The organism is Pseudanabaena sp. FACHB-2040 (assembly GCF_014696715.1).
GTDB lineage: Bacteria > Cyanobacteriota > Cyanobacteriia > Phormidesmidales > Phormidesmidaceae > JACVSF01.
The window spans coordinates 1-44,612 of record NZ_JACJQO010000039.1 but is presented as its reverse complement, the minus strand read 5'-3'; the positions used below and the strand labels follow the sequence as shown (position 1 = coordinate 44,612).

Genomic DNA, 44,612 nt, shown 5'->3' with positions numbered 1-44,612 from the left:
AGTTGGTAAATTAGCTCTTGGGCGTGGGCAAGAATTTCCATTGTTCTTGCAGAGTATTGGTTTCACGCCCTTTTCTCTCATGCATCCAAAGCCTGCTGCAAGATCTGAGTATAGATAACTTCTCGTCGGCCGGTATGAAATAGGTGTTGTTAGACCGTGCACGCTTGCCTCAGGGGTTCATAAGCACAGTGCGTTCCTAGAAATCTGTACAGTGCCAGATTAAATGACATTGAGGCAAATTCGTGTCGTTGACGAAATCTTCTTCTTCCGCTGATTCGTCTAGTAGCGAGTCTCCTTGAGATCGCGCCTGTCTCTGCCTCTCATGACACAGCCCCAAGCAGCTGACCCATCACCACGTGCTGACTCTCGAAGGCCTCTGCGCTGCTGTTCAGATATTGCTCCAGCGCCGCCGGCCTAGCATGGCCGGTAAGGCACGTAGGGAAATCCCGGCCAAGTGCAGGTGTGCCTCTTGGCTCTGCCGAAGACTGTGGGCACTGATCCCACAAGTCCCAGTAGCTCAGCAGACCGCCTCACCCATTCCTGCTACCTGGTGGTTTTTGCTTTGGGTTGCGCGGTCGCTCAGTCGTGCTTTTCTTAGGTAACAGTTTTGTGTTATTTTGCCCTTTTGTTACCTAAGAAAAGCTTGCCCTGCCCCAAAATTGTGGCCGTAGAAGGATCTGCTGAGCTCTTACCAATTCAAAAGGTTGAGATCGCACCTTGGGCAATCCAATTCGCCACCTGGAACCGAAGTATCTCTAGGGATACCCGAAGCAGTTCCGCCTACTGGCAGGCGAAGGACTCTAAACCAGCAGGGAGGGTCACCCCTCCCACTACGCACTACATATTGAAAGTTGGCGCTGACGTGCCAATTCATTTCACTAACGACCCCGGCGGCACCGCAAATCTAGCTCAACTCTTGACCGATGGCAGCCGTGAGCAGCGCACCGAAACTGCAGATGCTCTGCCCCAGCTAGCCGCGCAGATGGTCGTACGGGCCCAGTTTTTCGAGCTGGGGCTGCCCTCAATTCGACCGCCCTGGGCGCGGGTTCTACGGTATGGCAATGCAGGGGGGTAGCCGAAGGAGAGAAGTTAGCCATGATCAGGGCTCCTTTTAGCGGCTTAGGGGCAAGGTCCTTGTAGGTAGCTAGAAGCTGCTGCGTAGGTAGCCCCACCTGAAAATTGCTGGTCATGAACGACAAGAAAGTCTTTTTCTATCGTTCGATTTTTCTTCAACTGGTAACGGCACTAATCTGTTGGCAGCAGAATCCCACAGAATAAACTGGGCACAGCGGGGTAAATCGCTCAGCCGCAGAGTGGTTGTTCCGGTTAGCAGGTGATGATTAGCCTGATGACAGGCAGCCAAGTTGTAATTGGGAACTCGCTCAGAGAGGTGATGAATATTGTGATAGCTGATGTCTGCGGTAAACCAGCGAAGCAGGGATGGCAGTTCTAAATAGCTGCTGCCCTCAATTGCACCTTTTAAGTAGTCCCAATCAGCTGTCCTACTAGCATAGGCTCCTGCAAAATTGTGCTGCACAAAAAAGACACAAATGAAAATCGCCCCAGCTATGGTTAGCACCGTCGCGTAGAGGCTCCAGAACAAGATTGGCCCCACACTATAGCTCAGCATCAACCAGGCAAAGACAACCACCAGGTTATTCAGACCAATGTCCCAAAACTCCTCTTTAGTCTTCCAGTAGCTAGAGTGATGGGACTTAATCACCTCCCGGAGCCCAAGGAAACCCTTTTGCCTGAGCTGGTTTAGCCCATGAGCTATGAATTCAACAATTCCCAGAATCAGCGTCAGCCTTGGCTGAATTGCCAGGTAGAAAAATCCCCCAGGCAGGGTCATGATAGGCTGTCTCAAGAAACCATAGAGTTTTTGGTTGAAGGTGCTGAGTTGAGCAAACTCCTCGACAGAGAGAAAGTCAGCAATGCCGCGATATCGCTCCCAATCGCCGTTGGTTTTGTGGTGGTAGGCATGATCCCTTGACCAAGCATATTGGGGAATAGCATTGATTGCCCCCAACCCAAAACCGACAATTCTATTGAGTTGCTTAGACCGGAACAGCGAATAGTGGCCACAGTCGTGCATTAGCGAAAAGCAGCGTAGCTGAAATAGCACCATCAGAGTCACAATGGGGGGCAGTAACCAAAGGGAAATGGCAGCTCCTTTAATGGCTAAAATCCACAGTGCTCCATAGGGAATGACGGTATTGAGAATTTGATAGGTAGCCCGTAGATCATTGCTCCTCATGTAGGGGGTTAGTAGGAAGTCGGACTTGGTAACTGTGACGTTCATTGGGGTTGTCTGTGCTCTCGTCTAGGACTGGAGTGGAAGGAAAACAGGGGGAATTGGTCTGTGCTGGCTAAGCTAGGGCACCTGACGGCGGCAAGACGACGGTCTGAGAGCTCGCCCCAGGATCAATCGCAGTGGATAGACTCAGAGCTGTAAACTCCAGGGACGACGTTGAATTCCTCCCAGCGGGCGCACACTTGACAGTAGCAGGCAGGCGGAGCGATCGCTAGATTTTGCAGCCAACTCACCTCTGGCTGCCCACCGCTGCTGAGCACCAGCAGCAGGTCGCGTTCGGGGGAGTAAGTTTGCACCGCTGTGATCAGGCGCTCAATGCGATCGCTCGGCAATCCCTGGAGCCTAAGATAGGCTGGTGCGTTAACCAGGGGAACGAACCGAAGGCTATAGCACACCGCATCGCGACGCCAGTCGAGGGTGGCGCAATTCCCCACCACATCACAGACCACAAGCCCCCGCCCCTGGGTGGTGTATCCGGCCCAAGCGGCATGGCCCAGGGGCAAAAGATTCTCACGAATGAACAGCGGCTGCCAGTAGCCAGAATGACTTTGCCAGAGATCAGTGAGCGGCATCATAGATTTCCTCTCGTAGAGTTTGGGCGGCGGCTACCCTATTTTTTAGAGTGGGCACCTCTTCTTCCCAGCGGCGGGTCTTCGAGCCACAGTCGGGGTTCGCCCCAATTTGCTCGGTCGGCAAATTAGCGATGCCAGTGCGCATTTGCTTCACCTGAGCTTGCCAACGCTTGGTCTCAAGGTCATAGAGCGTGGTCAGCAGGGCATCGGCACCAGAGACCCCACTCCAAAAGGTTTCCAACGCTTTCTTCAGCTCCCGGCGTTTGTCCATGCGGGCGTAGCCGAGGCTCATGGTCTGAATGGCCATAAATGTGTCGTCCTGTAATTGTGAGTTTTCGTTTGTCCCAAGTCAGGTCGCTGGCCTAGGACAAACGACTCCCTAAGCGAAGCAAAATACTGTACCCGATGGGGGCAGCAACCTAAAGCAGGGTGCGATTCCAAATCAGAATCTGGTAAATACAGAGCACCGCCTTAAGACAGGGCTGATAGCCGCAATCTGATCCACAAAGCCGCAAGCAACTGTTCGGCCATGATGCCTGAGTAACTTCTAATCCCTAACATCGGAGCTTTGTGGGGACACTTCTAAAACAACACAATTGCGATCGCGCAAAGGCTGAAACAGTCATCATCCCTATCTCGCAGATGTTGTAGAACATGGGTGGTCATCGGCGGGTATTCTGACTTACGCGATTTTGGATTCTCGGTTTTAGAGCTGCGATTACCGTTGCTATGGAATCTAAACTTTGAAATCCAAAATCGGCTTACAGCTGCGGGACAACGGCAGATTTTCACTACTATCCGAACCGCCGCTCCAGTTCTCAAGCCTTTGAAATCGCATTCTGAGTTGTCCCTGATTGAGATCGCATCCCAAACCGCACTCTCTACCACCCACTTTGCTCCTACAACGCCTCTAAGCCCCTGCCCCTCTACACTACCTCCTAGCAAGCTACAGACTAATCTCGCCGCTCCAGATCTCAAGCTGTTTAGAGGCGCACTCTAAGTTATCACTGCTTCGCGATCACATCCTAGCTCGCAACCTCCGTCCATGCTGCACCACTAAGCGAAATAACGTACTTCTGGAGCCGCCCATGTCCCGCCCACTCGACCCCTCTTGTAGGGGTACTGTGCTTGGTTCAGCTCTATGAGCCAGCGCAAGGCGTATCTTCTCGGGTTGTCTTTCGCCGCCTCTAGGCTCCCTATCGCCAGGGTTGTCAGCAGCATCCACTTACTGCTGCTTCCTTCCTGGGGAATAAGCTCTGTCAGCACGCTCCTGGTCGTAGACCCACAGCTGCTGAGTACCTCCGCGCTGATCTAATATCACAATCGTTCCTTGAGCCTCAGCGCCGTCGAAGAAACTGGCCCAATCCGGCCGTTCTTGCCTGTCTACACCGTCTAAGGGTCTATCATCTATGGCGGTCGAATTACTTATCTCTGGTTGCTGTGCAATCTGCGGAGTATGTAGTCTATTACTAAGCTCTGCTGAGATAGGTAAAGTAAGCAATATCCCTGCACTACCTATGACTAAAGAGATAGGTAAAAGGAAGCGATGATTCATAATGCTATCTTGCTACGATAAAAGGCTTCGTTCTACGCATCAGCGGCAGCCCTGTCACCAGCGCTGCCGCTGATGCGAAACTCACGGAACAATTGCAGTCACGCGGATTTCAATCCGCATTGTGGACAGTCCAAGCGCCGCGACGCCTACCTGTGTCCAAATGGGGGCGTGGTTGGGCATGTAGTGGCGATATAACCTGACCATCACATCGTTAACCTCCGGGGGCAACCCACTAACATGGTAAGAATTGATGTGAACCACATGCTCCCAACCCGCACCGGCAGTGGCCAAGGTTCGCTCTACGTTCCGAAATGCCTGAGCAATCTCGTCCGAAAGTAATTCGGGAATTTGCAGATCGTCATCCCAACCACCTTGGCTTGATGTCTCCACTCGATTGCCAATTTTTACCGCTTGCGAGTAATGCAATTTATCCAGCATGTATTCCCCATAGCCAGGGGTGACAAAAAACTCGGGCTTATCCATGGTGTTTCTCTGTTCAGTACGATTGTCGATAGGGATTTCTAAATCCTTAGTTTTGGCACTGGGGTGGCTAGAGGAGGCAGCGATCGCCTTCTGCGGGAAGTTCAAGGTTGATGAGGTAGTTGGCAACGATCTCATTGACGCAGGGGTTGATGCTCTCTATGGCGACGGTGTGCCGCTCTCCCTCGACTGTGAGCACGGTGCCGCCGAGAGCCTCGGACAGACTGGCCCCAGCGCCGTACGGGGTGGTAGGGGCGACCACCCCGTACGGCGCCCACTGACTGGTATATACAACCAATGCCTCAGCCTATGGGGGCCAGCACGGCATGAACCGTCAGGTGGGCGATCATTGCAGTCTCTAGCCCGTAGCGCCAGAATAAATACCCCGCAACCCCTGCAACTAAAGAATTTTGGATCAGCAAGAACCCCACTAGGGCTGGGGTTAAAGGCAGTCCTAGGGCGATCGCATAGGGCAAGTGGGCCATAGCAAACACCAGGGAGGAGACGGCAAAGGCGACTACCACCCATCGAGCCTAGGGTTTGCCCTGGCGCTGCTGCCCAAATCGCTAGCCTAGCCATAGCAGCAGCGTCATAAATCCCCAGCGGATCAGAATTTCTTCGGTGATACCGCTGTAGAGAAATCGCACTAGCAGCGGGGTGGGCTCAGCCGCCCCATAGGCTGGTGGCAGCAGCGGGCGAGACAGCAGGGTAATCGCCGTCAGTAGTCCGCCGCTGATCAACCCGCCCACCACACCGGGCAACAGTTGAGGAACCATGGCTTGCCGCCACGATCGCCCAACGGCCAAAGCCTCTGCCCCTGGTGCCATTAGCCCTAGCCGGTGAGCCAAGAGCACACCTGTCAGCACCGCTACCGACACCAAAACCGTGGGCTGCACCAGCATCAGTAGCCTGACCACGGCGGCAGGTGGGGCACCCTCTAGGAGCAAGGGCAAAGGCAGCAACCCCAGGGTCATCACCACAGCCATGCCTGCCAACCACAGCAACTCAAACAGTTGCAGCCTAGAGTTCTTATGCTCAACCATGACTCTATCCTCAACTTCATTCTAGAATTGTTATCAAGCGTTCGCGAACTTATCGTCATAGGGTGCAGGTCGTCCCGTCGTCGGGCAGATTGATATTGATTAGGTAGTCGTCGATGCAGGCGTTTCCGGCGACGAAGACCACACCGTGCTGTTTGCCCTCGACGATGAGCAAGCAAACATGGTATTCCTACTCGTGAACCTATTGGTGCTGGGTCGTGCGTACAGCACGATTCAGCAGAGGATTTGGGTCAGCGGTCTCCCGTCGGCAGCGTGAAGCTCGGGGTGCCGAGGGACAGCTTTTCCGTGAACAACTGCCGGTGGAGCTCCAGCCGCGGTGCAGGGTCGCCGGGCGTTGGTGTGTCATTGGCCGGGTCGTCTAGGGCGAGTTCAAGCCGCGCGTCGCGGACGATGATCGTCTCGTAGGACGGCGTGTCGACCCAGTCGTTTGCGCTCGCAAACCCCGGCTGGATGGTGCCGATCTCGACGGCTAGCGCATGGCCGACGGGCAGCGTCCAGTCTGTCGACCGCAGCTCGAAGCTTGTCGTGCCGGGTTTCACCACCGCCACCTGCTGATTGAATATGACGGCGCTGCCATCGGGGGCAACGTCGTAGAGGTCGACCATGATGTTGCCGTAGCCCTCGATCTCAAGCGATACCCGCGGCGTGCCGGTAATGCGAACTGGCTGCCCAAGCGGCGCGGACCAGACGAAGAAGCGGTTGGGTGCCTCGGCTGCGGGGCCGGCGAGCAGGCCGTCGTCCAGATACGACCCGCCGCCAAGCGGGATGGTGGCGGAGTACTCCACAACCGGCCAGATGTCCTGGGCACGCCAGGCACCGGTACTGTCCTGCACAACGTAGGCTGGGTAGGCCACGGTCGGTTCGACGCCCTTGAGGTACTGGTCGTAGAAGGAGATCACCTCGTCGAACCAGCCCTCGCGGCCCATCTCCAGCCGCCCGTCCACAAAAGAGCGGTCGTTGCCCCGCACGTGCTCCCACGGGCCGAGCCAGCCACGCTGCGACCCCTGGTGGTTAGCGAGAAACTCCTCCATCGCCTCGGCTTCGGTACTCCACTCGAGGAAGCCCTGCGTGAAAAACAGTGACGTGTCGGTGCCCTTGGCCTGCTCCGCCAGGTCACGGGTCGTCCAGTGATCGGACTCGGGATCGGCGATCTGGTATTTGACCAAGTTGTCAAATTGGCAAAAGAAGCCTGGGGGCGTCTTCTCGTACTCGGCATTCGTCCGGTAACGCTCGTCGTCGTCGGGCATCTGGGGCAGCATGGCACTGGTGTTATAGATGTTGGGGATGCTGACAATCGTCGCGCGGGGGACGCCGTTCGAGCGGAAGTTGCGGTACACATCCCAGATGGGTTCCTGCGCGACGACGGCCTTGAGCGCGTCGTGGTTGAGGTTGTTGCCGATCAGGCCGGTGATGGCGTCGGCGGACTTGCCGTACATCCCGACAGCACCGGTAGACCAGGGCTGCGTCGCGGCCCAGTCGATTGCGGCCCTGACATCGGCCTCCACACCCGGCCCCGCAAAGTCCATGCATCCGGTCGAGCCGCCGAAGCCGCGCAGGTCCACCATGACCAAGGCGTAGCCGCGCTCGAACAGGTCGGCCCCTTCGATCAAGTCATTGAAGCGGTTGGAGGGGCCGGTGTGCGCGTGGTTTTCCAGTGCTATTTGACCGGAGTGCCCCAAGTACGGCCCGACCACCAGGATCACCGGCACCTTTTCGCCTGCGGCCAGTCCTTCGGGCAACAGAACGTCGGCGTGCAGTTCAACGTCGGAGCCGTCCGAGGACGGAAAGTAGTGCTGCGTCCAGGCCGCGCCTTGGGGAACGCGGTCGTTCTCGGCGGGCGTGACCGCGTTGTCGGCGGTGGCGACTGCAGCAGTCGCGGTCGCCTCTGGCGTGAGCGGCTGCGCGGCTGCGAACTGCCCGTGGGCATTAAGGACAAGCAGCAGTGCCCCGAGCAAGAGCAGGCTTCGGACGTAGGTTTTTCCTGTGTGCATGGGTTTCCTCCAAGCGCGCGCGGTTGGCGCGGCGTTGTATGTGCGTTCGACGTAATCGGGCGGATGGTTCGAGAACAAGCGAGTCATGGGTAGACACTCCTTTCGAGTGATGCTGGTTGTTCAGGACGCTCTGATGAGCACCAACACGAAGACCGTGGGCAGGTTGACGACGGCGTGGATGACGACGCCGAGCCAGACCAAGCCGCTGCGCCGAAACACCTCACCGGCGATGAGGCCAACGACTAGAGCCGCGGGGAACACCCCGTTAACGCCGTGGGCAAGGGCGAAGATTAGGGTGCTGCCCACGACGCCGACTAACGGGCCGTAGCGCAGCAGCGCGTTACGACTCAGTTCTCAACGTTAGGTTCCGCGCGCAGTTTTCAAACCTCTACATCAAAAATCAAACCGACGCGTACCCGGTCAATTATCTGTTCCGCACCGCACGGCGAGCGGCTGCGCGCCGAGCAGGGTTTCTAGCTCGATGGTGCGCCCGCCCTCACCCTCGACAAAGCGGACCACAAAACCCGTCAGCGGCTGGGAGGTCGCGATAAAGCGGTCTCCGCCCAGCGGAAGCAGTTCTACTGAGAAGCGGACCGCTTGAAAGCCGGACTCGAGCATCAGGGTGCGGCCACCAACCACGCTCACCTGGGTCGGCTGAGGATCCGCGAGGCTCTCATACGTGCCTGCCCAAGGCACCAACTCGGCCCGTTCGGGCTGGTAGGTGCGAGCTGCCTCCAGATCAGCCTTTCGGCTCGCGTTGTCTTGACCTAACACCTCGAGCTGCGCTTGCAAGATGGCGTTCACGTCGGGGCTGGAGCGACCGAGCAAGAGTTGGGCAACGTGCAGGCGCACGGTCTCAATAAAGATGTTGGCCCCTTCGGCATTCGCCAAGACGACCACGCCCGAACGGCTTTCGGGCAGCAGGGTCACGTTAGCCGTAAGGCCGTCCACGTTGCCGCTGTGCTGCACCAGCTTCTCCCCCAGAAAGCGCTCAACGCCCCAATAGAAGCCGTACTCGGCGTCCGTGACGAGCGCGGGCGGCACATCCTCCGGGCGCGCGGCCACCGCTTGAGCTCGGGCGGCGACGGTGCCCGGCAGGCTGAAGTCGGGGGCGGCAACCTGGCCTTTGTGCATCTCCATTAGGCTCGCTTGGGACACGAGTGGTGCACCGTCGCCGAGCTGGAAGCGCACGTAACGGGCCATCTCGGCGGCGCTTGCGTTAATCGCTCCCGCCGGGGCGTCGGCCTCGGAGATCAGGAAGTCGGTCGTTTGCAGGCCGTTGCGCACGTCGAGTACGTGCGGCAGGGCAACGTTATCTTGCCGTTTAAGCTCCTCTATAGAGAGCGTCGCCGTGCTCATGCCTAAGGGCTCGAGGATGCGCTCACGGGTGAAGTCTTCCCACGACCTTCCCGTGATTCGTTCGATGATCTCCCCGGCGATGATGGTGTTGACGTTGCTGTACACGAACACTTCACCTGGTTTACCGACCAGCGGGGTGGTGGCGGCGGCCTCGATGACGTCCGCGGCGGTGACGCTCGTGTCGAAAGTAGAGGCGTCGGTCCGCACCAGGCCGGTGGTGTGGCTGAGCAGGTGTCGGACCGTCGCCGTGCGGGTGGACTCCGGGTCGGAGAGCTTAAACTCGGGCAGGTAGGTCCTGACGGGCGTGTCGAGGTCCACGAGGTCCTCCTCAACGAGCAGCATCATGCCAAGCGCCGTGAACGACTTGGTGGTCGAACCGATGGCGAACTGGGTGTCGGGCGTGACGGGTGCTTCAGTGGTCACGTCACGGACCCCGTAACCCCGGACGTAGCTAATTTCGCCGTTTTCGACGACCGCGAGCCCGACGCCGGGAACGTCATAGGCGTCCATAATCTCCTTGACGAAGGTGTCGAGCTGAGCCGTGTCGAACGAAGGCTGGGCGAGGAGGGGAAAGCTTACAACTGAACTGACAAGGGCCGCGACGATAGTGAGCATCAAGTATCGAAACGTTCTGCGGGCGAACGTATACATGTGCATGGCACACCTCATTTAAACTTTGAATATGGTGCGGTGGGCGGGGTGTTTAAGGTGCTGCAGACCGACTAGTCGTAAGCGGAGTATAGTCAACGTCTCCTTAGACAGCCTTTCCTACCTCAGCCGCTGATCATCATCAGCAAAATTGCTTCCGACTATTAACTCTATGCTGTCGATTTCATCAGCTTGTGCTAGATAGGATTGTTTCAGCAACTCAGCGACTTCTTGGGCGATCGCAATCAGAGCATAATTAACGTTAGAGTCATGGAGAGAATCAGTCTGAGGTATACTCCCATGTTCAAAAACATTCTTGTGCTGTAATCTTGAATGCATCATGGGATTATTCTCAATGAAATGCTGATTTGTAATCAACTGGCTTAATGGCCATCGTCACTCCTCTTATGCGCACCCCATCCCTAGTGATCTCACTCGGTCTTGATCACAAAAGCCCTTAATTCGACCATCTTGCCGCCGCGAAAGCGCCAGACATCGCAGTACGAGTAATGATCCGCCTTCCCGTCTGCGTCCTTTAGTGTGATGTCGCCAACTGCCGTGACAAAATCGCCCTCAGCGATTAAGTTGGTGACCGTAAACTTTGGCGGCTCTATGTATGTCTCTGCCATATATTGGCGAACAGCTTCTTTTCCGTTAAGGGTCCTGTCCCCTACGAATGTCCATTTCGTGTCGTCAGTGCAGAACGACAAGAATCCTTCATAGTTGCCAGCAGCGTTCGCCGCATTTGCCGCTTCTAACGTGGCTTTGTTGTTGTTTGACATCTGAATTTCTCCTTTGTTCAGATGGATACTTTAACGGAGCTGTCTCTGCTGCCACTGATGCGAAACTCACGGAACAATTGCAGTAACGCGGATTTCAATCCGCATCGTTGGCAGCCCAAGCGCCGCGACTCCTACCTGTGTCCAAATGGGGGCATGGTTGGGCATGTAATGGCGATATAGCTCGACCATCACCTCATTAACTTCTGGGGGCAACCCACCAACATGGTAAGAATTGACGTGAACAACATGCTCCCAGCCCGCCCCGGCAGTTGCCAAAGTTCGCTCTATGTTCCGAAACGCTTGAGCGATCTCGTCCGCGAGCGATTCGGGAATTTGCAGATTGTCATCCCAGCCACCTTGACCGGATATCTCCACGCGATCGCCAATTTTTACCGCTTGGGAGTAATGGAAGTTATTCAGCATGTATTCCCCATAACCAGGGGTGACAAAAAACTCGGGCTTATTCATGGTGTTCCTCATGTAGTAGGGTTGACTCTATCTCGCGTTGCTGAAACGAGGTTGTTTCGGCCTCATCCGATTTAAACTCTAATGTTCAGAATTCACTTGCCATGTAATCACAATGATTTTTGCAAACAGTAAGACAAATATTAGCCGCGAAAACGCTCCTGAAATGGCTTCCATTGTCCAGTTCTGGCTCTGAACCTCCCAGATCATTCCAACAATATTCACTCCAATCCCTAACCAGGCTAGAATTACCGCTGAATTCCGTCTGCGATAGAAGCGGATCGTCATCTCCCGCCAAAATGGGAAAGTGGTGAGGAGACAAGCAATGTAGGAGAATCCTGCACTGACAAACAGGCCGGCTTGAAGACCCGAAGGCAGGTTTGGGTAGCCAAGCGCGATCGCTGTAAACAAACTCCCAGCGCGAGATACAGGAAAGTAAATAAGGTAAATCGTTTCATTTTCCTCCAACAGAGCTTATTCTCTGCACCAGACACACACGTACTGAAAGCAACTGATTGTAATGCCTCGACGGATCATTACTGGGTGGAAACTGTTACTGACTGCCAATCCGTATTCATCATCACTTGTGCCTTCAATCCAGTCGGGTGAAACAACAGTTTCAACATTGATCACCTGTATCGTTGTACTTTCGGCCCACTGATTGACAGCACTCACAACCTCAGAGAAAAATTCATACTAGGAATGCAGTTGCTACTTAAACGTCAACTGCTGAAGTTCCTTTTGATTCCAGTTGCCTAACCTAGCTGCAGCTTCATAGGTGCTTTGTAAGAACTCTAACAACGTCTGATCGGGTGATTCTGCCTCACGGACAGCGTCATAGGGCAATATAAATTCACCCAGTTCCTTATTGTAAAATGCAGCATCGGGACGAACCTCAGCCTGCTTAAACCCATCGGGTTCTGGGTACGCATAGGAAAAAAACGCTGGGTATGATAATCCGGCTCCGGGCCAGAATCCGGCGCTACTGACTTCCTGGGAGTAGGCTTCCTTTGCCACTACATCCGGTAAATTCGGCACCCCTCCCGGATGCTCCGGAGCCGATCGCCCCGAAAAGCGAGTCACTGCTAAATCAAAACTTCCCCAGAAGAAATGAACGGGACTAACCTTGCCGCAAAAATGTGAACGAAATTCTCGAAAGACTCGATCGGACTGTAACAGCACTCGCCAGAATCGATTGGCATAGTCTGCATCATAAGCAGCATGGGTTTCATCCTGCTCAAATTGAATCGGATCTGTAACTTCGTTCGGTTTGGTGTTAATGGTGATATGAAGATCGAGTGCTCTGAGCGTTTCCATCACGTTCTGGTAGAAATCAGCAACAGAGCGAGGGTAGAGAGCGATCGTTCGTCTTGCCCCTTCGCTTGTTTGAATCAGCAGCTCATGATCAATGAAATCGAAGTCGATTTGAAAGATCCGGCTACCATAGGGAATCGTGGAAGTAGTCAGTCCCCGAACGGTTAAATAGAGGGGAATATGCCAGGAATGATTAATCCACGGAGTTTGGGCCAATCGGATTTTGCCGATGATTTGCGTCCACATGTGTAGGGTGGCATAGGTATCCTGCCATGCGTCCAGGGGTAAACTCGGCCAAATATCTATTGGGGCAGGCTGATTTGACATCATGGTTTCCTCGTGAGTAGAAAAGGGGCGTGTATCAATAGTTCTTCTGTTGTTCGTCGGCAAAACACTACAGCTATTGTTCTCCCAATTCGGCTGAACTGATCACCGCGTGTCCGCTTTCTTCGTAATGATGACGAGCGTGTTGATTTTTAGACGAGTCGCAGCACAGCATTTTGCCGCAGGTTTGACAAATTCTTAAATGTACCCAGCGATCGCCAACGAGAAGGCATTCCTCACAGCCGAATACCGGGTAATTGGCTTTTGAAATCATAGTCTCTAGCGTCAGTTCGTTCAGATGCTGACAAGACAGGGAAGATTCCTGTGAATGTGCAAGATATGTATTTAGTTACCTGAAAAGTGATGATAGTTAATGCGCGATCGCAGCTTTTAAGGCAGACTGAGCATTTGCGATCGCCAGATTCCGAGCTTCATCCCCCAGGTTAAGGCTATCGGCATAGACGAACTCAATATCCGTTATCCCAATAAACCCAAAAATCAGTTTTAGATAGGGCGTTTGTAAATCATAAGCATGGGTCGAGCTACCTTCGGGGTAGGCTCCGCCTTGAGCCATAACGATCGTCATTTTCTTGTTGTGAACCAGTCCCTTGTAACCTGTTTCATCAACGGAGAATGTACGTCCCGCTCGCACAATCTGGTCAAGATAAGCTTTGAAGTTGGCAGGAATGCTGAAGTTATACATGGGGATACTGAAAACGTAGCGATCGGCTGATAAAAACTCGTCGATCAATTCGTCGGAAATTTGAATTGCAGCGGCTAACTCAGGCGTATGTTGATCGGACGGAGTAAACGCAGCCGCGATCCAGTCTTCGCTCACAAAAGGAACAGGGTAATGCCCAATATCACGGTAGGTGATGGTGTCGTTGGGATGAGTAGTTTTCCACTGGTTAATGAACTCTTTAGCGAGCGTGCGGGAGATAGAGCGATCGCCACGCGGACTCGCATCTAAATGGAGAATGTGGGTCATAGGATAAATCTCAGATTGTGAATGAAGATAGAAGCAACGCCAAAAGCCATTTGCGGTTGCTAGTCAATAAAAATGACGGTTGAATTTTCTGGCGTGAGTAAACTGTGGATGGTTATGGCTGAACGTTCCTCTAGATTGTGGTTTCGGCATGAGGTCAGTGTGCAAGACAACACCAAATTTCACCACTTAAGATCCGCAAGTTAAGCACAGGTTAAATTTTCGCGTCGTGTGCCCAAAGAGCATTCGCTTCACTGTGCGATCGCTCCTAATGCTTTCAACGTCGCTGCTTAAGCGTGCGTTAATCCAGTTGCACCTTGAATATTCATGCCTTCAAGCATGGAACCGTGCAATTTACTTGCTCGATCCATTTGCATGACTGTTTGCACAAATTCAATATAGGGGGTCGCCTTGAAGCTGTCGCCTACAACAAGTTGAATTTTTTACAGTGCAAATTGATAGAGTAACCATGCCATCGCAGAGTAGAAGGCTGACTCTAACTTAAGTTAGAATCCGAATTTGATCGAAAGTACATTCATACAACCAACCAACCGACCATCAATATCTGAATGCAAAATCCGGTAGCGATGTCCCACACCTTTGATGCGGGCGACGACCTGTTTGCCCCCCGGATGAAGCGGTTGGCACTACGAGCTATTGCCGTAAACCAACGACGACAGACCCTGGCTGCCTCAACGCTTCAGCAGTACGGCTCTCGATTCCGAGGCAGCCTGTGGGAGATCTTGAATCTGAAGCCCCAGTCCTCTGAGGGAGTATCTCTGCCTTCCAGGCTATTTCTTATGCCCTTGCCTCGCACCAGTCTGATTAGCTACCGAGTTGAGCAATTACAAGTCAAGGTATAAAGATCTACACAAGGAGCCTTATGTTCTGAAGTTTGGCAGGCGATATACTTTGGGAAACGGATGACAGTCCTTCATCGAGGGAGCATTCAATGATTACCCTGCCTGGAATTACTATCCACAGCAAAATCTATGAGAGCTTAGCTTCTCTGGTGTATCGAGGTATCAGAGAGCAAGATAACTGTGCAGTAATTGCCAAAGTTCTCAAGCAGGATTATCCCTCTCCTCAGGAATTAACTCGTTATCGGCAGGAATATGAAATTACTCGCTTTCTCAACATTGAAGGCGTAGTCAAGGCATACAGCCAGCAAGACTACCAGCGTACGCTGGTTATTCTTTTGGAAGATTTTGGTGGAGAGTCTTTAGAATGCTGGATGCGGCAACAATTAGACTTCTCTCCCATGCCGCTGTCGGTTTTTTTGAATATGGCGATCGCCATTACTGATACCCTAGGCAAAATCCATGCAGCTCATGTCATTCATAAAGATATTAATCCTGGCAATATTGTTTTTAATCCGAGGACTGGCGTTGTCAAAATCATTGATTTTGGCATTGCCACTCGCTTCAGTCGCACCAATCCCACATTCAAAAGTCTCCATCTTCTAGAAGGAACCCCCGCCTATTTGTCGCCAGAGCAAACCGGACGAATGAACCGGATGCTCGACTATCGCACTGATTTCTACTCACTGGGCGTAACCTTCTACGAACTGTTGACGGGACAATTGCCGTTTCCCACTAGTGATCTCCTAGAGCTAGTCCACTGCCACATTGCCAGACCACCGACTCCCCCACATGAATTAAACTCAACGATTCCCCAACCTGTTTCAGATCTTATTTTGAAACTGATGGCAAAGAACGCGGAGGATCGCTATCAAAGTGCTTGGGGCATCAAAGCAGATTTAGAACGCTGTGCCCGGCAGCAGGCAGAAGTGGGTTTAATTGAACCTATGCCATTGGGTCTGCAAGATGTTTCCGAGCAGTTTAACATTCCTCAAAAACTGTATGGGCAAGAAGCGAAGATTGCAGCATTATTGGCGGCGTTTGACAGAGTGGCAGGGAGTGAGGGAGTAGGGGAACGGGAAAGTGGGGGAGCAGAAGAAGACATTACCCTACCACCGCATCGTGAAATGATGCTGGTCTCCGGTTATGCTGGCATCGGCAAAACAGCATTGGTGCAGGAACTCCATAAACCGGTCACAGCAAACCAAGGCTATTTTATCTCTGGCAAATTTGATCAATTTGGGCGCAACATTCCCTACAGCGCCATTGTGAATGCTCTGCAAAAGTTAGTGCAGCAACTCTTGAGCGAACCGGATGAGCAGGTGGAAGTGTGGCGATCGCGTCTGCTCACTGCTCTGGGCAGCAACGGGCAAATCATCATTGATGTCATCCCCGAAGTTGAGCTCATCATTGGCGAGCAGTCGCCTTTACCCGAAGTTGGAGCAACTGAGGCACAGAATCGCTTCAATCTCACGTTTCAAAGATTCGTGCGGGCGTTTTGTGCAAAAGAGCATCCCCTAGTCATTTTCTTAGACGATCTACAGTGGATCGATTCTGCGACGTTGAAGTTAATCGAACTCATCTTACTTGATGAGCAAATCCAGTATCTGTTTTTGATCGGAGCCTACCGAGATAACGAACTAACTCCAACGCATCCGTTGGTCTTAACGCTAGAGAGCCTGCGAAACCAGGGAGCAGTATTTCAGAAAATCATCCTGGCTCCCTTAACGCTGGAACCGTTGACTCAATTGGTGGCTGAGACATTACATCACAATCCTGATACCGTTCGTTCCTTAGCCCAAGTCGTGTTGTGCAAAACCGAGGGCAACCCTTTCTTTGTTGGTGAATTTTTGAAGCTGCTGCATAGCGAAAACCTGTTAACCTTTGATGCCCAACAGTTGAGTTGGCAGTGGAATTTAACTGAGATTGAAGCTCAAGATATTACCGATAATGTGGTGGAGTTACTGCTGCGTCAGTTGCAGAAATTGCCGGAAGCAACACAGCAAATTCTCTCCATCGCTGCTTGTGTTGGGTCTGAGTTTGATTTGGAAACGTTGGCGATCGTTTGCGAAAAATCACCGAAAGCAATTTTTCAGGATTTATTAGAAGCAATACAAGCAGGATTAATTCAACCGCTGTCTGACTTGGATGAAGATTTGTTAGTTCAAGAGTATAAGTTTCTGCACGATCGCGTTCAGCAAGCGGCTTATGCTTTGATTGATGAATCGCACAAACAAGTGGTTCATCTCCAAATCGGTCGCAATTTGCTCAAAAAAACTTCACCAGAGCAACGATCCGATCGGTTGTTTGAAATCATCGATCATTTCAATCAAGGACTTGAGCTAGTCACTGCTCGATCAGAACGAACTGAAATTGTCAGATTGAATTTAATGGCAGGTCAGAAAGCAAAGGCAGCAACGGCTTATGAAGCAGCTTTTAAGTATTTCACTACAGGGCTTAAACTCCTCAATTCAGAGAGTTGGCAGAGTGAGTATTATCTCACCTTAGCGCTGTACTCAGAAGCAGCAGAAGCGGCGTATCTCCAGGGTCGCTTTGATGAGATGGAACAGTTGGTAGAAGTGGTACTCGCTCGTGCCAAAACAGTGGTTGACAAAGTACAGGTTTACGATAGCAGAATTCAAGGATATTTGTCACAGGGCAACTTGAAAGAAGTACTTAAAATTGGACTGCAAGTGTTGAAGCTCTTGGGAGTAATCTTACCAGAAAATCCAAGTGAGTTAGATGTTCGAGGCGGATTGGAGGAAACGGCTGCACGATTAGCTGAACGAGAAATTGAAGACTTGGTTAATTTACCAGAGATGACTGCACCAGAACCACTAGCAGCAATGTCAATCCTAGGGAGTATAGGGGCTGCTGCATTCATAGTATCACCAGCACTATTCATGTTGATTACTTGCAAAACGGTAAATTTATCAATCAACTACGGTAATGCTATCTGGTCACCACTGTATTATACTGCCTACGGATTTGTTCTATGTGGAGTTGTTCAAGACATTGAACTCGGCTATAAATTTGGTCAATTGGCTCTTAGCTTAGCGGAACAATTGAATACCAAAAAAGGCAAGGCTAGAGCATTACAGTTATTTAGTGGCAATGTTATGCAATTGAAAGTACATCTTAAGGAGACGATACCACTGCTGATTGAGGCTTATCAGGAAGGAGTGGAAACCGGAGACTTTGAAATCGCTGCTTATGCTGCCTATAACGTATGCTATAACTCGTTTTCTGCTGGCGAGGAACTCACCCAACTGGAACAAAAAACAGCAACCTATAGCAAAGCGATCAATCAAATCAGACGGGAAAGCCCCTCGATTTGGATTGCAATACTGTGGCAGACCATTCTTAATCTGTTAGATAGGTCTGAGAATCCCAGTCGCTTAGTTGGCCGGGTGTGTAATGAAGAGGAGGCGTTATCACACGCCCTTGCAGTTAAAGATGGAACTGCAATTCAAATGCTATATCTGTACAAAGTCATACTATTTTATCTATTTGAAGAATATTATCAAGCTGTACAGACTGCTATTTTGGCAAGGAAACATTTTGAAGAGGTGTCAGCAATAGCGGTTCTACCTACATTCTGTTTCTATCATTCTCTAGCGCTTTTGAGCCTATCGCTCGATGCTTCAAATTCTGAAAAAGTAGCTTGGCTAAACTGTGTTAACACCAACCAAGAAAAGATGCAGAAATGGGCAGAACACGCCCCAATGAATTATCTACATGAATTTTATCTAGTCGAGGCAGAGAAAGCACGAGTCTTAGGGCAGTTCTTTGAGGCTGAGGAACTTTATGAACGAGCGATCGCAGGTGCTGCTGAAAATGAGTATATCCAGGAAGAAGCATTAGCTTATGAATTAGCAGCAAAACATTATCTGGCGCGAGGTCGGGAAAAGATTGCTCAGACCTACATGAAAGAGGCGCATTATTGCTACGATCGCTGGGGCGCAACCACTAAAGTTAAAGACTTAGAAACTCGCTATCCACAGTTCTTTTCTCAGTCGTCTAGAGCCGCTTCCACATCAATTCCTATTACTGCTGAAACTATCACTAATTCCTTCCATACCACTTTAGATTTAGCAGCAGTGATGAAAGCTTTACAGGGGATTTCTCGTGAAATTGAACTGAAGCAACTGCTGCGATTATTGATGCAAACTGTAATTGAGAATGCTGGCGCACAAACCGGATATCTGATTTTAGAAAATTCAGGAGAATGGTCGATTGAAGCGGCTTGTGAACTCAATGCCGATGAGAATGCTTGTGCGACTCAGGTGTTACAGTCTATTCCAATTGCCGATCAATTGCCAGAGTCAATCATTCAATATGTGATTCGGACTCTGAAGCCTGTCGCCTTAAATGATGCGACTCGTGAAGATGCTTTTGTTAATGAGCCATATATTCAACAGAACCAGCCTCAATCTGTTTTCTGTTTACCGCTGCTGAATCAAGCCAAGCTGGTCGGTGTATTGTATTTAGAAAATCGGTTAACAGCTGGAGTATTTACACCGGAGCGATCGCAGGTCTTGCAGCTATTATCGACTCAAGCAGCGATCGCCATCGAAAATGCCAACCTTTACTCAGAACTGCAAGCTAAGGAAAGCAAGATCACCCAGTTCCTCGAAGCGATTCCGGTGGGAATTGCGATCGTGGATGCGACGGGTTGCCCTTATTATGCCAACCAATGCAGCAATCAACTCCTGGGCAAAGAAACTGATACTTCCATAGCACCGGAGCAACTCTCAGAGGCTTATCAGCTTTATGTAGCGGGAACGGATCAAATCTATCCACCGGAGAGCCTGCCTAATGTGCGGGCATTAAGGGGCGAACGCATCAGGACTGAAGATATAGAAATTCGTCGAGATCATGTCTCAATTCTAGTTGAGGCGCGGGGAACACCAGTTTTTGATCAACAGGGCAATATCACTCATGCGATCGCTACCTTTCAGGACATTACAGAGCGCAAACAAGCCGAGAAACTTCTAGCCGACTACAACTGCACTTTAGAGCAACAGGTCGCAGAACGAACTGCTGCGTTACGACAAAGTGAGGCCAATTACCGCAACCTGCTACAAACCGCGAATTCTGTCATCATTTGCTATGACACGCAAGGACGAATTCGATACATCAACGATTATGGGGTAAAACTTCTTGGCTATGAAGAACATCAGATTGTAGGGCGAACCTTATTTGAAACCATCATTCCAGACATCGAAACCTCTGGACGCGATGTGAGACCCATGGTCCACGATTTACTTCGTAATCCTCAATCGTACCCGCAAGGCGAGAGTGAAAACCTGTGTCGAGACGGTCGGCGAGTTTGGATGGCCTGGTCGAATCAAGCTATCTTCAATGAACAGGGAGAGGTCGTTGAAATCTTATCGGTTGGCAGTGACACCACCCAGCGTAGGCAAGCAGAAGAGGCATTACAACACAGTGAAGCTAAGTTCCGCAATATCTTCGAAAACTCGCAGGTTGGCATCTACCGAACCCGCACCTGTGATGGATTAATTCTCGAAGCCAATCAACGCTTTGCCAATCTGTTTGGCTTTGATTCACCAGAGGAGGTGATTGGGCTGAAATACACTACAGACTGTTATGTGAATCCCAGCGATCGCCAGCAAGCTATTGAATTGCTGAAGCGTGATGGTGAACTGCAAAACTTTGAAGTGCAACTGCGAAAACGAGATGGGACATTGTTTTGGGGGCTTTTCTCTCTTTATCTGAATGCAGACGATGACTACACCGAAGGGGTGATTGCGGATATTAGCGATCGTAAGCAAGCAGAAGCAGCCCTACAAGCCTCAGAGACAAAGCTACGGACTCTAATTGAGGCAATTCCCGATCCATTGTTTGTAATGTCTGCTGAAGGGCGACTTCTTGAAATAGTGGTACTGGAACCAAGTCTGCTATGGCAACCCTTTGAGGAGATGATTGGTCAAACCATGCACCAACTCGGAAAAGCACAAGCTGATGAATTTCTAGGTTATATTCAGCAGGTGCTAAGAACCCAACAAACCCTCACAGTCGAGTACAGTGTGTTTTTAAATGGACGAGAAGCCTGGTTTTCGGCTCGCATTGCCCCAATCGACTACGATAAAGTGATTTGGCTGGCGCGAGATATTACGGCTCTTAAGCAAGCAGAAGCCGCTTCAATTTTGGAAGAGCGCAACCGCATGGCGCGTGAAATTCACGACACACTCGCTCAGGCGTTTACAGGCATTCTGGCTCAGGTGGGAGCGGCAAAACAGGTGCTAACGGATGATGTAGAAGCTGCTCAGGCACACCTGGATCTGATCAAAGAATTGGCACGAACGGGACTGACTGAAGCGCGGCGATCGGTTGTCGCGCTCCGTCCTCAGCTTTTGGAGGAGGGCAGTTTACAGAGCGCTCTACATCGTCTCGTCGCTCAAATCAGAACTGCCGCAATGGATACCACTCTACATTATGAGATTGAGGGTGCAGTGTATTCTCTACCCGCTGAAGTGGAGAATAACCTACTACGGATGGGGCAGGAAGCATTAACCAATGCGATTAGACACGCTAATGCTGACGAAATTCGAGTGGAGCTAATCTACGAGCGTGACCAGGTTTGCTTGCGTGTGCAAGACAATGGACAGGGCTTTGGAGTTGGCAGTATTCCAGCCTTTGAGGGATTTGGCTTACTCGGCATGAGCGAACGGGCAGAGCGCATCGGCGCACAACTGACGATTAGGAGTCAACCTGGACAAGGAACAGAGATTATCGTCACCGTCAACCCTTGAGCGAGCATCACGATGAGCCAAGCCACGACTATTCGGGTTTTGATTGCGGACGATCATGCTATTTTTCGGCAAGGATTAGCCACGATTATTAATCGTGACCCAGACATGAGCGTGATTGCCCAAGCCGAAAATGGGGAACAGGCGATCGCGCTATTTGAGGAACACCAACCGGATATCACGCTGATGGATCTCCGCATGCCGGAAGTAGAAGGAGTTGCCGCCATCGGTGCAATTTGTGCTGCTGCTAAATCGGCTCGGATTATTGTACTGACAACGTATGATAGCGACGAGGATATTTACCGGGGGTTGCAGGCAGGCGCAAAAGGATACCTGTTGAAAGAAACTGAACCTGACGAGCTTCTAAATGCGATTCGTACCGTTCATCGGGGTCAGAAGTATATTCCGCCCGATGTGGGAGCAAAGTTGGTACAGCGGCTCAGCAATCCAGAACTGAGTGAACGAGAACTGGCGGTACTCCGCTCACTGGCACAGGGGATGAGCAATGCCGATATTGCGGCTGCTTTGAGCATTGGTGAAGGTACGGTTAAATCCCATGTCAATCGGATTTTGAACAAGTTAGATGTCAGCGATCGCACCCAAGCTGTGATTGTTGCCGTTAAGCGCGGCATTGTCAGTTTGTAGGATGTACTTTCGATCAAGTTCGGATTCTAACTTAAGTTAGAGCCAGCCTTCTACTCTGCGATGGCATGGTTAATCTATCAATTTGCACTGTAAAAGATTTAACTTGCTGTAGGCGACAGCTTGAGGACGGCCACCTATATTGAATTTATGCAAACAGTCATGCGGTCAGGAGATAAATCTATGACCTCTACTTTCATCGCTACAGACTCAACACTACGCCAAGGCGATTCCGGTGCTGCTGTTACTGAGCTACAACAATTGCTCAATGCGAAAGGAATCAACATTACAGTCGATGGAATCTTTGACGATGCGACGTGAGTCGCAGTGGTTCAGTTTTAACAGCAGAATGGTCTTGTTGCAGATGGCATAGTTGGTACTCAAACTTGGCAAGCCCTTCGTCGAGGTAGCAATGCACCCATTCAACTGACGGATGCCGCCGCTTACTACGAGCCATCGAACTACCCTTATCAACAACAGGCATTTGACTGGTTGCAATCCCAGACTTCTAGATCAGCGCTAGAGGAATTTGCCCGTCGCTGGCGAAACCTCCGCTAACGCAGCAATCCCTGATCTCAAGACGCTGGGAATGCGCTAAATCACAGGGTTCTTCTCAGCTTTTATTGCCAGGTTTCTTGCTTCAATGGTCTGCCTGACTGCTCTCCCTTTCTTGATCGCACAGGCACATGGATAGAAGCCGCTTAAGATCTTTACCTTTCGGTATCAGACTTGCGATTAGCACCGAGACGCAATTCTGAAGGAACCGGAGCGTACCTCAATAAGGAATTCATCATGCAATATCTTTCACAGGACTTAATCCTTCTTGCACTCAATCCCCAAACTGGAAAAACTCGCTTCTCTTGGTACTCTGCGCTCGACTATGGCTTGGTCGGTTCTTTGTTACTAGACTTAGTACTGCAAGGCAAACTTGAGATCGACGACGACAATCGTGTGATCGGTGCGATCTCAGGCAACACAGGCAATGAATTCTTAGACCAACGCCTCAGTGAGGTTCTAGCATCGACTCGTCCTCGAACTGCAAGGTTCTGGGTGACTCGTTGGAGACGAAGATACAGAGGAATTCAAACGGTTGTGTTGCAGAACTTAATTGATTTAGGTGTTTTAGAACGCCAAGAGCAACGCATTCTTGGACTGTTCCCAACGCAGCGATATTTTCTAACCGATGAATTCATTCAACGCGAGATTGTCCAGCAAGTTCGTGCAGCCGTGCTAGAAGGCATTGGACTGGATTCTCGGATGGCAGCATTGATTAGTTTGATGCAAGCCTCTCACCTGACCGATGCGGTGTTCAGACCTGAAGAACGTCCTGAAGCGCGATCACGAATTAAGGCGATCGCAATAGAGGAGCTGGTCGGTCAAGCAATTTCAAAAGCAATTTTCACCATTCAAGCAACGACTCTGGGTGCAATCAATGGCGGATGAAATCGTTAGGAGTTGTATAGAACAATAGCTCGGAAATTTTTGACAGGAAAGCTTTTCTGTCAGAATTGTCTAGAGTGTTGCTGCTTGATTCAAACGTAGAAAAATGAACGACGATCGTAGTCACGGTCCCTTACTCGTACCCCCTTCAACCCAAGATTGGATGCAAGGCGTGCTGAGTGCAAAGGTCGTGCTGGTGATGTATGGAGACTATCAAGACCCTAGAAGTGCGGACGTTTACAAGCTGATTAAAGCGATCAAACGAGAACTTAGTGCTGCTTTTGGAGAAGATTATTTATGCTTCATCTTCCGTCATTTTCCACAAACACAGATTTATCCCCAGGCTCAACGGGCAGCCCAGGTCGCCGAAGCCGCCGCTGCCCAAGGAAAGTTTTGGTTGATGAGCGATGCTTTATTTGACCATCAAAAAAGGTTGGAGAACGGTTATCTTGTCGAGTACGCCAATAATTTAGGGCTTGATATTCCCCGGTTTCTCCAAGAGTTGTCTAAACAAGTGCATGTCGCTCGCATCAATGAAGACATCGAAGGCGGAATACAGAGCGGAGTAACGACTGCCCCAGCCCTGTTTATGAATGGAAGTCGGTATATCGGGCACTGGAACACGACGGAGTTGATGGCAGCCATGATTGCTGCAAGTCAATAAGCTCCCCGATCCCTAATCCCAATTCACATTTGACTTGTTGGTTAGTGCTAATCAGCGATCGAATGCGCGATCGCTAGTTTTTACCTGTTTTGTTGAACAACTTGCCAATTTTTGAACCATGCTAACAACCACAAAGCCAACCGTTGAAGCCAATTACAAAGGCTTAACGCACACCCGATTGCAGCAAGTACTTGACTATATTCAGATTCATCTCGATCGAGAATTATCACTGGCTGAACTTGCAGAAGTGATCAACGTTAGTTCGACTTATTTTGCGAGTTTGTTTAAGCAAGCAATGGGGATTTCGCCCCATCAGTACGTGATTAAACAGCGCGTGGAACGAGCAAAAGTAATGTTGAAGAAGACAGATTTTGCGATCGCAGACATCGCTCTACAAGTCGGCTTCTCCAGCCAAAGCCATCTGACACAACAATTCAAGCGCATTACGGGAATGACCCCAAAACAGATTCGCTAACGTCCAAGCGCTACATACACGCACGAGTCAAGGAGACAAAGATGAAGATCAACGCAATTAAAGGAAAGCAGGGAATCGGAACGGAAGTGCAAGATGCGACTTACGTAGAGGCCGCCCGGTGGGGTAAGCATCGGGGGTGGCGGTATGTTCTGGGATTAGTAGTCATTTTCTTTGTGGGGCTGGTGGTCGGCGGCATCGCCACCCCCCGCATCGCGTTCCTGTTTGGCGGTCAGGAGGGGCTTGCAGCGTTCAGTCGGCTGGATTATGCCGCATTCGGTCCCGTGGGGGGCTTCGTTGCGGTCACGGCAATTTTTCCGTTCTTCCTCGCGGGAATCTTGATCGCCGTCACCCTCGTTCACCGTCGCCACCCCCGAACGCTGATCACGGCGCAGGAGCGGATAAGTTGGCGGCGTGTCGGTCACGGATTTGTGGCGTGGTTCGTGCCATTCTGCCTGATCGGTGGGCTGGGGCAGTACCTCTTCTATCCCAACACCTTCTCTTTCAACTTCGACCTCGCAACGTTCGCACTCTTCGTCCCGCTGGCGCTAGTCTTTACCGCGATCCAGACGACCACGGAGGAGCTTTTCTTTCGCGGCTACATTGTGCAGGGCGCGAGCCTTGTTTGGACGAGCCGCGTGTTTCTGGCGCTGGTGCCAGCCACGATCTTCGCCCTATCGCACCTGCTCAACCCGGAGGCAAGCGCGGGCGGTTGGCTCACGGTGTTCTTCAACTACTTCCTCGTTCCGGGTCTGGTGTGGACAGTGGTTTCGTTGATTGACGGAACCACCGAACTCGTCATCGGCGCACACTTCGCGAACAACATCGGCGGCGTACTCCTGTTCAACGTGGCTGGAAGCGCCGTGAACGCACCGGCTCTGTTCACAATCAGCAAATTCCATGTAACCTACGCGGCGCTATCAATGCTGGTTGTAGTATCCGTGTTCCTGGCGATCGCCTACAAGGTATTCAAACGCGACAAGGCATCCGAACCCGTTTTCCAGAGCGATCGGATTGGTCGTCGGTGATCTCGTCAGTTCGTTGCTGAAGGTCAATAGCAAACATGCAGTAGCAGTAATGGGGCTAACGCGATCGGCAGCACTTGACTATGCCAAACAGGGTATTCGGATTAATGCGGTGAATCCTGACCGATTGCAACTGACCTCATAGCTCGTGCCGCCAACCAGTAGGGCATCCCGTCCGATGATCTCGGGTCTATAGTTCCAATGGGTCGGATCGGTCAGGCAACGAAAATTGCTCAAGCGGTGGTGTTTCTCTGCTCTGATGCTGCCAGCTACATCACTGGGCAACCGTTTGCGATCGATGGCGGATATACGGCGAGTTAGCTTAAGTTGCTGACTTACTGTCTAGATGGCAATTGAAATTTCTGATTAAGGCAATATGGCAAGCATTCTGCATATTGATTCAAGTCCACGGGGAGAGCGCTCCAAATCTCGCAAGTTGGCAAAGAAGTTTATCGATGCGTGGCAAGACTTACATCCTGATGACGTGATCATCTATCGTGATTTAAGACAAACGCCAGTTCCTCACGTCACCGAAGACTGGATTGCGGCTTCTTTTATTGCGCCAGAAGCACTGACTTCAGAAATGGCTGAACTGTTGAAGTTTTCTGATGAGTTAGTGGATGAGTTTTTGGCAGCCGATCGATGTGTTTTCAGTGTGCCAATGTACAACTTCAGCATTCCGTCCAATTTCAAGGCCTACATTGATCAAGTGGTTCGTGTGGGTCGCACATTCATGGAGGAGAATGGTCAAGTCAAAGGACTTGCGAACGGTAAAAAAGTTTTGTTCATCACATCGCGAGGCGTTGAGTTTGAAGCAGGGTCTCCTTACGAAGGATGGGATAGTCAGGAACCTGCGCTCCGGTATGCTTTTCAATACATGGGTGTGACCGACATTCAGTTCATTCATGCCAATGGTCTAGATATGGGAGACGAGGCACGAAAACGGGGGCTAGACGAAGCAAAATCTAAGATTCAAGAGCTAGTTAATGGCTGGTAGCACTAGTCAGCGAATCAGTCGATATTGATGTTATTGGAAAACGGACTTAGCGATTACTCTGAGGGAACTTGCTTCGCAAACCATAGACATTGCCTTACAAGTCGGTTTCTCCAGTCAAAACCATCTGACGCAACAGTTCAAGTGCCTTACTGGAATAACCTCCAAGCAGGTTCGCTAATCCTATAAGAATCTGAAAGAAGTTCAGCGTTGACAATCATTACACTCAAGTTAGATCAGACAAGAATCCAATGCAGCTTACGTCAGACGTACAACAACAAGATTGGCAAGCGATCGCAGTAGGCAAGTAAAACGCCAACAGCAAGCAAAGGTACGTTCACTTGTATATTTCACTCGTTAACAATTTCTCAAGAGATTAGCATGTCTATTAACACGCTTTTCCAACCCTTTAGCTTTAAGGGATTGAAGCTGCCGAACCGAATTGTGATGGCTCCAATGACGCGAGGCTTTTCACCTGATGGCTATCCAACGAAAGACGTAGCAAATTACTATGCAAAACGTGCTGCTGCTGAAGTCGGGCTGATCATCTCCGAGGGGACGGGTATCGCACGACCCGCATCGCTAAACGGTGTTAACCTTCCCCGCTTCCACGGTGAGCAGGAGCTTGCTGGCTGGAAGCAAGTCATTGATGCAGTCCACGCTGCCGGAGGATTGATGATCCCGCAGCTCTGGCATGTTGGCGCAGTGCCATCCCCATACGGCGACGATCTACCCGTTGACCTGTTTGAAAGTCCTTCGGGTCTAAATAGTCCTGACCAGCCGTTTGGGAGAACGATGACTGACACAGACATCGCCGATACGATCGCTGCCTTTGCCAGTGCAGCGGCGGATGCAAAGCGGCTGGGTTTCGATGCTGTTGAACTCCACGGGGCACATGGCTATCTGATCGATCAGTTTTTCTGGAAGGGCACGAACCATCGCACCGATCGATTTGGAGGTGTGACGCTCGCTGAGCGCGGACGTTTCGCTGCCGAGATTATTCAAGCCGTCCGTGCAGCAGTCGGTTCTGACTTTGCGATCATCCTTCGCCTGTCGCAATGGAAACAACAGGACTACACTGCCCGCCTTGCGAATACTCCAGCGGAGATGGAGGAGTGGTTACAACCGCTGGTGGATGCAGGTGCAGATATATTGCATTGCTCACAACGCCGTTTTTGGGAGCCGGAGTTCGACGAATCTGAGCTAAACTTTGCGGGCTGGGCGAAGAAGTTGACAGGGGTTCCCACCATTACCGTAGGGTCGGTCGGTCTCAACGGCGATTTCATCAGAGCTTTTAGTGGTGAAGCATCACAGGCTGCGTCACTTGATGAATTGCTGCGTCGGCTGGAGCGCGGTGACTTCGACTTGGTTGCAGTTGGACGTGCGCTGCTGCAAGATCCGCAATGGGCTGTAAAGATACATCAAAACCGTACCGCTGATCTCATGAACTTTAATCCCTCAGCGTTAGCAATACTCACTTAAAAGCGCTGGTTTGAATGTCTGATCCTCTCAACTGATCGTTTCAACCGAATTAGCGATCGCATTGGGCAAGTGTAGGGGTGATTATCTATCAAGTCCTTTATCGCTAAAAAGGTTCTAATATGTTTTCTAGACTGATGATAGCGGTTGCAACCACAGTGCTAACGATTGTGACCTCTTGTCTTTTTCCAGCGGTATCACTGAGCAAAAGCGCGATTGCTCAAGTGCCAGGTATCTATCCATTCAAGTTAGGTGATTTCACAATTACAGCCTTGAGCGACGGCACACTCCCCCAAGATCTACATACGCTGCTGTCGAATACGAACCCAACAGAAGACGATCGCAATCTACGGCAAACTGGATTGTGCCTTTAACAATGCTGGCATCGATCTTGTTGTGACACCGTTGCATGAACAAGCGATCGAGGATTTTGACAAGATCCTGTCGGTCAATGCACGAGGACTATTCTTGTGTATGAAATACGAAATTCAGCAGATGCTAACCCAAGGCGTAGGCGCGATCGTGAACAATTCGTCCACCAATGGTCTTGTTGCGTTGCCAGGAATCTCTCCCTACGTTGCCAGCAAACACGCGGTGATGGGGCTGACACGCACTGCCGCACTTGACTATGCCAAACAGGGCATGCAGATTAATGCTGTTAATCCCGGTTCCATTGCGACTGATCTAATGGCTCGTAGCGCTGACCAGATAGGCATAACGTTCGATGATCTTGGGTCTATGGTTCCGATCGGTCGGATCGGTCAGGCAACGGAAGTTGCTCAAGCGGTTGTGTTTCTTTGCTCTGATGCTGCCAGCTAGATCACGGGACAACCCTTAGTGATTCTCCTGTAGGAGAGGCTACGCCAACGATGGTGGATATACAGCAAGTTGATTGAAACAGTTCTATCTAGAACATGAAACTATAGCCCTCTACACACAAGGATATGGCGATGCGTAGACTCGTGAGTTCACCAGATGCCGTTGGCAACCTCACCTTTCAAGACACTGAAGTTCCTACTCCGAAGGCTAACGAGTGCTTGATTCGCGTCAAGGCATTTTCGATGAATCGGGGCGAACTTAAGCGATCGCAAGATGATCTACTGGGCACTCCGATTGGCTGGGATGTCGTTGGCGTTGTTGAACAAACAGCGCAAGACGGCAGTGGCCCACCCACAGGGACAAAGATTGTTGCCCTCTCCATCCGCTCAGAGGGCTGGGCAGAATATGTAGCAATTCCGACTCGCTTTCTGGCTATTATTCCCCAGAGCGTATCAGATACCGATGCCGCCACACTGCCCGTCGCGGGGTTAACAGCACTGTATGCAGTGGAAAAGGGATCTCGTTTACCAGGAAGTCGAGTGTTGATCACAGGGGCAACAGGGGGAGTGGGACTCTTCGCCATGCAGCTTGCTCAGATGATGGGAGCTAGCGTCGTTGCCCAAATTCGTCAGCCAGTGCAAAAAGCATTTGTGCGAGATTACGGCGCAGATGAAGTGGTGCTAACCGAAACCGGGCAAGAAGCCAAGCAGTTCGCGCCTTATCGACTGATCGTTGATGGAGTAGGAGGTGAATTGGTCGGGACGCTAACTGCGTTTTTGGCTAAAGGAGGCACCTGCGTTTGTTATGGCAGTAGCAGCGGCAATGAGATGAAGCTGTCCCTACCAGACTTCTATTTCGAGAATGGAGGACAGCGCACGCTTTACGGGTTCACGCTGTACACCGAAGTAGAGATGGAAAGTGCTAGTTCTGGGCTGGCTCGTCTACTGAGGTTAGTTAAGCAGGGGCGGCTCAAAACGCACATCGATCGAGCAGTTTCATGGCGTGAAGCAGGCGTAACAGCGGCTGATTTGATCGGGCGCAGATTTTCAGGTAAGGCTGTGCTGCATGTGGACTAATTGTTGTTCATTGGCTGAGTTATGTCGGCCACACAGGAATAGATTATCGCTGAGCTTTATTTGCAGAAAATGAAACGATTTACCTTGTTTACTTTCCTGTATCTCGCGCTGGGACTTTGTCTGACAGCGATCGCACTTGGATACCCGAACCTGCCTTCGAGTCTTCAAACAAGCTTGTTCGTCAGTGCAGGAGCCTCCTACATTGCTTGTCTCCTCAGCACCTTCCCATTTTGGCGGGAGACGACGATCCGCTTATACCACGGGCGGAATTCAGCGGTCATTCTACCCTGGTTGGGGCTTGGAGTGAATGTTGTTTTGATGATCTGGAATTCTCAGAGTCAGAACTGGACGATGGAAGCCATTTTACAAGCGTTTTCGCGGCTAATAGTTGTCTTACTGTTTGCAGAAATCATTGTGATTACATGGCAAGTGAATTCTGAACATTAGTATCTAAATCAGATGATCCTGAAACGAACTCGCTCTTCACCATAAGAATCTGGAAGAAATCAAGCATTGGAACTTAGTACGCTTCAGATCAATGCAACGAAATTAATGCTAGGAGAAGCACAATGATACTTCAAGATAAAGTGGCATTAGTTACTGGTGGAACTTCAGGAATTGGTCGTGCAACTGCGGTCGCCTTCGGTGATGCTGGAGCAAAGGTAGTATTCTCAGGCAGACGCAACGCAGAAGGTGAAAAAACCGCCAAACTGATTCGCGAAACAGGCGCTGAATGCTTATACGTCCATTGAAACAAGTTCACTAACATCGCAAGAATCTGACAAATCATTTTAAGAATCTGAAAGCAGTCAAGCATTGGAACTCAAGACAATTTAGATAGATAGAAGCAGGAGTATTTAATCATGGTCAAAGAGCAAACTGTAGACGGACAAGCAAATTTACAAGCAACTACCAATTTGACACCAGCCCAGGAGTCTTTGCAAGCACTTTGGGAAGAGCATCTGCGACACGAGTTTGTCACTCACAGTACTGAAGATGCCCTCGCTACGATGGTTGAAGATGCTCACGTTAACCACATCCCGGTAATGACTGGGGGGGTCGGGAAACCAGCACTGCGCGAGTTTTATTCCAAATACCTCATTCCACAGATGCCGCCGGACATGGAGTTGACCCCAATCTCGCGCACGATCGGAACGGATCAACTCGTGGATGAAATGGTGGCTACGTTCACTCATACGATCCAGATGGACTGGATGCTACCTGGCGTTGCTCCAGCCGGGAAACGGGTGGAAGTGCCAGTAGTTGCGATTATTCGGTTTCGTGACGGCAAAATAGCCCACGAACACATTTACTGGGATCAGGCAAGTGTATTGGTTCAAGTCGGCTTGCTCGATCCGGGTACACTTCCCATCGTGGGCGTTGACAGCGCGCGTAAGGCGATCGATCCCAACTTACCTTCAAACACACTAATCGATCGCGACTAAGTGTAGGAGCCAGCAGATATCAAAGCCTAAACCCGCCATTTTGCAACCAGGATCGCAACTCGCCTGACCCAGCTACGTTCTATACCCGTGGTGAAAAAGGCTATCTAGATTATTCAGCCCTAGCAAAAGTTTAGAAACTTAGAAAACGAAATAACTCCCATGAAAGTTTTGATTGTTCTTGCACACCCAGAGCCGAAAAGTTTTAACGGAGCAATGTTTCAGACAGCAATTGACACGTTTAAAGACTCTGGGCATGATGTTCAATATTCAGATCTCCACACCATGAGATTTGACCCTGCATCCGATCGCCGCAACTTTGCGTCTGTCAAAGATCCTGACTACTTTAAGCAGCAACTTGAAGAGATGTATGCAATTGAAGTTGGAGGATTCGTTCCAGAAATTGAAGCTGAGATCCAAAAACTGGAATGGTGTGATCTGATGATTTGGCAATTCCCTTTGTGGTGGTTCAGTGTCCCTGCAATTTTGAAGGGGTGGGTCGATCGCGTCTTTGTTATGGGGCGTGTTTACGGTAATGGGCATATTTATGAAACGGGCAGATTTCGAGGTAAGCAAGCAATGCTCTCGTTGACCACAGGTAGCACAGAAGAGGACTATCTTGCAGGCGGTTTTAACGGTGATATCCATGCTATTCTGCGCCCAATTCAGCGAGGGATGCTGCAATTCGTTGGTTTTGACGTTCTTGCTCCGCAGATTGTTTATGCCCCCGTTCGCCAAACAGATGCAGTTCGTCAACGTATCTTGAATGATTTTTCGCAACGATTGCGAACCATTGAACGTGAGTTGCCGATCGCCGTAGGTCAGTATTGATCGGCATGGAACTGGCGGGACTGAATTTATGGGGCACGCAGCCAGGATCGTACTCATCCTGGTTGTAGGAGGCGCTTCTTATTGTTGGCTCCTACACGTATTGCTCATTGAGTTTTTGACAAAGTGACACAGCCATTCACAACAAGAGGTAACAATCATGATGCTTAAAGACAAGATTGCTTTAGTGACGGGAGGGACATCGGGCATTGGTCGTGCAACGGCGATCGCTTATGCCCAACAACAAGCAAAGGTGGTGGTGGTGGGTCGTCGCATGGATGAAGGCGAAGAAACGGTTCGATTGATCAAGGAAGCTGGCGGAGAGGCGATTTTTGTGCAAGCCGATGTCACGAAAGAAGCCGATATTGAAGCAATGGTTGATAAAGCGGTGAGTGCTTTTGGTCGGTTAGATATTGCCTTTAATAATGCAGGAACTATCGGCGAAAACCCCTCATTGATTGAGCAAACAGAAGCGGAATACGATCGCACTATGAACATCAATGTCAAAGGCGTTTGGTTGTCAATGAAACATGAAATTACTCAGATGTTGAAACAGGGAAGTGGTGCGATCGTCAATATGGCATCTGCAAATGGAGTCGTTGCATTTCCCACCTTCCCCCTCTACACCGCGAGTAAAAGCGCGGTAATCGGTTTAACAAAAGCTGCTGCGCTCCAATATGCCAAAGCGGGTATTCGCATCAATGTCATTGCACCAGCGGTAATCGAAACAGATATGTTTGAAGCAGCGGCAGGTGGGCAGGATGAAGTCAAAGCTTACATGGCAGGACTTCACCCGATCGGGCGAATTGGAACACCGCTTGAAGTTGCAAATGCAGTCCTGTTTTTATCATCTGACCTAGCATCGTTCACAACAGGTGAAACGTTGATGGTAGATGGTGGGTATGTAGCGCAGTAGTCGATCGGCATTTCAACAACCCTGAACTGAAGCAAATCTTGCCTTGGACGGGAACCTCCAAAGGTTCCCAAGCGTTCATCGATACGTTCGGTTGTACCGCAAAAAAATTAGAAACGCTACACATAGAGTTGAACTGCACGTGTTGTAACTCTACAGATAGCGCTTCAGGAATTTTTGCGACACAACCACCGCGAGGGCATGGAATTGAGGGCTTGCGGGTCGTGGATGTTTCTATCATGCCAGCAATTACTACAGGCAACACGAACGCACCAACGATCATGATTGGCGAAAAAGTAGCCGATTTAATTAAAGCAAGCCGCACTCGAAAAAATCTAATGGCTAAGCACCACGTGAAGAATCCTGCCCATTTAGCCTATTTAGGAATTGGTGATTCCGACGAATAAAAATTCATCTGCAAATTCTGCGATCGCCACCTTTCTCTCTGACATCTTTTCTCTATTGAGTAAATCTCAACTAAAACCTCTGAGTTATGTTCAAACTATCCGCTCAATCCTTGACTGCACTAGTCATTTCCACAGCATTAGTCCTGATCAGTTTGCAATCGCTCCAAATAAAGTCTACTCCGGCGGAGACACCAGATATATACCCGGCGAATCAGTCAACACTTATTGCAACAGCCCCCGCACCTCCCAACCTTGTTCCTGCTGTGCTAGGGGGTAGACCCGTTCATGTGCTGTATGTGACTCAATCTGAAGATACGGTCTTGGTACGTTGTTACCCCGGCTATGAACCGACGATCACGCTTCGAGCGATGGGTAGTAATCCCAATGCTAATACTCAAAAGGAAGGGATCATGACTTGCCGACCTTCTGAATAGAAACTACATTGTGCTATCCCCCGACTATCAGATACGCCCGGCTCATTCACAAAAGAGACCCTCATGCCTTACGTTACTGTCCGGTCAAGAAAACTCTGCCAACATTGATATTCACTATGAAAATTTCGGATCAGGTCAACCTATTGTGTTGATTCACGGGTTTCCACTCAGCGGTCATTCCTGGGAAAAACAGGTGGCGGTGCTGCTCAAAGAGGTTGTGTCGCAAGAAATTTCTGAAGCGCTACATGCAACGTTGTAGCATATGTACTTCAGCCCTATCTATAGCGTTTCCAGAATTTTTTGCGACACAATCATCAATCGTTGGGCGTTGAATTATGCTCCATCGAAGTGATGAATATGATTCGAAAAGGACAAGTAAAAGGAGTCAAGCAAGGAGACAGTATGTCTGGAGTGAAATTTATCTAAGCGATCTTTGAAATTGCTGCTTAAGGGAATGCAAACAACACCGATCGTTTGCCCCTAATAAGTTTTTGCGACACAACCGTTTTATATAGAAGCCGAAGCCATGTCACAACAGCTCAAAACAATCACGGATCGTCAGTGCCAAAATGCCCCTGCGCAGTATAGCGATTTAAAAGCTCTCTTTTTAAACTGCACACTCAATAGAACGCCAGTGTTATCCCATACACAAGGGGTTATCAATATTGCCAAAGCTATTTTCGAGGCCAATGGGGTAACCACTCAAGTCATTCGACCTGTAGATTATGAGATAGCAGCTGGGCTAGGGTTGGATATGTCACAAACTAACGAGTGGCAGGCAGATGAATGGCCCCAGATCCAGAAAGAAATTGACGCAACTGACATCTTAGTGCTGTGTACTTCAGTATGGCTGGGTGAAAAAAGTTCTGTTTGTAGTCGAGTTTTAGAGCGGATGTATGGATATACTCATCTTTTGAATGAGAAAGGTCAGTACAGAGATTATGGGAAGGTCGGGGCAACCCTCATTACCGGGAATGAAGATGGTGTTAAACATTGCGCTATGAATATTTTGTTTTCCCTATCGCATATTGGCTATACGATCCCTCCACAAGCGGATGCAGGCTGGCTAGGCGAAGTGGGCCCTGGTCCTTCCTATTTAGACCCAGGGTCTGGAGGGCCGGAGAACGAATTTACCAATCGCAATACCACCTTTTTAGCTTGGAACTGTATGCATATAGCCAGACTACTCAAAGATAATGGAGGTATTCCTCCTCACGGGAACCAACCTGACGTTTGGGATGCAGGTTGTAAGACAGACTTCAAAAATCCTGAGCATAAACGCTAGCAGGTACTGTCGCAAAAAATTTTGGAAGCACTATGAGTGGAGTTGAAATACACGTAATACAACACTTTAGATAGCGCTTTAATTTTTTTTGCGACAGTACCAACAAGTGCATGTCGATCGCATCAACGAAGATATCGAAGGCGGAATAGAGAGTGGAGTAACGACTGCCCCAGCCCTATTTATCAATGGAATTCGGTATACCGAGCGCTGAAACACGACGGAGTTGATGGCTGCCATAATTGCTCCAAGTCATTAAGTCCCCCGATCTTTGCTCTCAATTCATATCTGACTTGCCTGTAAGTGCTGTAAGTCATCTAATTTAAGGGCTAGACTTTGCCTATTCTGCTGAACAAAATTACCGCTTTTTGAACCATACCAACAACTGAATTCCTGCGTATTGATTTAGTGAATTACAAATCAGTATTTCATTGAGGATAATTCTATGACACGTTTACTAGTACAAGGCAAGAATAATTCTGGGCGTGAAGGTACACCTCAGACTGATTCTCTTCAGGACTCCTCAGTCAATCATGCCCTGATTGCGATCGCGCAAGAAGTCACTGAGTTGCTGAGACAAGCTTACCCGATACAAACTGATGAAATTACAACAGGAGAAACAGAATGATACTGCAAGATAAAGTGGCGTTAGTCACCGGAGGCACATCGGGAATCGGTAGAGCAACAGCGATCGCTTATGCCAAACAACAAGCAAAGGTGGTGGTGGTGGGTCGTCGAATGGATGAAGGTGAAGAAACGGTTCGATTGATTAAGGAAGCTGGCGGAGAGGCGTTTTTTGTGCAAGCAGATGTCACGAAAGAAGCCGATGTTCAAGCAATGGTTGATAAAGCGGTTGGCGTTTTTGGTCGGTTAGATATTGCCTTTAATAATGCAGGAATGGGCGGCGAAAATCCCTCATTGATTGAGCAAACAGAAGCGGAATATGACCGCACTATGAACGTCAATGTCAAAGGCGTTTGGTTGTCGATGAAATATGAAATTGCTCAGATGTTGAAACAGGAAAGTGGTGCGATCGTCAATATGGCATCTGTAGTTGGAGTCGTTGCACTTCCTAACATACTTCTCTACACCGCGAGTAAACATGCGGTAGTAGGCCTAACAAAAGCTGCTGCGCTTCAATATGCCAAAGCGGGTATTCGCATCAATGCTGTTGCACCAGGGGCAATCCAAACAGATATGTTTGAAGCAGTTACAGATGAGGCCAAAGCTTACTTGACAGGACTTCACCCGATCGGACGAGTTGGAACACCGCTTGAAGTTGCAAATGCAGTCCTGTTTTTATCATCTGACCTGGCATCGTTCACAACAGGTGCAACGTTGATGGTAGATGGCGGGTATGTAGCGCAATAGTCGATCAGCAGTGCGAAATGTCGCGACCAAGTGGCGATTGACCTGCATCATCCGCTCGATCACTCTTCATACTGTTGGTTCCTCAAGGGCATCCCGATATTACGCACTGTTTGATTGAGCAGTAATACATCAAAATGAGTCCATCATGACGACAACGCTTGCAGGCAAGGTTGCACTGGTAACGGTTGGTTCTCGTGGTTTAGGAGCAGCGATCGTAGGGTATGCAAAAGGTGTCCAGCGCGATCTTGGTCCGCGCAACATCACTGTGTGCAGCCAGGTATCATGCCGACGGACATGGCAACAGCCGCAGCCGACAAAGTGCCGGAAGCAGCGGAAGCGATGGATCTTCACGCCATCCGCCGGATCGCAACCTTGGAGGAGGTAGCGGCGACCGTTTGCTTCCTCGAAAGTTCAGACGCTGGCTACATCAGCGGCAATGTAGTGAATGTGTCCGGCGGATTCCAAATCTGAGCGTCGCAGTTCAGTCCGAAGCAGATCAAAACTTTTACCCGCGCAATCAAAGGAAAAGAGATGAAAATACGCTACGGGTTTCGACAGGTTGGTGATGTCGAAGTGTTCTACCGCGAAGCGGGGGCAAGCGATGCGCCAGTAATACTGCTGTTGCACGGCTTTCCGACCGCTAGCCACATGTTCCGCGACCTGATCCCTCTGCTCGCCGATCGCTTTCGGCTCGTCGCGCCGGATCTGCCTGGTTTTGGGCAGACCAAGGTACCACCGCGCGGAACGTTCGACTACACGTTCGACCGCCTTGCCGACGTAATCGAGGGCTTCGTCGATGCTTTGTCCCTTGATCAATACGTACTCTACACCTTCGACTACGGTGCGCCAGTAGGTCTGTGTCTGGCGATGCGCCATCCTGAACGTATCTGCGATCGTCTCGCAGAACGACAACGCCTACATTGAGGGTTTTAGTGATGAACGGGGGCCGTGGGAAACCTATTGGCGTGAACCGAGCGCAGCAAACCGGGAAGCCTGCCGGCCCTCGCTCGCGCCAGACACAATCCAGAACTGGCAGTATGGCACCGGAGCCGATCCAAACCTTTTGTCGCCCGACGGCTACGAACTCGACATCGCCTACATGGGGCGGCCGGGCGCGGAGGAGATCCAGCTCGATCTGATCCTCGACTACCGCAGCAACGTCGCGCTCTATCCAGCCTTCCAGTCGTACTTTCGCGAGCACCGTCCACCGCTTCTCGCCGTCTGGGGACGTCATGATCCGGCGTTTCTGCCCGCTGGTGCTGCCGCTTATCAGCGAGATCTCCCGGATGCAAAGATTCACCTGCTCGACGCCGGACATTTCGCGCTGGAGACGCATGCAGAGGAGGTGGCAGCTTTGATCCACACGTTCCTCGATGGAGCAATCGGTTCCACGCTGCGCTTGAAGCTGATTTGACAAAACACCCTAAGAATTTGAAAGAAACCGAGCCTTAGAAATCATAACATTTAATTCAAGTTAGGCAAGAATCTGAAGCAGCATTCATAGGAGATTTCATTGCTTTACGTTGCCATCAGTCAAAAAAGTTCTGCAACCATCGATCCCTAAAAGGAAACCTATAGCTATATCTGAAAATCAAAAAAATCGGTCTAGAAAGACTGCTTCGTCCAGAAGATAGCATCCTGGTAGTGATTGACCAACAGCCCTATCAGCTCACCAACTTGAACAGCCATGAACAAACGCACGATAATCATTAACAATGATATTGGTCTTGTCAAATCGGCAAAGGTATTCAATATGCCAACAATTCTTACTATCTTATGAAGTAGAACTAAGATTGTATCTTCGTCCACAACATCAACTAAGAATGGATCGTAAAAAATGAGTATTCAGCAATTAATCACGCCTGAAAAGCACAATTTAGGTGGGTTTAGCGTACAGCGCATCTTGCCGAGTGAAACCCTAAAAATGGTTGGCCCTTTCATCTTCTTTGATCACTTAGGCCCAGCTATTTTCCCGGCTGGAAAAGGCGTCGATGTTAGACCCCATCCACACATCAATTTAGCAACGGTTACCTATTTGTTTGAAGGAAGCCTTCTGCATAGAGATAGTCTAGGTACAGTACAAGAGATTTTTCCGGGCGAGGTGAACTGGATGACAGCGGGCAAAGGTATTGTTCATTCTGAGCGATCGCCCGAGAGCTTTAGAGAGAAAGAATCTACTCTTCACGGCATTCAGACCTGGATTGCCCTCCCCGAAAGCGCTGAAGAAGTTGAACCTAGCTTTTCACATTATCCGGCGACTGATTTACCGAGGTGGATTCAAACAGGCACCAGCGCGACTTTGATCGCCGGTAGCTACCAGTCTCACCAATCACCAGTTAAAACCTACTCTGCTACTCTTTACCTAGCGCTCGTTTTCACAGAGGGCAGTCAATTTCAGCTAGCGCCAATGGAAGGTTTAGAAAGGGCAGTTTATAGCGTCACATCCGGTCTATTCTTAAATGGAAAGCCTCTAGAGCCATATCGTCTAGCCGTTTTAGCGCCGGATGAATCCGTAGATATCAGTGCGGGGGCTGAGGCAAAAGCAATGATTATCGGCGGGGCACCAGTGGGCGATCGCACAAAGTACTGGAACTTTGTGTCGAGCCGCCCAGCGCGTATCGAGCAGGCAAAACGAGATTGGCAAGACCGCCGCTTCCCAGCGGTTCCCGGTGAAACTGAATTCATTCCGCTCCCTGCTAATTCAGATCACGGTAGTAGCGTGACCCCTCTGAGTTGACGATAGTTAGGCGTTTTTGCTGAGCGAGAGAACAGCAGCTTAACTCGTACAGCAAGGCTTTCTACCGTTTTGGATTAAGTCTATTTCATTCGCAAAACGCTTGGGAAATGATATGGAAGTTGGAATTGACAGCTTTGCCTCGGTTGGAACGAGTGAAAATGGTGAAACGGCGGATGCCACGCAGTCTGTCGCCGAACTGCTGGAGAGAATAGAGCAGGCGGATCGTTCCGGCTTGGATATCTTCGGTATCGGCGAGCATCATCGGCATGAATTTTTAGATTCGGCAAACGCGGTTATTCTCGCCGCTGCCGCCGCACGCACCGAGCGCATCCGTCTAACCAGCGCGGTTACAGTGCTGAGCGCGGCTGACCCGGTGCGTGTGTTTCAACAATTCGCCACGCTCGATTTGATTTCAAAAGGTCGCGCCGAAATGGTTGTCGGGCGCGGCTCGTTCACCGAAGCCTTTCCGCTATTTGGATTTAGTCTCGGCGATTACGACGAGATTTTCGCTGAAAAGCTCGAACTCTTGCTCAAAATTCGGGACAATGAAACGGTCGATTGGTCGGGCAAATTTCGCCCCGCGCTGGAAAACCAAGCGATTTATCCGCGTCCGCTGCAAAAGCCGTTTCCCATCTGGCTCGGGGTCGGCGGTACGCCGCAATCTTTCCGCCGCGCCGGAATGCTTGGACTGCCGCTCGTGGTTGCCATTATCGGAGGCGAAACGCATCGCTTTCGCTCGCTCATAGATTTATACCGCGATGCCGGAGAGTACGCTGGACACGCGCCCGAAACGTTGAAAGTTTCATTGCATTCAATCGGTTATGTCGCCGACACGACCGAGCAAGCCGTTGAAGAATTCTTTCCGGGCTACGCCGAAACGTTCACTAAAATTGGCAGAGAGAGAGGCTGGCCGCCCGTTACGCGCGCCGCTTTTGACGCACAGCGCGGCGCGACCGGCGCGTTACTGGTCGGCAGTCCCGAAGAAGTGGCAGAGAAAATCCGCCGTCATAGCGAGTCGCTCGGCGGCATTTCGAGAGTAACTTTTCAAATGGACAACGCGCAGATGAATCATGCCCAACTGATGCGCTCCATTGAACTGATTGGAACGCAAATGTCGCCACTCTTAAACAATTAAAATATGCGGACATAGTTCAACTTAAGTTCCGTTAGGGTAACAAGACAAAGAGGCGGGTTGAAACACCGCTTGAAGTTGCAAGTGCAGTCCTGTTTCTATCATCTGAGATGGCATCGTTCACAACAGGTGCAACGTTGATGGTAGATGGTGAGGCTGTAGCGCAGTAGTCGAACGACAGCGCGAGATGACAACACTTGCAGGCAAAGTTGCACTGGTATAGCTGTAGCCAATTAGATTAGGACACAGACTATAAGTCAAGATAGTCGCCGTAAAACAACCATCATTAATCACGTAACTAAAAAAGAGTTAAATTATGCAGAACATCACATTTGACACTATCACTGAAGCCGTCATTAATCATGGCGATCGCGGCAAATCTCACCCGCGACTCTATGAAATTTACACGAGCTTGGTTCGACATTTGCATGACTTTGCGCGCGAGGTGAATCTTACGGAACCCGAGTTGCAGCAGGGACGTAATTTTCTCAACCAGGCAAGTCATCACACTCAAGAGATTCCCACTGGAGAGATCCATTTGTTGACGGATCTACTAGGGATCTCGGAGTTGGTAGAATTGCTGCACGATGCCCATCGCAGTACAGAAAGCAATTTAGAAGGACCATTGTATGTGCCGAATGCACCAGAACGGCAGATGGGCAATCGCTTGGGTATTGATACAGAAGGAGATTCGCTTTTCCTGTCAGGCAGGGTTTTAGATTTGAACGGTCAACCGATCGCCAATGCTCTGATTGATATTTGGCAACCCAATTCCAAAGGATTATATGATGTCCAAGAGCCATCTCAGCCGTTGGGGAATTTTCGCGGACGTTTCAAAACGAACAAGAGTGGAAAGTATATGTTTGAAACCGTCGTGCCACTAGGTTACAAAGTGCCAAGCAGCGGTCCATGTGGCGAGTTGCTGGGACTCTTGGGACGGCATCCCTGGCGGGCGGCTCACATCCATTTCAAACTCAGTGCTCCGGAGTACACTCCACTGACAACACAAATTTTTATTGCTGGCGATCCTCACCTGGATTCAGATACAACCTTTGCCGTGCGATCGGCGATCGTTCAATTGCAAAAGCACGAAGCACTAGACGAACTCAAGGCACACAATCAAAGTAAACCGTTTCACACGACTGAGTTTGATTTTGTGTTGAAACCCGCTACTCTCTAGCGGAGAATCATCAAGCAATGGTTGCACACTATGTCTACACCATCAATCCAGAACAATCTGCTAATTGGCATTTGGAAGTTAATTTCTGCAACTGCCATTTACGCTGATGGAACGGTGACTCCAGACGTGTATGGAACTCATCCGGTTGGCTACATCACTTACACATCAGATGGTCACATGATGGTGATGTTTTCTAGGAGCGATCGCACACCGCTGAGTCAGGAGGTCAGATCACCGCTGACTCCCCAGATGCAATCCTTACCCGTGGAAGAGCTTGCTCAAGCATTTACAACATTCAATGCTTACGCTGGAACTTATACGTTGAGTGGCAACACAGTAACTCACCAGATCAAAATTGCATCAATTCCTAATCGCGTTGGTACAACATTAGTTCGCACCTTTACTCTTAATGAGAGCCGACTAACGCTCGTAACGCCGCCAGTCTTGAGTGATGGTGTTGAAGCGGTTTTTGAGCTGCTGTGGGAACGCATTATAGCAAGGTGAGTTCGTTGTCGATAACGAAGTAGAGGCAAGTACGATCACTTTTCACTCACTGAAAACGTCGCTATCCTCAGTTATCTCGACGGACGAAACTGGCTCAATGGCGAATGATCGATTGCTGCTCCCTACCTGTTTGTCATTCTGCGTTGGGCGATCAACACTCAGGTCGGACTACAAGGCTTTGAGAACCTGTCACGATTTGTAGACCGCATGAATCTCGATGCTGGTCTGCGTGCCGCGCTGGCTACCGAAGCAGAATCAAAGCCATCTTAGAGACGGCAAACGCGGCGATCGCGCTCAGGCAACAATAAAGGATTCTTGTCGTTCTGAAATGACGGTAGGCAATGGATGCTTGCCCCATTTTGAAGTCTGCTTAACACAGCATTGTTAAGACGGTGCTCGATCGCTGCATAACAATTGTGATGCAACAGACAAAAACACATTATCAATTTACAACGGAGAAACCTCTCATGTCTGACATTACCCTTGGTCAAGAAAACTCTGCAAACATCGATATGAGTATCGGAATTATTGGTTCAGGAGCCCTCGGCTCAAACCTGGCGCGCATGTTGGCAAAAAATGGCATTGCAGCCACCATAGCCAACAGGCGCGGACCGGAATCGCTGGCTGACTTTGTGGCCGAAGTGGGCCCCTCCATAAAGGCCGGCACTGTTGCCGAAGCCGCCAGCGCCGACATCGTCATTGCGGCTGTGCGCTGGGTCGATGCAGAGAAGGTATTCAGTGCCCTGCCTGCATGGAATGGTCGCATCGTCATTGACAGTACCAACCCAGTTGAATTCCTCGACCCAGATTCACCTGATGCCAAAGACCCCAGCAATCCGCTGGCAGCCTACGGTATCAGGGCTGTTGATCTAGGCGGCAAATCCTCCAGCGAGGTGTTCAAGCAATACATACCGGGTGCACGCGTAGTGAAAGCCTTTAATCACCTGGAGGTGAACCTATTGCAAGAGCCTAAAGTGTCTGGTGGACAGCGGGTGCTGTTCTACTCAGGTGACGACGCCGATGCCAAAACCCAAGTGCGAAAAATCATTGACGGCACGGGCTTCTTCCCTGTGGATCTAGGCACTCTGGAAGCTGGCGGCACGATTGCGTCTTTGCCGTTTGGTTCATTGGCTGCGCACAACTTCATCAAGATCTGATCGCGCAGAAGAAGTCTCCGACGAGCATCGAAATTTCATCGCTTATGGTCCTAGCTGCGGGCCATAAGCGCGCGTCGGGTTTCACGACTGTGAAGCCGCTGGGCGTTGGTCCCTATGTGATGAATACCCGCATGGGTGGCTTGAGCGGAGCACCCGATTAGCGACAGCAACACAACCGGACTGAACCATAGCCCCGAGATTACCGCACGCAGGGCAAGTCAACATTTGTAACTTTAACTTGGACAAAATCACATGCAAGAAGATCACCTCCATAGCGAAGCCACGCTCGCCATCACCGATCCCGGCGCACCTGCGGGTCTGACCGCAGCGCAATTGCTGAAGTGCAGTCTGGACACTTTCCTAGCCAAAGATATTAAGGGCTGGGCTGAACTCTGCGACGAAAACGTCGTCGTCGAATTCCCCTTCGCGCCCGACGTGGCGACCAGAAAGCTGGTGGGCCGAGCGGCTATCTACGAGTATTTGAAGAACTATCCTAGCGTCATTGACTTGCAGCGGATTCCCACGCTGAAGATCAACTCTACCGATGACCCCAACATGGCTATTGCCGAGTGGAGCGTCTCAGGCCGGGTGATCAGCAACGGCAATCCCTATGAAATGAGCTACGCCACGTTTGTGACTGTCAAGAATGGGTTGATCGTCAATTACCGCGAGTACTGGAACCCGATGGTGTTCATGGCAGCCATGAGCGGCGCAAAGTTCTGGTGACCTTGGCGAGTTGCTAAAACCGTTCGTGTTCCTTGACCTAGCTAGTTTTCCCGAAGAAGTGGCGGAGAAAATCCGCCGTTACAGCGAATCGCTCGGCGGCATTTCACGAGTAACTTCTCAAATGGAAAACGCGCAGATGAACCACGTCCAACTGATGCGCTCCATTGAACTGATTGGAATGCAAATGTCGCCACTCTTGAACGATTAAAATATGCGGGCATGGTTCAACTCAAGTTCGGCTAGGGTAACAAGATAGAGAAAACGGATATGAAATTGGCTCTGCGGTAGTAAGGAATAGTAATGGTTAAGAACGCAAAGAGGCATTGTAATGATGCACAAAATACCAAATTGCACCAACGTGGTTACTCAACTTTTTGGAGAACGACAAGGTCTTACGAACTAGGC

The 44,612-nt window shown here is 50.3% G+C and carries 46 protein-coding genes and 9 pseudogenes; 37 read left to right on the top strand and 18 right to left on the bottom strand.

Annotated elements, in window-relative coordinates; translation table 11 throughout:
• Positions 1-862 precede the first annotated feature (862 nt).
• Positions 863-1,075: a hypothetical protein gene (locus H6G13_RS27635; protein ID WP_190488931.1), complete on the top strand. Its 213-nt coding sequence runs from the start codon at positions 863-865 to the stop codon at positions 1,073-1,075.
• Between the two features lie 111 nt (positions 1,076-1,186).
• Here H6G13_RS27635 and H6G13_RS27630 read toward each other — a convergent pair whose 3' ends face one another.
• From H6G13_RS27630 to H6G13_RS27555, 17 genes are all read right to left on the bottom strand, one after another.
• Positions 1,187-2,302, bottom strand: a complete 1,116-nt coding sequence (locus H6G13_RS27630; RefSeq protein ID WP_190488930.1) for a fatty acid desaturase — start codon at positions 2,300-2,302, stop codon at positions 1,187-1,189.
• Between the two features lie 122 nt (positions 2,303-2,424).
• Positions 2,425-2,889 carry a hypothetical protein gene (locus H6G13_RS27625; RefSeq protein ID WP_190488928.1) on the bottom strand — a complete coding sequence of 155 codons (465 nt, stop codon included), beginning with the start codon at positions 2,887-2,889 and terminating at the stop codon, positions 2,425-2,427.
• Entirely contained in the window at positions 2,873-3,193 is a 321-nt protein-coding gene (locus H6G13_RS27620; RefSeq protein WP_190488926.1) for a methionine synthase II (cobalamin-independent), read from the bottom strand. Before H6G13_RS27620 ends, H6G13_RS27625 begins: the two co-directional genes overlap by 17 nt.
• A 1,329-nt stretch (positions 3,194-4,522) precedes the next feature.
• Positions 4,523-4,924, bottom strand: coding sequence for a RidA family protein (locus H6G13_RS27615; protein ID WP_190488943.1), 402 nt, complete (start codon positions 4,922-4,924; stop codon positions 4,523-4,525).
• A 67-nt stretch (positions 4,925-4,991) separates the two neighbouring features.
• Positions 4,992-5,120, bottom strand: a complete 129-nt coding sequence (locus H6G13_RS29660) for an alpha/beta hydrolase (protein WP_347277541.1) — start codon at positions 5,118-5,120, stop codon at positions 4,992-4,994.
• 103 nt (positions 5,121-5,223) lie between these two features.
• A complete protein-coding gene (locus H6G13_RS28970; protein WP_242028574.1) occupies positions 5,224-5,406 on the bottom strand; it encodes a hypothetical protein in 183 nt (60 codons plus the stop codon).
• Positions 5,407-5,487: 81 nt separating this feature from the next.
• On the bottom strand, positions 5,488-5,964 hold the full coding sequence (locus tag H6G13_RS28965) for a hypothetical protein (RefSeq protein ID WP_242028573.1): 477 nt from the start codon (positions 5,962-5,964) through the stop codon (positions 5,488-5,490).
• A gap of 248 nt (positions 5,965-6,212) precedes the next feature.
• Positions 6,213-7,973: a CocE/NonD family hydrolase gene (locus H6G13_RS27600; RefSeq protein WP_190488922.1), complete on the bottom strand. Its 1,761-nt coding sequence runs from the start codon at positions 7,971-7,973 to the stop codon at positions 6,213-6,215.
• A 120-nt stretch (positions 7,974-8,093) separates the two neighbouring features.
• Positions 8,094-8,306 carry a CPBP family intramembrane glutamic endopeptidase gene (locus tag H6G13_RS27595; protein WP_242028579.1) on the bottom strand — a complete coding sequence of 71 codons (213 nt, stop codon included), beginning with the start codon at positions 8,304-8,306 and terminating at the stop codon, positions 8,094-8,096.
• An 87-nt stretch (positions 8,307-8,393) separates the two neighbouring features.
• Entirely contained in the window at positions 8,394-9,983 is a 1,590-nt protein-coding gene (locus H6G13_RS27590) for a serine hydrolase domain-containing protein (protein ID WP_190488920.1), read from the bottom strand.
• Between the two features lie 117 nt (positions 9,984-10,100).
• The gene (locus tag H6G13_RS27585) at positions 10,101-10,322 is read right to left on the bottom strand and encodes a hypothetical protein (protein WP_190488918.1); all 222 of its coding nucleotides are present in this window, start codon (positions 10,320-10,322) and stop codon (positions 10,101-10,103) included.
• Between the two features lie 89 nt (positions 10,323-10,411).
• On the bottom strand, positions 10,412-10,762 hold the full coding sequence (locus H6G13_RS27580; protein WP_190488916.1) for a nuclear transport factor 2 family protein: 351 nt from the start codon (positions 10,760-10,762) through the stop codon (positions 10,412-10,414).
• 66 nt (positions 10,763-10,828) lie between these two features.
• On the bottom strand, positions 10,829-11,230 hold the full coding sequence (locus H6G13_RS27575; RefSeq protein WP_190488914.1) for a RidA family protein: 402 nt from the start codon (positions 11,228-11,230) through the stop codon (positions 10,829-10,831).
• 78 nt (positions 11,231-11,308) lie between these two features.
• Positions 11,309-11,695, bottom strand: a complete 387-nt coding sequence (locus H6G13_RS27570; protein ID WP_199306940.1) for a hypothetical protein — start codon at positions 11,693-11,695, stop codon at positions 11,309-11,311.
• Positions 11,696-11,938: 243 nt separating this feature from the next.
• A complete protein-coding gene (locus H6G13_RS27565; protein ID WP_190488912.1) occupies positions 11,939-12,871 on the bottom strand; it encodes a DUF5996 family protein in 933 nt (310 codons plus the stop codon).
• A 70-nt stretch (positions 12,872-12,941) separates the two neighbouring features.
• The gene (locus H6G13_RS27560) at positions 12,942-13,178 is read right to left on the bottom strand and encodes a UBP-type zinc finger domain-containing protein (protein ID WP_190488938.1); all 237 of its coding nucleotides are present in this window, start codon (positions 13,176-13,178) and stop codon (positions 12,942-12,944) included.
• A gap of 57 nt (positions 13,179-13,235) precedes the next feature.
• A complete protein-coding gene (locus H6G13_RS27555) occupies positions 13,236-13,853 on the bottom strand; it encodes an FMN-dependent NADH-azoreductase (RefSeq protein ID WP_190488910.1) in 618 nt (205 codons plus the stop codon).
• A 566-nt stretch (positions 13,854-14,419) separates the two neighbouring features.
• Between H6G13_RS27555 and H6G13_RS27550 the strand changes: the two genes are divergently transcribed.
• The 36 genes and pseudogenes from H6G13_RS27550 (at position 14,420) to H6G13_RS27385 (ending at position 44,415) form a co-directional block, all read left to right on the top strand.
• A complete protein-coding gene (locus H6G13_RS27550; protein ID WP_190488908.1) occupies positions 14,420-14,713 on the top strand; it encodes a hypothetical protein in 294 nt (97 codons plus the stop codon).
• 89 nt (positions 14,714-14,802) lie between these two features.
• Positions 14,803-21,486, top strand: coding sequence for a PAS domain S-box protein (locus H6G13_RS27545; protein ID WP_190488906.1), 6,684 nt, complete (start codon positions 14,803-14,805; stop codon positions 21,484-21,486).
• A gap of 12 nt (positions 21,487-21,498) precedes the next feature.
• Positions 21,499-22,128, top strand: a complete 630-nt coding sequence (locus H6G13_RS27540; protein WP_190488904.1) for a response regulator transcription factor — start codon at positions 21,499-21,501, stop codon at positions 22,126-22,128.
• A 180-nt stretch (positions 22,129-22,308) separates the two neighbouring features.
• The gene (locus H6G13_RS28440; RefSeq protein ID WP_199306939.1) at positions 22,309-22,446 is read left to right on the top strand and encodes a peptidoglycan-binding protein; all 138 of its coding nucleotides are present in this window, start codon (positions 22,309-22,311) and stop codon (positions 22,444-22,446) included.
• 471 nt (positions 22,447-22,917) lie between these two features.
• The gene (locus H6G13_RS27530) at positions 22,918-23,568 is read left to right on the top strand and encodes a GPP34 family phosphoprotein (RefSeq protein ID WP_190488902.1); all 651 of its coding nucleotides are present in this window, start codon (positions 22,918-22,920) and stop codon (positions 23,566-23,568) included.
• A 103-nt stretch (positions 23,569-23,671) separates the two neighbouring features.
• Positions 23,672-24,229: a DsbA family protein gene (locus tag H6G13_RS27525; RefSeq protein ID WP_190488900.1), complete on the top strand. Its 558-nt coding sequence runs from the start codon at positions 23,672-23,674 to the stop codon at positions 24,227-24,229.
• A 118-nt stretch (positions 24,230-24,347) separates the two neighbouring features.
• On the top strand, positions 24,348-24,704 hold the full coding sequence (locus H6G13_RS27520) for an AraC family transcriptional regulator (protein ID WP_190488898.1): 357 nt from the start codon (positions 24,348-24,350) through the stop codon (positions 24,702-24,704).
• Between the two features lie 41 nt (positions 24,705-24,745).
• The gene (locus H6G13_RS27515) at positions 24,746-25,729 is read left to right on the top strand and encodes a CPBP family intramembrane glutamic endopeptidase (protein ID WP_190488896.1); all 984 of its coding nucleotides are present in this window, start codon (positions 24,746-24,748) and stop codon (positions 25,727-25,729) included.
• Positions 25,730-25,927: 198 nt separating this feature from the next.
• Positions 25,928-26,047, top strand: coding sequence for an SDR family oxidoreductase (locus tag H6G13_RS28960; protein WP_242028571.1), 120 nt, complete (start codon positions 25,928-25,930; stop codon positions 26,045-26,047).
• A 55-nt stretch (positions 26,048-26,102) separates the two neighbouring features.
• Positions 26,103-26,723, top strand: a complete 621-nt coding sequence (locus H6G13_RS27505) for an FMN-dependent NADH-azoreductase (protein WP_190488895.1) — start codon at positions 26,103-26,105, stop codon at positions 26,721-26,723.
• Between the two features lie 52 nt (positions 26,724-26,775).
• Positions 26,776-26,901, top strand: a complete 126-nt coding sequence (locus H6G13_RS29315) for an AraC family transcriptional regulator (RefSeq protein ID WP_347277543.1) — start codon at positions 26,776-26,778, stop codon at positions 26,899-26,901.
• Between the two features lie 200 nt (positions 26,902-27,101).
• Positions 27,102-28,202, top strand: coding sequence for an NADH:flavin oxidoreductase (locus tag H6G13_RS27495; protein WP_190488894.1), 1,101 nt, complete (start codon positions 27,102-27,104; stop codon positions 28,200-28,202).
• 294 nt (positions 28,203-28,496) lie between these two features.
• A complete protein-coding gene (locus tag H6G13_RS27490; protein ID WP_347277542.1) occupies positions 28,497-29,018 on the top strand; it encodes an SDR family oxidoreductase in 522 nt (173 codons plus the stop codon).
• 131 nt (positions 29,019-29,149) lie between these two features.
• The gene (locus H6G13_RS27485; RefSeq protein WP_199306938.1) at positions 29,150-30,094 is read left to right on the top strand and encodes a zinc-binding dehydrogenase; all 945 of its coding nucleotides are present in this window, start codon (positions 29,150-29,152) and stop codon (positions 30,092-30,094) included.
• A gap of 69 nt (positions 30,095-30,163) precedes the next feature.
• A complete protein-coding gene (locus H6G13_RS27480; RefSeq protein WP_190488892.1) occupies positions 30,164-30,541 on the top strand; it encodes a hypothetical protein in 378 nt (125 codons plus the stop codon).
• Between the two features lie 122 nt (positions 30,542-30,663).
• A pseudogene (locus tag H6G13_RS27475) lies at positions 30,664-30,840 on the top strand (SDR family NAD(P)-dependent oxidoreductase); the annotation flags it as partial.
• A gap of 117 nt (positions 30,841-30,957) precedes the next feature.
• Positions 30,958-31,539 carry a nuclear transport factor 2 family protein gene (locus H6G13_RS27470; RefSeq protein ID WP_190488890.1) on the top strand — a complete coding sequence of 194 codons (582 nt, stop codon included), beginning with the start codon at positions 30,958-30,960 and terminating at the stop codon, positions 31,537-31,539.
• Between the two features lie 159 nt (positions 31,540-31,698).
• Positions 31,699-32,367: an NAD(P)H-dependent oxidoreductase gene (locus H6G13_RS27465; protein WP_190488888.1), complete on the top strand. Its 669-nt coding sequence runs from the start codon at positions 31,699-31,701 to the stop codon at positions 32,365-32,367.
• 157 nt (positions 32,368-32,524) lie between these two features.
• Positions 32,525-33,280 (top strand): SDR family oxidoreductase, encoded by a 756-nt coding sequence (locus tag H6G13_RS27460; RefSeq protein ID WP_190488886.1) that lies wholly within the window; start codon positions 32,525-32,527, stop codon positions 33,278-33,280.
• Between the two features lie 131 nt (positions 33,281-33,411).
• Positions 33,412-33,684 (top strand): annotated as a pseudogene (locus H6G13_RS27455) (GMC oxidoreductase); the annotation flags it as partial.
• Positions 33,685-34,181: 497 nt separating this feature from the next.
• Positions 34,182-34,326 (top strand): annotated as a pseudogene (locus tag H6G13_RS29655) (alpha/beta hydrolase); the annotation flags it as partial.
• 318 nt (positions 34,327-34,644) lie between these two features.
• Positions 34,645-35,403, top strand: a complete 759-nt coding sequence (locus H6G13_RS27450) for an NAD(P)H-dependent oxidoreductase (protein WP_190488884.1) — start codon at positions 34,645-34,647, stop codon at positions 35,401-35,403.
• A gap of 85 nt (positions 35,404-35,488) precedes the next feature.
• Positions 35,489-35,614: pseudogene (locus H6G13_RS29310) on the top strand (disulfide bond formation protein DsbA); the annotation flags it as partial.
• Positions 35,615-35,845: 231 nt separating this feature from the next.
• The gene (locus tag H6G13_RS27440) at positions 35,846-36,028 is read left to right on the top strand and encodes a hypothetical protein (protein ID WP_190488882.1); all 183 of its coding nucleotides are present in this window, start codon (positions 35,846-35,848) and stop codon (positions 36,026-36,028) included.
• The gene (locus H6G13_RS27435) at positions 36,025-36,771 is read left to right on the top strand and encodes an SDR family oxidoreductase (RefSeq protein ID WP_190488880.1); all 747 of its coding nucleotides are present in this window, start codon (positions 36,025-36,027) and stop codon (positions 36,769-36,771) included. The genes H6G13_RS27440 and H6G13_RS27435 overlap by 4 nt, the downstream gene beginning before the upstream one ends.
• A gap of 205 nt (positions 36,772-36,976) precedes the next feature.
• Positions 36,977-37,242: pseudogene (locus H6G13_RS27430) on the top strand (SDR family oxidoreductase); the annotation flags it as partial.
• Between the two features lie 60 nt (positions 37,243-37,302).
• Positions 37,303-38,185, top strand: a pseudogene (locus H6G13_RS29650) (alpha/beta hydrolase).
• 170 nt (positions 38,186-38,355) lie between these two features.
• A pseudogene (locus H6G13_RS29645) lies at positions 38,356-38,542 on the top strand (hydrolase); the annotation flags it as partial.
• 66 nt (positions 38,543-38,608) lie between these two features.
• A complete protein-coding gene (locus tag H6G13_RS27420; RefSeq protein WP_190488878.1) occupies positions 38,609-39,508 on the top strand; it encodes a pirin family protein in 900 nt (299 codons plus the stop codon).
• A 112-nt stretch (positions 39,509-39,620) separates the two neighbouring features.
• Positions 39,621-40,643 carry an LLM class flavin-dependent oxidoreductase gene (locus H6G13_RS27415; RefSeq protein WP_190488876.1) on the top strand — a complete coding sequence of 341 codons (1,023 nt, stop codon included), beginning with the start codon at positions 39,621-39,623 and terminating at the stop codon, positions 40,641-40,643.
• 53 nt (positions 40,644-40,696) lie between these two features.
• Positions 40,697-40,810 (top strand): annotated as a pseudogene (locus tag H6G13_RS29640) (SDR family oxidoreductase); the annotation flags it as partial.
• Between the two features lie 146 nt (positions 40,811-40,956).
• Positions 40,957-41,820 carry a dioxygenase gene (locus tag H6G13_RS27405; RefSeq protein WP_190488874.1) on the top strand — a complete coding sequence of 288 codons (864 nt, stop codon included), beginning with the start codon at positions 40,957-40,959 and terminating at the stop codon, positions 41,818-41,820.
• A 30-nt stretch (positions 41,821-41,850) separates the two neighbouring features.
• On the top strand, positions 41,851-42,324 hold the full coding sequence (locus H6G13_RS27400) for a lipocalin-like domain-containing protein (protein WP_190488872.1): 474 nt from the start codon (positions 41,851-41,853) through the stop codon (positions 42,322-42,324).
• A gap of 512 nt (positions 42,325-42,836) precedes the next feature.
• Complete coding sequence (locus tag H6G13_RS27395; protein WP_190488932.1) at positions 42,837-43,481, top strand: NAD(P)-binding domain-containing protein; 645 nt, start codon at positions 42,837-42,839, stop codon at positions 43,479-43,481.
• Between the two features lie 252 nt (positions 43,482-43,733).
• Positions 43,734-44,207, top strand: coding sequence for a nuclear transport factor 2 family protein (locus H6G13_RS27390; RefSeq protein WP_190488870.1), 474 nt, complete (start codon positions 43,734-43,736; stop codon positions 44,205-44,207).
• A 25-nt stretch (positions 44,208-44,232) separates the two neighbouring features.
• Complete coding sequence (locus tag H6G13_RS27385) at positions 44,233-44,415, top strand: hypothetical protein (protein ID WP_190488868.1); 183 nt, start codon at positions 44,233-44,235, stop codon at positions 44,413-44,415.
• Positions 44,416-44,511: 96 nt separating this feature from the next.
• On the opposite strand, the pseudogene H6G13_RS27380 reads toward H6G13_RS27385, so the two are convergent.
• Positions 44,512-44,612: pseudogene (locus H6G13_RS27380) on the bottom strand (IS1 family transposase); the annotation flags it as partial.

What these genes read in the sequence shown, in the direction of transcription:
- H6G13_RS27540 (WP_190488904.1), top strand. Translation starts at nt 21,499, where the DNA reads ATGAGCCAAGCCACGACTATTCGGGTTTTGATTGCGGACGATCATGCT.
- H6G13_RS27625 (WP_190488928.1), bottom strand. Translation starts at nt 2,889, where the DNA reads ATGATGCCGCTCACTGATCTCTGGCAAAGTCATTCTGGCTACTGGCAG.
- H6G13_RS28965 (WP_242028573.1), bottom strand. Translation starts at nt 5,964, where the DNA reads ATGGTTGAGCATAAGAACTCTAGGCTGCAACTGTTTGAGTTGCTGTGG.
- H6G13_RS27575 (WP_190488914.1), bottom strand. Translation starts at nt 11,230, where the DNA reads ATGAATAAGCCCGAGTTTTTTGTCACCCCTGGTTATGGGGAATACATG.
- H6G13_RS27545 (WP_190488906.1), top strand. Translation starts at nt 14,803, where the DNA reads ATGATTACCCTGCCTGGAATTACTATCCACAGCAAAATCTATGAGAGC.
- H6G13_RS27495 (WP_190488894.1), top strand. Translation starts at nt 27,102, where the DNA reads ATGTCTATTAACACGCTTTTCCAACCCTTTAGCTTTAAGGGATTGAAG.
- H6G13_RS27630 (WP_190488930.1), bottom strand. Translation starts at nt 2,302, where the DNA reads ATGAACGTCACAGTTACCAAGTCCGACTTCCTACTAACCCCCTACATG.
- H6G13_RS27415 (WP_190488876.1), top strand. Translation starts at nt 39,621, where the DNA reads ATGGAAGTTGGAATTGACAGCTTTGCCTCGGTTGGAACGAGTGAAAAT.
- H6G13_RS27470 (WP_190488890.1), top strand. Translation starts at nt 30,958, where the DNA reads ATGGTCAAAGAGCAAACTGTAGACGGACAAGCAAATTTACAAGCAACT.
- H6G13_RS27615 (WP_190488943.1), bottom strand. Translation starts at nt 4,924, where the DNA reads ATGGATAAGCCCGAGTTTTTTGTCACCCCTGGCTATGGGGAATACATG.
- H6G13_RS27390 (WP_190488870.1), top strand. Translation starts at nt 43,734, where the DNA reads ATGCAAGAAGATCACCTCCATAGCGAAGCCACGCTCGCCATCACCGAT.
- H6G13_RS27465 (WP_190488888.1), top strand. Translation starts at nt 31,699, where the DNA reads ATGAAAGTTTTGATTGTTCTTGCACACCCAGAGCCGAAAAGTTTTAAC.
- H6G13_RS27460 (WP_190488886.1), top strand. Translation starts at nt 32,525, where the DNA reads ATGATGCTTAAAGACAAGATTGCTTTAGTGACGGGAGGGACATCGGGC.
- H6G13_RS27395 (WP_190488932.1), top strand. Translation starts at nt 42,837, where the DNA reads ATGAGTATCGGAATTATTGGTTCAGGAGCCCTCGGCTCAAACCTGGCG.
- H6G13_RS27480 (WP_190488892.1), top strand. Translation starts at nt 30,164, where the DNA reads ATGAAACGATTTACCTTGTTTACTTTCCTGTATCTCGCGCTGGGACTT.
- H6G13_RS27600 (WP_190488922.1), bottom strand. Translation starts at nt 7,973, where the DNA reads ATGCACACAGGAAAAACCTACGTCCGAAGCCTGCTCTTGCTCGGGGCA.
- H6G13_RS28960 (WP_242028571.1), top strand. Translation starts at nt 25,928, where the DNA reads ATGGGTCGGATCGGTCAGGCAACGAAAATTGCTCAAGCGGTGGTGTTT.
- H6G13_RS28970 (WP_242028574.1), bottom strand. Translation starts at nt 5,406, where the DNA reads ATGGCCCACTTGCCCTATGCGATCGCCCTAGGACTGCCTTTAACCCCA.
- H6G13_RS27530 (WP_190488902.1), top strand. Translation starts at nt 22,918, where the DNA reads ATGCAATATCTTTCACAGGACTTAATCCTTCTTGCACTCAATCCCCAA.
- H6G13_RS27405 (WP_190488874.1), top strand. Translation starts at nt 40,957, where the DNA reads ATGCAGAACATCACATTTGACACTATCACTGAAGCCGTCATTAATCAT.
- H6G13_RS27505 (WP_190488895.1), top strand. Translation starts at nt 26,103, where the DNA reads ATGGCAAGCATTCTGCATATTGATTCAAGTCCACGGGGAGAGCGCTCC.
- H6G13_RS27580 (WP_190488916.1), bottom strand. Translation starts at nt 10,762, where the DNA reads ATGTCAAACAACAACAAAGCCACGTTAGAAGCGGCAAATGCGGCGAAC.
- H6G13_RS27555 (WP_190488910.1), bottom strand. Translation starts at nt 13,853, where the DNA reads ATGACCCACATTCTCCATTTAGATGCGAGTCCGCGTGGCGATCGCTCT.
- H6G13_RS27620 (WP_190488926.1), bottom strand. Translation starts at nt 3,193, where the DNA reads ATGGCCATTCAGACCATGAGCCTCGGCTACGCCCGCATGGACAAACGC.
- H6G13_RS27420 (WP_190488878.1), top strand. Translation starts at nt 38,609, where the DNA reads ATGAGTATTCAGCAATTAATCACGCCTGAAAAGCACAATTTAGGTGGG.
- H6G13_RS28440 (WP_199306939.1), top strand. Translation starts at nt 22,309, where the DNA reads ATGACCTCTACTTTCATCGCTACAGACTCAACACTACGCCAAGGCGAT.
- H6G13_RS27515 (WP_190488896.1), top strand. Translation starts at nt 24,746, where the DNA reads ATGAAGATCAACGCAATTAAAGGAAAGCAGGGAATCGGAACGGAAGTG.
- H6G13_RS27585 (WP_190488918.1), bottom strand. Translation starts at nt 10,322, where the DNA reads ATGATGCATTCAAGATTACAGCACAAGAATGTTTTTGAACATGGGAGT.
- H6G13_RS27450 (WP_190488884.1), top strand. Translation starts at nt 34,645, where the DNA reads ATGTCACAACAGCTCAAAACAATCACGGATCGTCAGTGCCAAAATGCC.
- H6G13_RS27400 (WP_190488872.1), top strand. Translation starts at nt 41,851, where the DNA reads ATGTCTACACCATCAATCCAGAACAATCTGCTAATTGGCATTTGGAAG.
- H6G13_RS27435 (WP_190488880.1), top strand. Translation starts at nt 36,025, where the DNA reads ATGATACTGCAAGATAAAGTGGCGTTAGTCACCGGAGGCACATCGGGA.
- H6G13_RS27440 (WP_190488882.1), top strand. Translation starts at nt 35,846, where the DNA reads ATGACACGTTTACTAGTACAAGGCAAGAATAATTCTGGGCGTGAAGGT.
- H6G13_RS27550 (WP_190488908.1), top strand. Translation starts at nt 14,420, where the DNA reads ATGCAAAATCCGGTAGCGATGTCCCACACCTTTGATGCGGGCGACGAC.
- H6G13_RS27590 (WP_190488920.1), bottom strand. Translation starts at nt 9,983, where the DNA reads ATGTATACGTTCGCCCGCAGAACGTTTCGATACTTGATGCTCACTATC.
- H6G13_RS27565 (WP_190488912.1), bottom strand. Translation starts at nt 12,871, where the DNA reads ATGATGTCAAATCAGCCTGCCCCAATAGATATTTGGCCGAGTTTACCC.
- H6G13_RS27485 (WP_199306938.1), top strand. Translation starts at nt 29,150, where the DNA reads ATGCGTAGACTCGTGAGTTCACCAGATGCCGTTGGCAACCTCACCTTT.
- H6G13_RS27525 (WP_190488900.1), top strand. Translation starts at nt 23,672, where the DNA reads ATGAACGACGATCGTAGTCACGGTCCCTTACTCGTACCCCCTTCAACC.
- H6G13_RS27520 (WP_190488898.1), top strand. Translation starts at nt 24,348, where the DNA reads ATGCTAACAACCACAAAGCCAACCGTTGAAGCCAATTACAAAGGCTTA.